Origin of the sequence: Streptococcus sp. HMSC076H09 (assembly GCF_001811765.1) — a bacterium.
Lineage (GTDB): Bacteria > Bacillota > Bacilli > Lactobacillales > Streptococcaceae > Streptococcus > Streptococcus agalactiae.
The window spans coordinates 57,672-104,521 of sequence record NZ_KV806600.1 but is presented as its reverse complement, the minus strand read 5'-3'; the positions used below and the strand labels follow the sequence as shown (position 1 = coordinate 104,521).

General features: G+C 34.5%; 43 protein-coding genes and 1 tRNA gene (2 of these 44 cut by a window edge). 29 read left to right on the top strand and 15 right to left on the bottom strand.

Annotated elements, in window-relative coordinates:
- Window positions 1-58 (top strand) — tRNA-Asn (locus HMPREF2818_RS10240) (it extends 139 nt beyond the left edge of the window).
- A gap of 67 nt (window positions 59-125) precedes the next feature.
- Here HMPREF2818_RS10240 and HMPREF2818_RS03575 read toward each other — a convergent pair.
- The 3 genes from HMPREF2818_RS03575 to HMPREF2818_RS03565 all read right to left on the bottom strand — a co-directional run bounded on the left by HMPREF2818_RS03575 (window position 126) and on the right by HMPREF2818_RS03565 (window position 5,385).
- On the bottom strand, window positions 126-2,705 hold the full coding sequence (locus tag HMPREF2818_RS03575; RefSeq protein WP_000154437.1) for a YfhO family protein: 2,580 nt from the start codon (window positions 2,703-2,705) through the stop codon (window positions 126-128).
- A gap of 122 nt (window positions 2,706-2,827) precedes the next feature.
- On the bottom strand, window positions 2,828-4,447 hold the full coding sequence (locus HMPREF2818_RS03570; protein ID WP_000958804.1) for an ABC-F family ATP-binding cassette domain-containing protein: 1,620 nt from the start codon (window positions 4,445-4,447) through the stop codon (window positions 2,828-2,830).
- A 65-nt stretch (window positions 4,448-4,512) separates the two neighbouring features.
- On the bottom strand, window positions 4,513-5,385 hold the full coding sequence (locus tag HMPREF2818_RS03565) for a YitT family protein (RefSeq protein WP_000037681.1): 873 nt from the start codon (window positions 5,383-5,385) through the stop codon (window positions 4,513-4,515).
- Between the two features lie 243 nt (window positions 5,386-5,628).
- On the opposite strand from HMPREF2818_RS03565, the gene HMPREF2818_RS03560 reads away from it, so the two are divergent.
- Complete coding sequence (locus HMPREF2818_RS03560; protein WP_001250491.1) at window positions 5,629-6,321, top strand: YoaK family protein; 693 nt, start codon at window positions 5,629-5,631, stop codon at window positions 6,319-6,321.
- Between the two features lie 107 nt (window positions 6,322-6,428).
- Window positions 6,429-7,454, top strand: coding sequence for a tryptophan--tRNA ligase (gene trpS, locus HMPREF2818_RS03555; RefSeq protein ID WP_000165475.1), 1,026 nt, complete (start codon window positions 6,429-6,431; stop codon window positions 7,452-7,454).
- Between the two features lie 109 nt (window positions 7,455-7,563).
- Here the strand turns inward: trpS and arcC are convergent, their stop codons facing one another.
- From arcC to HMPREF2818_RS03525, 6 genes are all read right to left on the bottom strand, one after another.
- The gene (arcC, locus tag HMPREF2818_RS03550) at window positions 7,564-8,520 is read right to left on the bottom strand and encodes a carbamate kinase (RefSeq protein ID WP_000237848.1); all 957 of its coding nucleotides are present in this window, start codon (window positions 8,518-8,520) and stop codon (window positions 7,564-7,566) included.
- Between the two features lie 20 nt (window positions 8,521-8,540).
- Entirely contained in the window at window positions 8,541-9,968 is a 1,428-nt protein-coding gene (gene arcD, locus HMPREF2818_RS03545; protein WP_000410015.1) for an arginine-ornithine antiporter, read from the bottom strand.
- Window positions 9,969-10,030: 62 nt separating this feature from the next.
- Window positions 10,031-11,044 carry an ornithine carbamoyltransferase gene (gene argF / locus HMPREF2818_RS03540; protein ID WP_000195397.1) on the bottom strand — a complete coding sequence of 338 codons (1,014 nt, stop codon included), beginning with the start codon at window positions 11,042-11,044 and terminating at the stop codon, window positions 10,031-10,033.
- 15 nt (window positions 11,045-11,059) lie between these two features.
- Window positions 11,060-11,491 carry a GNAT family N-acetyltransferase gene (locus tag HMPREF2818_RS03535; RefSeq protein ID WP_000772114.1) on the bottom strand — a complete coding sequence of 144 codons (432 nt, stop codon included), beginning with the start codon at window positions 11,489-11,491 and terminating at the stop codon, window positions 11,060-11,062.
- A 5-nt stretch (window positions 11,492-11,496) separates the two neighbouring features.
- Window positions 11,497-12,729: an arginine deiminase gene (gene arcA, locus HMPREF2818_RS03530; RefSeq protein WP_000194841.1), complete on the bottom strand. Its 1,233-nt coding sequence runs from the start codon at window positions 12,727-12,729 to the stop codon at window positions 11,497-11,499.
- A gap of 266 nt (window positions 12,730-12,995) precedes the next feature.
- Window positions 12,996-13,700 carry a B3/B4 domain-containing protein gene (locus tag HMPREF2818_RS03525; protein WP_000159980.1) on the bottom strand — a complete coding sequence of 235 codons (705 nt, stop codon included), beginning with the start codon at window positions 13,698-13,700 and terminating at the stop codon, window positions 12,996-12,998.
- Between the two features lie 207 nt (window positions 13,701-13,907).
- On the opposite strand from HMPREF2818_RS03525, the gene HMPREF2818_RS03520 reads away from it, so the two are divergent.
- The 5 genes from HMPREF2818_RS03520 (at window position 13,908) to HMPREF2818_RS03500 (ending at window position 18,380) form a co-directional block, all read left to right on the top strand.
- Window positions 13,908-14,588, top strand: a complete 681-nt coding sequence (locus HMPREF2818_RS03520; RefSeq protein WP_000628851.1) for a Crp/Fnr family transcriptional regulator — start codon at window positions 13,908-13,910, stop codon at window positions 14,586-14,588.
- Window positions 14,589-14,597: 9 nt separating this feature from the next.
- Complete coding sequence (locus HMPREF2818_RS03515) at window positions 14,598-15,083, top strand: arginine repressor (RefSeq protein WP_001034427.1); 486 nt, start codon at window positions 14,598-14,600, stop codon at window positions 15,081-15,083.
- Between the two features lie 156 nt (window positions 15,084-15,239).
- Entirely contained in the window at window positions 15,240-16,721 is a 1,482-nt protein-coding gene (guaB, locus tag HMPREF2818_RS03510) for an IMP dehydrogenase (protein ID WP_000073440.1), read from the top strand.
- A gap of 74 nt (window positions 16,722-16,795) precedes the next feature.
- Complete coding sequence (locus HMPREF2818_RS03505) at window positions 16,796-17,458, top strand: helix-turn-helix domain-containing protein (protein ID WP_001865840.1); 663 nt, start codon at window positions 16,796-16,798, stop codon at window positions 17,456-17,458.
- A 55-nt stretch (window positions 17,459-17,513) separates the two neighbouring features.
- Window positions 17,514-18,380 carry a GRP family sugar transporter gene (locus tag HMPREF2818_RS03500; RefSeq protein WP_000398683.1) on the top strand — a complete coding sequence of 289 codons (867 nt, stop codon included), beginning with the start codon at window positions 17,514-17,516 and terminating at the stop codon, window positions 18,378-18,380.
- Between the two features lie 11 nt (window positions 18,381-18,391).
- On the opposite strand, the gene recF is transcribed toward HMPREF2818_RS03500, so the two are convergent.
- Both recF and yaaA read right to left on the bottom strand, forming a co-directional pair.
- Complete coding sequence (gene recF / locus HMPREF2818_RS03495) at window positions 18,392-19,501, bottom strand: DNA replication/repair protein RecF (RefSeq protein WP_000264863.1); 1,110 nt, start codon at window positions 19,499-19,501, stop codon at window positions 18,392-18,394.
- Between the two features lie 2 nt (window positions 19,502-19,503).
- Window positions 19,504-19,857 carry a S4 domain-containing protein YaaA gene (gene yaaA / locus HMPREF2818_RS03490; protein ID WP_000384871.1) on the bottom strand — a complete coding sequence of 118 codons (354 nt, stop codon included), beginning with the start codon at window positions 19,855-19,857 and terminating at the stop codon, window positions 19,504-19,506.
- Window positions 19,858-20,095: 238 nt separating this feature from the next.
- On the opposite strand from yaaA, the gene yfmF reads away from it, so the two are divergent.
- From yfmF to HMPREF2818_RS03450, 8 genes are all read left to right on the top strand, one after another.
- Window positions 20,096-21,340 (top strand): EF-P 5-aminopentanol modification-associated protein YfmF, encoded by a 1,245-nt coding sequence (gene yfmF, locus HMPREF2818_RS03485; RefSeq protein WP_000706188.1) that lies wholly within the window; start codon window positions 20,096-20,098, stop codon window positions 21,338-21,340.
- A gap of 1 nt (window position 21,341) precedes the next feature.
- Window positions 21,342-22,625 carry an EF-P 5-aminopentanol modification-associated protein YfmH gene (yfmH, locus tag HMPREF2818_RS03480; protein ID WP_000217755.1) on the top strand — a complete coding sequence of 428 codons (1,284 nt, stop codon included), beginning with the start codon at window positions 21,342-21,344 and terminating at the stop codon, window positions 22,623-22,625.
- Window positions 22,626-22,747: 122 nt separating this feature from the next.
- A complete protein-coding gene (gene pgsA / locus HMPREF2818_RS03475) occupies window positions 22,748-23,290 on the top strand; it encodes a CDP-diacylglycerol--glycerol-3-phosphate 3-phosphatidyltransferase (protein ID WP_000976003.1) in 543 nt (180 codons plus the stop codon).
- Window positions 23,290-24,129, top strand: coding sequence for an energy-coupling factor ABC transporter ATP-binding protein (locus HMPREF2818_RS03470; RefSeq protein WP_000181757.1), 840 nt, complete (start codon window positions 23,290-23,292; stop codon window positions 24,127-24,129). Before pgsA ends, HMPREF2818_RS03470 begins: the two co-directional genes overlap by 1 nt.
- Complete coding sequence (locus tag HMPREF2818_RS03465; RefSeq protein WP_000510606.1) at window positions 24,105-24,947, top strand: energy-coupling factor transporter ATPase; 843 nt, start codon at window positions 24,105-24,107, stop codon at window positions 24,945-24,947. The genes HMPREF2818_RS03470 and HMPREF2818_RS03465 overlap by 25 nt, the downstream gene beginning before the upstream one ends.
- Complete coding sequence (locus HMPREF2818_RS03460; protein ID WP_000359358.1) at window positions 24,940-25,734, top strand: energy-coupling factor transporter transmembrane component T family protein; 795 nt, start codon at window positions 24,940-24,942, stop codon at window positions 25,732-25,734. Before HMPREF2818_RS03465 ends, HMPREF2818_RS03460 begins: the two co-directional genes overlap by 8 nt.
- A 215-nt stretch (window positions 25,735-25,949) precedes the next feature.
- Window positions 25,950-26,489: an aggregation-promoting factor gene (locus HMPREF2818_RS03455; RefSeq protein ID WP_000029068.1), complete on the top strand. Its 540-nt coding sequence runs from the start codon at window positions 25,950-25,952 to the stop codon at window positions 26,487-26,489.
- A 105-nt stretch (window positions 26,490-26,594) separates the two neighbouring features.
- The gene (locus HMPREF2818_RS03450) at window positions 26,595-27,299 is read left to right on the top strand and encodes a transglycosylase SLT domain-containing protein (RefSeq protein ID WP_001042655.1); all 705 of its coding nucleotides are present in this window, start codon (window positions 26,595-26,597) and stop codon (window positions 27,297-27,299) included.
- A 134-nt stretch (window positions 27,300-27,433) separates the two neighbouring features.
- On the opposite strand, the gene sdaAA is transcribed toward HMPREF2818_RS03450, so the two are convergent.
- Both sdaAA and sdaAB read right to left on the bottom strand, forming a co-directional pair.
- Window positions 27,434-28,306: an L-serine ammonia-lyase, iron-sulfur-dependent, subunit alpha gene (gene sdaAA, locus HMPREF2818_RS03445; RefSeq protein ID WP_000500146.1), complete on the bottom strand. Its 873-nt coding sequence runs from the start codon at window positions 28,304-28,306 to the stop codon at window positions 27,434-27,436.
- Between the two features lie 14 nt (window positions 28,307-28,320).
- Complete coding sequence (gene sdaAB / locus HMPREF2818_RS03440) at window positions 28,321-28,989, bottom strand: L-serine ammonia-lyase, iron-sulfur-dependent subunit beta (protein ID WP_000681579.1); 669 nt, start codon at window positions 28,987-28,989, stop codon at window positions 28,321-28,323.
- Between the two features lie 245 nt (window positions 28,990-29,234).
- Between sdaAB and mnmA the strand changes: the two genes are divergently transcribed.
- The 9 genes from mnmA to HMPREF2818_RS03395 all read left to right on the top strand — a co-directional run bounded on the left by mnmA (window position 29,235) and on the right by HMPREF2818_RS03395 (window position 38,755).
- Window positions 29,235-30,356: a tRNA 2-thiouridine(34) synthase MnmA gene (gene mnmA / locus HMPREF2818_RS03435; protein ID WP_000131746.1), complete on the top strand. Its 1,122-nt coding sequence runs from the start codon at window positions 29,235-29,237 to the stop codon at window positions 30,354-30,356.
- A 31-nt stretch (window positions 30,357-30,387) separates the two neighbouring features.
- Window positions 30,388-30,999: a MarC family protein gene (locus tag HMPREF2818_RS03430; protein WP_000623752.1), complete on the top strand. Its 612-nt coding sequence runs from the start codon at window positions 30,388-30,390 to the stop codon at window positions 30,997-30,999.
- Window positions 31,000-31,168: 169 nt separating this feature from the next.
- Window positions 31,169-33,070 (top strand): tRNA uridine-5-carboxymethylaminomethyl(34) synthesis enzyme MnmG, encoded by a 1,902-nt coding sequence (mnmG, locus tag HMPREF2818_RS03425; RefSeq protein ID WP_070508691.1) that lies wholly within the window; start codon window positions 31,169-31,171, stop codon window positions 33,068-33,070.
- 66 nt (window positions 33,071-33,136) lie between these two features.
- Window positions 33,137-35,119 (top strand): DHH family phosphoesterase, encoded by a 1,983-nt coding sequence (locus HMPREF2818_RS03420; protein ID WP_000819771.1) that lies wholly within the window; start codon window positions 33,137-33,139, stop codon window positions 35,117-35,119.
- 5 nt (window positions 35,120-35,124) lie between these two features.
- Window positions 35,125-35,577: a 50S ribosomal protein L9 gene (gene rplI / locus HMPREF2818_RS03415; protein WP_000864242.1), complete on the top strand. Its 453-nt coding sequence runs from the start codon at window positions 35,125-35,127 to the stop codon at window positions 35,575-35,577.
- Between the two features lie 42 nt (window positions 35,578-35,619).
- On the top strand, window positions 35,620-36,975 hold the full coding sequence (dnaB, locus tag HMPREF2818_RS03410; RefSeq protein WP_000230635.1) for a replicative DNA helicase: 1,356 nt from the start codon (window positions 35,620-35,622) through the stop codon (window positions 36,973-36,975).
- Window positions 36,976-36,986: 11 nt separating this feature from the next.
- Window positions 36,987-37,274 carry a Veg family protein gene (locus tag HMPREF2818_RS03405; protein ID WP_001278152.1) on the top strand — a complete coding sequence of 96 codons (288 nt, stop codon included), beginning with the start codon at window positions 36,987-36,989 and terminating at the stop codon, window positions 37,272-37,274.
- A 329-nt stretch (window positions 37,275-37,603) separates the two neighbouring features.
- Window positions 37,604-38,215, top strand: coding sequence for a 30S ribosomal protein S4 (gene rpsD, locus HMPREF2818_RS03400; protein ID WP_000092759.1), 612 nt, complete (start codon window positions 37,604-37,606; stop codon window positions 38,213-38,215).
- 243 nt (window positions 38,216-38,458) lie between these two features.
- On the top strand, window positions 38,459-38,755 hold the full coding sequence (locus HMPREF2818_RS03395) for a DUF4298 domain-containing protein (RefSeq protein WP_001052251.1): 297 nt from the start codon (window positions 38,459-38,461) through the stop codon (window positions 38,753-38,755).
- Between the two features lie 85 nt (window positions 38,756-38,840).
- Here HMPREF2818_RS03395 and HMPREF2818_RS03390 read toward each other — a convergent pair whose 3' ends face one another.
- Window positions 38,841-39,380 (bottom strand): TetR/AcrR family transcriptional regulator, encoded by a 540-nt coding sequence (locus HMPREF2818_RS03390; RefSeq protein WP_000245860.1) that lies wholly within the window; start codon window positions 39,378-39,380, stop codon window positions 38,841-38,843.
- 138 nt (window positions 39,381-39,518) lie between these two features.
- Between HMPREF2818_RS03390 and HMPREF2818_RS03385 the strand changes: the two genes are divergently transcribed.
- From HMPREF2818_RS03385 to mprF, 4 genes are all read left to right on the top strand, one after another.
- The gene (locus HMPREF2818_RS03385; RefSeq protein WP_000883425.1) at window positions 39,519-41,837 is read left to right on the top strand and encodes a YhgE/Pip domain-containing protein; all 2,319 of its coding nucleotides are present in this window, start codon (window positions 39,519-39,521) and stop codon (window positions 41,835-41,837) included.
- A gap of 66 nt (window positions 41,838-41,903) precedes the next feature.
- Window positions 41,904-42,260: a DUF1304 domain-containing protein gene (locus HMPREF2818_RS03380; protein WP_000105939.1), complete on the top strand. Its 357-nt coding sequence runs from the start codon at window positions 41,904-41,906 to the stop codon at window positions 42,258-42,260.
- A 133-nt stretch (window positions 42,261-42,393) separates the two neighbouring features.
- Complete coding sequence (locus HMPREF2818_RS03375; RefSeq protein WP_000138570.1) at window positions 42,394-43,137, top strand: alpha/beta fold hydrolase; 744 nt, start codon at window positions 42,394-42,396, stop codon at window positions 43,135-43,137.
- Window positions 43,121-45,661, top strand: coding sequence for a bifunctional lysylphosphatidylglycerol flippase/synthetase MprF (mprF, locus tag HMPREF2818_RS03370; protein WP_000733242.1), 2,541 nt, complete (start codon window positions 43,121-43,123; stop codon window positions 45,659-45,661). The genes HMPREF2818_RS03375 and mprF overlap by 17 nt, the downstream gene beginning before the upstream one ends.
- 78 nt (window positions 45,662-45,739) lie before the next feature.
- Here mprF and HMPREF2818_RS03365 read toward each other — a convergent pair whose 3' ends face one another.
- Window positions 45,740-46,850 carry the 3' portion of an ABC transporter permease/substrate-binding protein gene (locus tag HMPREF2818_RS03365; RefSeq protein ID WP_000209288.1) on the bottom strand. Its footprint extends 404 nt past the window's final position, so 1,111 of the gene's 1,515 nt are visible here — the last part of the coding sequence; its start codon lies beyond the right edge, outside the window — the gene reads right to left on this strand; it ends in the stop codon at window positions 45,740-45,742.

Sequence of the window (46,850 nt, the reverse complement as noted above, 5' to 3'; positions counted from 1 at the left end):
TGGTAGTAGCGCATGACTGTTAATCATGATGTCGCAGGTTCGAGTCCTGCTGCCGGAGTGATAAGACACATCTAAACGTTGATTTGTCGGCGTTTTTTTGTTAATAAAATAGGATGAGAATACTCTCATCCTATTTTATTTTTTCCAAATTTAAAATAATAGACAGTAAATAATACTATTCCAGTAATAGATAGGCCTACCCCAAATTTAAAGCCGTAAGGGATAAAAATTAATGTTACTTTGCCTTTTCCTTTAGGAATATTTATTTTCATAAAACCTTTCTGAGCTTTGAAAATTTTTATTTCTTTATTATTTTGATAAGCTTTCCAACCCCTATCATAGGGAATAGTGAAGAAAAGAGAACTTCTATTAGGACTTGTATAATTAGCAATAACTTTATTGTGATCAGTTCTTACTTTTACTTTTCGTTTATTAATAACAGTCATAGCTTTTTGATAAGCTTCTAACTTGAGCCCATAAAAGTGAGGAATTGGGAAAGAAACTTGATCATTGTGTGGAAATTGAAATTTTACTTTGATACGACTGTTTTCAGCAAAGGAACCAATATTAAAAAATGAATAAGCATTATCAAGAGTATTAGGTACAAATGGTCCATTATTAACGGAGATTTGAACAATTTTATTTTCCTCATTATTAAAATTTATAAACGGCATACTAACATATAACTGACTGTTTTTAGGGATAGTTATGTTATAGGTAATTTCAGTATTCCCTTGTTTATTCTTTTTAACAAATACTTGTTTATTAAGAGTGGTTTGCCCAGAAACGCTATTTGGAATAAGATGCTCAAAATACGTCTCTTTCAAACCACTTAATTGATTTAAAAGAGTTGTCTGATTATCCAAAGTATTCACAGTAAATGGTTTATCTTGATATACTTGATTCGTTAGTATAGCTAATTGACTGGCAAACTGATTTTTGTAAAGAATGGTTTGTTTATCTTGAGCTTTTTTGATAAAACCAAATTTATCAAAAGGATATTCTGTAAGGTTATACTTCACACCAAATAGACTATCTGCGATCAAAGTATTATTTTGATAACGTAAATTTAAATTTGTACCATCTGATTTAAAGCCAAGTCTATCAAGCACTTGACTTGAAGAACGATTTCTAATAGATGAAAATTGTGAAATACCATTATAATTATATTTCATAGAGTCGTTGCCGGTTTGTCCTAACCAGCGCTCTGTACGGAAGAATGTAGAGTTATTTCTCTCAGTCTTTCTGACAAGTTTGCTAATGCTGTGATTATATTTAGCATATCCTTGCCTAGATGGAAATATCCATTCATCGTTAAGACTATTTAGTTGGTAAAAGGTGTTTAATGTCATCTCTAATACAACAAAACCAATAAGAAAGGGATAAAAAACTAATTTAGGGATTTGCTTACTGACAAAACTAATAGTTAGAATAATATAAGCTGAGAGGAAAGTTAAGGTTAAAAGAAGTAATTCAAGATTAAGGTAATGATAATGCTTTTTAAATAAAAACGTGATTATGAAACCACTTACTAAAATTAAATTGACCCCTAAAATCTTTTTCCAAGAAATGTTGTCTAAATACTCAAGGCATTCAGCAGCTAGCAGACAGATAAGTACTGAAAGTACCCAAGAGTAGCGATGGAGAAACATATTTGGAGCATGCATCCCTTGCCAAAATAAATCTAGAGGTGTTATATAAAAACTAGCAATAACAAATATTATTAAAAATCCATATGCTAATCTAGTCCTTCGAGGAACTTCCTTTATTGTAAAGTAAAGTAAAGAAAGGAGTAAAGGAAGTAAACCTACATAAATCATAGGAATAGAGCCAAATTTTGTTGTATCATAGGCTCCAATCATATTTTTAGCAAACAAATCCATGTACCAAGAATTTTCTGTAAACATCTTCGATACCTTTGTCAACTTTTCACCATGAGTAGTTAAATCAAAATAAGTTGGCAAAATCATAATGCTACTAGTCATACCAGCTAAAAGAGATAAAAAGGTAAAATGAAGAAATTGTTTAAATGCAACCTTACTATCAGTATTACGGGTTATTTGTACGATGAAGTAAAGGCTAGTAAAGATGGCAGTCATAAAACCAAAATAATAGTTTTGGATGAATAAGGCTGTCAGAGAGAGGAAATAAAGTATAGGTTTTCTTTCCCATAGTAGCTGATCAACTCCTAAAACAACAAGGGGAATTAGAATAAATACATCTAGCCACATATTAATTTCAATTTGGCTAATTGAGAAACTCATTAAGCTATAGCAAGTAGAAATTACTAAAAGTAAGACACGATTAACTTTACAATGACGTTTACAAAGAGTGACAAACATTGACAAACCTATCAACCCTATTTTACATATTGTTAAAAGGTAGATAGCATCAGGCATATTTTTTAGGTTAAAGAAATAAACTATTGGGGATAAAAAACTTCCCAAATAGTAACTACTCAGAGCATAAAAATTTAAACCTAAACCGCTTGTAAAGGTATAGAATAAGCTGTTTGAACCATGAAGAATATTTCTTAATGCTTGATTAAAGATAACATATTGATGAAAGCCATCGCTTGCTAATATGGTTGTTGGACTTCCCCAATAAATATTCTTAGTAAAGAGGATACAGACTATGATTATGAAGGGAAGTAGAAAGCTTATTGTATAGTAAGGTATACGAAGCTTATAGTGGTTAATTGTCATATATATCTCCTAAGATAAAAAGGCTGGACACTATTTGTTCCAACCTTTTTATTTAAATGATTAATATAGTTTTAAGATTTTCAATCTTGACACGTTTATTAGGTTAGAGATATGCCAAAGGATTATTTCCAGAGTTGAGCGACCTTAGCTTGTACTTCGGTATTTTCAAGAAATTCATCGTAAGTTTCATCGATACGATCGATAACTCCGTTTTTAGAAAGAACAATAATATGGTTCGCTAAAGTTTGAATAAACTCGTGGTCATGACTTGCAAAAATAATAGATTCTTTGAAATCTTTTAGTCCATCGTTGAGACTTGAAATAGATTCCAAATCTAAGTGGTTTGTTGGATCATCAAGAACAAGAACATTAGATTTTAATAGCATTAATTTCGAAAGCATAACGCGTACTTTTTCACCCCCAGATAAGACATTAACAGATTTGTTAACCTCATCTCCAGAGAAAAGCATACGACCTAGGAAACCACGTAAGAAGGTATTATCGTCTTCTTCTTTACTAGCAAATTGACGAAGCCATTCTAAGATTGACTCGCCAGAAGCAAAATCTCGTGAATTGTCTTTTGGAAGGTAAGAACGACTAGTTGTTACTCCCCATTTGATTGTTCCTTCATATTCGATATCCCCCATCAATGCTCGAATAAGTGCAGTAGTTTGGATATCATTTTGTCCAATAAGTGCAGTTTTATCACCAGGACGAAGAATGAAACTGATATTATCAAGGATTTTTTCCCCATCAATAGTGACAGAGAGATTTTCAACGGTCAATAAATCATTTCCCATTTCGCGTTCGGCTTTAAAGTTAACGAATGGGTATTTACGGCTTGATGGTACAATCTCTTCAAGTTCAATTTTATCAAGCATTTTTTTACGAGAAGTTGCTTGTTTTGATTTTGAAGCATTCGCTGAAAATCGTGCAACGAATTCTTGAAGTTGTTTAATTTTTTCTTCTGCTTTAGCATTACGATCAGCTTGTAAACGAGCTGCTAATTCTGATGATTCTTTCCAGAAATCATAGTTACCGACGAACAGTTTAATTTTTCCAAAATCAAGGTCAGCCATATGTGTACATACTTTATTCAAGAAATGACGGTCGTGGGAAACTACAATAACTGTATTTTCAAAGTCAATCAAGAAATCTTCTAACCAAGTAATAGACTGGATATCAAGTCCATTGGTAGGCTCGTCAAGGAGAAGTACATCTGGTTTACCAAAGAGAGCTTTTGCAAGGAGAACTTTAACTTTGTCTCCATTAGCTAGTTCACTCATATTTTGATAATGAAGCTCTTCTGAAATATTTAGATTTTGGAGTAATTGAGAAGCCTCACTTTCAGCCTCCCATCCACCGAGTTCAGCAAATTCTCCTTCTAATTCCGCAGCGCGAACACCATCTTCATCAGAAAAATCTTCTTTCATGTAGATAGCATCCTTTTCTTTCATGATACTATAAAGTGTTTCATTACCCATGATAACGACATCAATGACGCGCTCATCTTCATAATCAAAATGATTTTGGCGAAGTACAGAAAGGCGTTCATCTGGGCCAAGTGCAATATGTCCTGTTGTTGGTTCAATATCACCAGCTAAAATTTTAAGGAAAGTTGATTTACCAGCGCCATTTGCTCCGATAAGACCATAGGTATTTCCTGCTGTAAAGTTAATGTTAACTTCATCAAATAATTTGCGATCACTAAAACGTAGTGAAACATCTGAAACTGTAAGCAATTTTGTTACCTCTTGTGTATATTCTATCTGCTATTCTACTAGAAAAAGCTTTAATTATCAATCGATTACATTGGCATAAGAATGTCTTCATCAAGACGTCCATGATTTTTTTGAAGACTAAATCCACGTCCAGAAGCTTGTGATGTTGGAGTTACTGTTATGAAGGCTGTTTCGTCAATTTCTGCTATTGCCTCTTGTAATTTAGCAAACTCATAACCAGCAATAGTTGTCATAAGCATGATTTGATTAGTTCCAGAATATCCCCCTTTAACGGGAATTTCTGTTACTCCTCTATCTGCGACAGTATTGATATATGTCTTAATTTTTTGGTGCTCTTGAGAAACGATTAAGACAGTGCTTAAGGTTGTAAATCCAGTTTGGATAGCATTAATAATATAACTAATAGTTATCAACCCAATAATAGAAAACATAACCGTATCACTGTCAAAAGCTAGGAAACCAACAATTGTAACAAGTCCATCAATCAATATAACCCCTTGTCCAAGGCTTATAGGAGTATATTTTCCTAAGAATTGAATGATAATCCCCGTTCCACCAGTTGAAGAGTCGCTCCAAAAAACAATCCCCAAACCACATCCTACAATAACACCTCCAAAAAGTGCTGCGAGGAGTGGGTTGTGGGTCAAAGTTGGTACACTTTGTGTTAACTTAATAAAAACAGGAAAAATCCAAGAACCATAGACAGTTTTTAAAAAGGTTTGTTTACCTAAGCCAAAGTAGCAAAGAAGGAGCAATGGAATATTGATAATCATAATAAAAAAAGCAGAATCCCAACCAAATACTTCATGAAAACTAACTGCCAAACCACTAATCCCCCCCGTGACAATATGATTATGAAGAAAGAAAGCGTTGAAACCAAATGCAACAATTAGAGATCCAATATTTAATAGTATAAAATTCTTAATTTTTTTAGACATGATAAGCTCCTTAACTTTAGTAATAATAACATGATAAAAAGAGAAAGCTGTCAATAAATAATATTGACAACTCAGTCATAACATTTTTATTTTATCAAAACTTATTATTACCTATTATCTAACAGCGAGACTTGGTAGTCAAGTAAATTTAGAAAAGAAATTTCTCGATATTTTTGAGTTGAATGCCTATTTTATTGGTATATAATAGAAAACATGATAATACAAGAAGGAGAATTTGCTATAATGCGCAGAGATGATATTATAATGCCACAAGATGGAAGAAAAATGGCTGTATTATTGGGTTTTATTGGTGGTTTTATTGACGTTTATAGTCACATGCAGTTTCACTCCCTTGTTGCAACACAGACAGGTAATATTATCTTGATGGTGGCAAATCTCGGACAAAATGATTTTCACTTTTTTATCACTAAATTATTTTCTATTTTCTTTTTTTCAATTGGTTTTTTGGTTGGTATTGTGATTAAAGAACGTGCAGTAACAGCTTTTTGGCGTCTATATGCATTATGTCCCCTTTTACTTTCTACGATGTTTATTCCTTTTGTTGAAAATGTAAACCACAATATCTGGGTAGCTTTATTAGCCTTTAGCACAGGTATTTTAATGTTGACATTTTCAGGAAGTCGCATTGAATCGGAACCATATACTATCTTAATGACTTCTGGTAATTATCGGAAAATGCTACAATTTTGGTATGAGTATATTGTTAATCGTCAGAGAACGGCTATGCAAAAAAGACGAGCTATCAATTATTCACTGGTAGTTCTAGCATTTATTATTGGAGCATTGGTAGCTGCAATAGTTTACGATATTTTTGCATATAGAGCTATTTTAGGTGTGACGATAACGCTTTTAATTATTATGATTCATTATACGATTGAAATTATTAAGAACGATTTAACGTTACATAATGTTTAATCATCTTAATAAGGTGAATGTTTCTTGTAGGGATGAATTGCAATAGGGCTTGTGACATGATAAGATAACTATATGAAATGATATCTTTGGTATATTAAGGAGTAAACATGACAAAACCAATTATCTTAACAGGTGATAGACCGACAGGAAAGTTGCATATTGGACATTATGTAGGTAGCTTAAAAAATAGAGTTCTACTTCAAAATGAGGGTAGCTATACTTTATTTGTCTTTTTAGCAGACCAACAAGCACTGACAGACCATGCTAAAGATCCGCAAACTATTGTTGAATCAATTGGTAATGTTGCACTTGATTATTTAGCTGTTGGGTTAGATCCAAACAAGTCGACTTTATTCATTCAAAGTCAAATTCCTGAGTTAGCAGAATTAAGTATGTATTATATGAACTTGGTTTCACTTGCACGTTTAGAACGTAATCCAACTGTAAAAACAGAAATTGCTCAAAAAGGTTTTGGTGAGTCTATTCCAGCAGGATTCTTAGTTTATCCTGTTGCACAAGCAGCTGATATAACCGCTTTTAAAGCTAACCTTGTTCCTGTAGGGACTGACCAAAAACCAATGATTGAACAAACACGTGAAATAGTTAGATCTTTCAATCATGCTTATAATTGTCAGGTTTTAGTTGAACCAGAGGGAATCTATCCAGAAAATGATGCAGCAGGTCGTCTGCCAGGGTTAGATGGTAATGCAAAAATGTCTAAGTCATTAAATAATGGAATCTTTTTAGCAGATGATATGGATACAGTTAAGAAAAAAGTTATGAGTATGTATACTGATCCAAACCACATTAAAGTAGAAGAACCAGGACAAATCGAAGGTAATATGGTATTTCATTACCTTGATGTTTTTGGAAGAGATGAAGACCAAAAAGAGATTACTGCTATGAAAGAACACTATCAAAAAGGTGGACTTGGGGATGTTAAAACAAAACGTTATCTACTTGATATCTTAGAGCGTGAATTATCACCTATTAGAGAACGTCGCCTCGAATATGCTAAAGATATGGGACAAGTTTATCAAATGTTACAAAAAGGTAGTGAGAAAGCTCAAGCTGTTGCAGCCTCTACTTTGGATGAGGTTAAATCAGCCATGGGTTTGAACTATTTTAAATAATATATGTCCTATAATAAAAGAGAGCTAGATATATCTAGCTCTCTTTTATTATAGGAATGCCTAAGGAGTGACATTAATAAGGAGTGTATGTAATGGTAATCTACATTGTTTAATTTGCAACAATTTGTGTCCCTGCATTTTGGGCTAAAACATTATCAATATTTTCAAGTGAAGTAATAATAGCTCGTGATTCAGGTTTATTTTCAACAAAAGCAATCGCAGCTTCGACCTTTGGTAGCATACTTCCAGGGGCAAATTGATTTTCAGTGATATATTGTTTCATTTGTGAAACAGTAACTTCTTCTAATTTTTCTTGATTAGGTTTATTAAAATTAACAAAAACGTTGTCAACGCCAGTTAAGACGATGAATAAGTCAGCATCAACAAGTTCTGATAAAGTTTGACTGGCAAAGTCTTTGTCAATAACAGCTTCAACCCCTTTTAATGCCTTTGTATTAGCATCTTCAATAACTGGTACACCTCCGCCACCTGCGCTAATAACAACCACACCAGAGTCCACTAACCGTCTAATAACAGAAGCTTCTTTGATACCAACCGGTTTTGGTGAAGGAACGACTTTACGCCATCCACGGCCAGCATCTTCTTTAAATTTTGAACCTGTTTCTTGGGCTTGTTTCTTGGCATCTTCTTCAGATAAGAATGGGCCAATAGGTTTTGTTGGATTAGTGAAAGCTTGATCTTTTTCATCTACAATAACTTGAGTTACCACTGTTGCAACCTCTTTGTCAATGCCTTGTTCTTGTAATTCATTGTTAAGAGCATTTTGTAACCAAAAACCAATACTTCCTTCTGTCATGGCAACACAAGTATCCAAAGGCATTGCTGGATTCTTTTCAGAATCTGAAGCTGCTTGCTGTAGCAATAAGTTACCAACTTGGGGACCATTTCCATGAGTAACAATGACATCATGGCCTTCTTTAATCAGTTTGACCAGTGATTTTGATGTGTTGATTAATGCTTCTTGTTGTGCTTTTGCTGAAGCATCTGTTGATAGAATAGCGTTGCCACCTAAGGCAACTACGATTTTTTGATGTTCTTTTACCAATTTATCCCTCTTTCTAATGACTAACCTGCTAGGATTGCAGCAATGTCAATTTGTCCAGTCATAATTTCAATAATACATAATAAGCAAAGCGCTAGAATGACAATGGCACTAATTTTTTCATATCCCACAAAGATAGGAAGCTTGTCATCTTTTCTCATTTTAATATAGAGAATCATACCTAGAGTGTAAGCAATCATTGTCAAAAGTAAGTAATCAAAACCACCAGCGTAGATAAGGTAAACAGCATAGATTGTAGCGAGGATACCGATAATTAAATTCTTTTGATGTCCTGGAGTTGACTTATCCTCACGGAGTGTGAATTGTAATTGATATAGTGCTGTAAAAGCATAAGGAATTAAGATAGCAGATGATGCTAATGCGAAACCAAAACGATAAGCACTTTGTGTGAATAAGAACGTGATTAAGAATGCTTGTACACAAAGATTAGTGACTAAGAGTGAATTGATTGGAGCTTTGTTTTTATTTTCTTTTGCAAAGAATTTAGGAAAAGCACCTTCTTTAGCAGCTTGATATGGTAATTCTGCTGCAAATAAAGTCCAAGCAAGAATAGCGCCAAATACTGAAATGATAACACCAAGGTTAACTAAGATAGCGCCCCAGTGACCAACAGCCTTTTCTAGAACGTAAGCCATAGCTGGTGTTTTTAAGTTTGCAAGTTCTGGACGTGACATGATACCAAGTGATAAAACAGAAATCAATACATAAAGTGAAATCATAGTGAATAATGCTAGGATACTTGCTTTACCAATATCAGAGTGTTTTTTAGCACGACCTGAGAAGACAACGGCGCCCTCAATACCAATAAATACCCAAACAGCGGTTTTCATAGTTGAATTGACTTGGTTGAAAATTGATTGATGTAATCCATTTCCCCAGATATCAAGACTAAAAATGTTAAATTTGAAAGCTAATAACGCTGAAATTAAGAAAATAATAACAGGTACTAATTTTGCAAAGGTAACTATGGTATTAATAAATGCAGCTGTATTAACACCTCTTAAAATTAAGAAATGGACAACCCAAATAACTATACTTGCTCCAATAATTGAGATGATATTATTTCCATTACCAAAGAATTTAAAGAAATAACCGAGTGAACTGAATAAGAGTGCAGCGTAGGCAACATTTCCAAGCCAAGCTGATAACCAATAACCCCATGCAGAGTTAAATCCCATAAAGTTTCCAAACCCCTCTTTAGCGTAACTAAAGATTCCAGCTGTTAGGTCCGGCCTTTTTTCAGATAAATTTTGAAAACTTAAAACGAAAGTCCCCATCCCGATAGCAGTAATTACCCAAGCAATAAGCATTGGTACCAAACCGGCTCTGGAACTCATATTTTGCATTAAATCAAAGATTCCGCCACCGATAAGAGAGCCAATGACAAGCATTGTTAGTGGTAAAAGACCTAATTTTTTTTCTTTTTCCATTTTATACCTCATTTCCTAAAATAGGGAATTGACTATATGTCAACTCCCTATAGTCGTTTAATTTAAACTTTTGGAATGAAAAGATTTCCAAGGGTTGCAGCCATTACAGCTTTAATAGTGTGCATACGATTTTCAGCTTGGTCGAAATGACGAGCATATTTGCTACGGAAGACTTCATCAGTAACTTCCATTTCCTTGACGCCAAATTTTTCAGCGACGTCTTTGCCGTAAACGGTATTTGTATCATGGAATGCAGGTAAGCAGTGTAAGAAGATAAGATTATCATTATTAGCTTTTTTAATCAGTTCCATGTTTACTTGATATGGTTGAAGAAGTTCAACGCGTTCTTTGAACTTATCTTCTTCTCCCATCGATACCCAGACATCAGTGTAAAAGACATCTGCTCCCTTTACAGCTTCGTCTACATTATCAGTAACGAGAACGTGAGCCCCGGACTCTTTGGCATATTCTTCAGCCAATTTAACAATCTCTTCAGCAGGGAAAAGTTCTTTTGGAGAAAAGATGTGTACATTGACCCCCATCAAAGTCCCAGCCACTAAAAGCGAGTTGGCAACATTGTTACGTCCGTCACCACAGTAAACAAGAGTAATACCTTCAAGTTTACCGAAGTTTTCTTTGATAGTAAGGTAGTCAGCTAGCATTTGTGTTGGATGCCATTCATCTGTTAAACCATTCCAGACAGGTACTCCAGAAAATTCAGCAAGCTCTTCAACCATTCTTTGGCTAAAACCACGGAATTCAATACCATCAAACATACGTCCTAAAACCTTAGCAGTATCTTCTGTTGATTCTTTTTTACCAAGTTGAATATCATTTGCACCAAGGTATTCCGGATGAGCGCCTAGGTCAATTGCTGCAGTTGTAAAGGCTGCGCGAGTACGAGTAGATGTTTTTTCAAATAAGAGAGCAATATTTTTACCTTCAAGATAATGATGAGGAACACCACGTTTTTTAAGGTCTTTTAAATGAGCTGAAAAATCAATAAGATATTCAAATTCCTCACGAGAAAAATCTTTTTCTGCTAAGAAACTACGTCCTTGAAATACTTGTGTCATATGTTAATGTCTCCTTTAAATTAAATATTTTTCGAGTGTTTGACAGGCTTCCCCGTCTTCCATATAAATATTCCCAGTAGCTTGATACCCAAGTGTCTGGTAGAAATCTTTTGCTGTCAATTCAGCATGTATAGTTAGATAGTGATAACCATTTTCTTTTGCATAATTTTCTAGTGCTATAATAATTTTGGTACCATAGCCGTTACCACGATAACCTTTTAAAGTCGCAATTCGAGTCAAACGAGCTTCTGTTTGAGTTTCAGGAAGAAAGCGTCCTGTTGAAACTGGCTGTTTCCCATCATAAAGAACAGCATAAATAGTATCTTGCTCGTCATTATCATCGAATTCTTCTTCCATTTTTATATTTCTTTCGATAACGAAAACAGAAAAGCGAATATATAGGCTTGCAGCTCTTTGGTAAGGCAAGTGATTGACTAATAGCTTCATAAATTTTAAAGGTCTTCACGTTCAAATGGCATTGACATGCAGCGTGGTCCACCACGCCCACGAACTAATTCACTTCCATTAATCTTAATTAATTTCAATCCTTTGGACTCTAAGATTGCATTTGTGATTGTATTTCTGTTGTAAACGATAACGACACCTGGTGCTATAGTTAATGTATTTGAACCATCATTCCATTGTTCACGTCCAGCAGCGACTAAGTTGTCACCCCCACAACGAATCAATTCCACTTTCTCAACTCCTAGGTTTTTCGCTAGAAGATCTGCCAAATCACCTTTTTCTTCTTCAATATGAAGATCTTGGTTTTCGTAAGTTACAGAGTAAACGCGAAGATCGCCTTCAATTTCTGGGTGAATTGTAAACTTGTCATAGTCAACCATTGTAAAGACTGTGTCAAGGTGCATAAATTTACGATTATTTGCAAATTCAAATGCTAAAACCTTTTTAAAACCTAAATTTTGTTTAAAAATATTGACTAAGAGTTTTTCAATAGAGGCAGCATCAGTACGTTGAGAGATACCAACGGCAAGGACATCTTTAGAAAGGACAAGCTCATCTCCACCTTCAATACGAGTTGTTTCTTCACGTTCATAGACCATAGGGACTTTTCCACCGTACTCTGGGTGATGTGTAAAGATATATTTACCGTATAAAGTTTCGCGATTACGTGTTTCAGAGAACATATGATTTAATGAAACTCCATTCCCAATAGTTGCAAATGGATCACGTGTAAAGTAAAGATTTGGCATCGGATCTATGGCAAATGGATAATTAGATTCGACAAGATCAGTTAGACCTTTTTCAGAAGATGGGATTTCAGGTAGCTCAGACTTTTGGATACCTGCCATAGTTTTTTCGATAAGTTCTTTATTATCTTTGATATTGAGTAATAATTCTCGAATAGCTTTTTTAGTAGCACGACCGCGAACATTTGCTTCGCCAATGTACTCATCGATAAACTGTTCACGAATTTCTTGGTTTGTTAACGACTCGGCAGCAAGATTTTCAAGGTAAAGTACTTCGACTCCTTCGTTGCGAAGTGCTTGTGCAAACGCATCGTGTTCTTTTTGTGCATCTTCCAAAAATGGGATATCATCAAACAAGAGTCTCTCTAAATAATCAGGCATCAGATTTTCTATTTCTTTACCTGGACGGTGTAGCATAACTTTTTTAAGTTTTCCAATTTCTGAGAAAACATGAATTGGATGTGTTTGAGTCATATTTTACTCCTTTCTTAGTTAGAGATTTGTATTGAAACAGGATTTATCTCTATATCTACATTTACATTCTACTTTCTTTTGAATATAAAATAGGGAAGTTATTCGCATTAAAAGTGTTAAGAATGTCACGATTATATCCAAAAAAATTTAAATTTATAGAAATGAAAGCGATTTCTATACAATTTCTTTCTTTTATCGTTGGAAAGTGAGAAATTATTAACCTAAAAAAATAACGAAAAGTAAAATTTTTACTTTTCGTTTTAATGTTATAGCGTTATTTCACTGTGTTCTTTATCTAATATGATGGTCTGTGTTTTAGCTTTTAGAAAACGATTTGTATTGGTGGCGATAAAGTCCAACGCTTCTTTAAAAATAATTTCTCTTCCATTATCAATTAATTCGATAACTAAAAAAGCATTCTGAGTATTATCGGTAATCATAGTACGTTTTCCATCACGCCAATTAAAACAGCGGCAAACTGCTCCAACATCATCAACATAGGCAAGCTCACCTGAAAGAGTTGGTCTGTTAAAATCTTCGCCAATCAAGTAAAATTCATCACCACCATTGGTAATAGTTAGTTTTAAATCACCTCTAAATGTATCACTATCCTCAGCACCAATAGGTAATCCAAACCTAAGGCTAGCGGCATTATAGATATCAACTAGAGGATTTATACTAGTAATTTCGTTTCCTGAATTAACTCGCTTCAATAATGCTTCGATACTTGAACGTGCACCTTTTTTAGTTTTAAAGGTTTGATATGCTTTGCGATAAGTTTGGATAACTCTGTTTTGACTGAATTCTTTCTCTTGCAAATATTTTTTTGCTAAAGAATGACTATCAGACAGTAACTGTTTAAGTTCTGTTTCAAGGTTTCTGTCCATGTGATAATCTTTGATTAAGATTACTCCAATTTTAGAAGTTGGAAACAAATTCCAGTACGATGAATCAACAATAAATTTAGTCATGAAGGCCTCTCAATTTTTTTAAAAGATATCAGAACAATTACATTTTCTCAAAAGCGTTTTCAAAATTCAACGAAAAACGTTCTTTCTACGAATTTTTTTGCTATAATGAAGGAGGATTTATCGTGACAAGAAAATTTTATACATTAAAAAATTTTCATTATACAAAAAATGTTCGCATCTAATGATTAGAAAGGTCTAGAAAATCAGGTGATTACAAAAGAACAATATTTTTATTTCAGACAACTAGATGATTTTAAACACTTTACTATTGAACAATTTGACCATATTGTGAGCCACATTAAACATCGTACAGCTCTAAAAAATCATACCTTATTTTTTGAAGGTGATTACCGTGAAAAACTGTTTTTAATCCAGTCAGGACATGTAAAAATTGAACAATCAGACGCTTCTGGTTCTTTCATTTATACAGATTATGTTAGACAAGGTACGGTTTTTCCTTATGGAGGTCTCTTTTTGGATGATGATTACCATTTTTCAGCAGTGGCTATTACGGATATTGAGTATTTTTCTCTGCCAATGGCTTTATACGAAGAATACTCTCTTCAAAATATCAATCAAATGAAGCATCTTTGTCGGAAATATTCTAAGCTATTACGAGTTCATGAAATACGACTTCGTAATATGGTGACTTCAAGTGCCAGTATGAGAGTTATCCAATCGCTTGCAACTCTACTTTTGCAAGTTCCTACAGAAAGGGGACATTTACCTTTTCCTATTACAACGATTGAAATTGCCAATATGAGCGGAACTACTCGCGAGACAGTTAGTCATGTTTTAAAGGAATTACGCCAAAAAGATATCGTTGAAATGAAAGGAAAGAAGCTTCTCTATAATAATAAAAATTATTTCAAGAAATTCATTGAATAAGGAGTTTATATGAATAAAAAAGAAACAAGACACCAATTAATTCGTTCCTTAGTCTCTGAGACTAAGGTGCGTACACAACATGAGTTAAGGGAATTACTAGAAAAAAATGGCGTTTCAGTGACGCAAGCAACATTATCTCGAGATATGAAGGAACTTAATTTAATTAAGGTTAACGAAAGCAGTGATAATGCTACAGAAACTTATTATGAGATTCATAGTATATCTCAGAAGCGTTGGGAAGAACGGTTACGTTTTTACATGGAAGATGCCCTAGTCATGCTGTTTCCAGTTCAAAACCAAATCGTTTTGAAGACACTACCTGGCTTAGCTCAATCTTTTGGCTCCATATTAGATTCGATTTTATTACCTGAGATCTTAGCAACTGTCTGTGGTGATGATACTTGTTTGATTATTTGTAATAATAGTGAAGAAGCTCAAAAGTGTTTTGAGAAATTAAGTCAGTATACGCCGCCTTTCTTCTTCTCAAAAAAATAGAAAATTAAGAAGATTTTTTCATTACTTTAAAGAGCTAGAAGCTATTAATTCTATGCTCTTTTTATATTGACAAATGATTTTAGCGTGATATGATAGTAACAATATAATTTTAATGGGATTTTTTATATCTACTATCTAAGAAAAGAGGATTTTTTGATGTCAAATTGGGATACTAAGTTTTTGAAAAAAGGTTTTACTTTTGATGATGTTCTGCTTATTCCTGCTGAAAGCCATGTTTTACCAAATGAAGTTGATATGAAGACAAAGTTGGCTGATAATTTGACATTAAACATTCCAATCATTACAGCTGCAATGGATACAGTTACAGATAGTAAGATGGCTATTGCTATTGCACGTGCTGGTGGGCTTGGTATCATTCATAAAAATATGTCAATAGTTGATCAAGCAGAAGAAGTTCGTAAAGTTAAACGCTCAGAAAATGGTGTTATTATTGACCCATTCTTCTTGACACCAGATAATACTGTCTCTGAAGCTGAGGAATTGATGCAAAACTATCGCATTAGTGGAGTTCCTATTGTAGAGACACTCGAGAATCGTAAATTAGTTGGAATTATTACTAACCGTGATATGCGTTTCATTTCTGATTATAAACAACTAATCTCAGAGCACATGACAAGTCAAAATCTTGTAACAGCTCCTATTGGTACAGATCTTGAAACTGCAGAGCGTATTCTTCATGAGCATCGTATTGAAAAGCTACCTTTAGTAGATGATGAGGGACGTCTTTCAGGACTTATTACTATTAAGGATATCGAAAAAGTTATTGAATTTCCTAAGGCAGCAAAAGATGAATTTGGACGTCTCTTAGTTGCAGGTGCAGTAGGTGTAACCTCTGATACTTTTGAACGTGCAGAAGCTTTGTTTGAAGCAGGTGCAGATGCTATTGTCATTGATACAGCACATGGACATTCAGCTGGTGTGCTCCGTAAAATTGCTGAAATTCGTGCTCACTTCCCTAATCGCACATTGATTGCGGGAAATATTGCTACAGCAGAAGGAGCGCGTGCACTTTATGATGCAGGTGTGGATGTCGTTAAAGTTGGTATTGGTCCAGGTTCAATTTGTACGACTCGTGTCGTTGCTGGGGTAGGTGTTCCTCAGATTACAGCTATTTACGATGCAGCGGCTGTTGCGCGTGAGTACGGTAAGACTATCATTGCTGATGGTGGTATTAAATATTCAGGTGATATTGTAAAAGCACTTGCAGCAGGTGGAAATGCAGTTATGCTAGGTTCAATGTTTGCAGGAACAGATGAAGCGCCAGGAGAAACAGAAATTTTCCAAGGGCGTAAGTTCAAGACATACCGTGGTATGGGCTCAATTGCAGCAATGAAAAAAGGTTCAAGCGATCGTTATTTCCAAGGTTCTGTAAACGAGGCTAACAAATTGGTTCCAGAAGGTATTGAAGGTCGTGTAGCATACAAAGGTTCAGTAGCCGATATTGTTTTCCAAATGCTTGGTGGCATTCGCTCTGGTATGGGATATGTAGGTGCAGCGAACATAAAAGAACTTCATGATAATGCTCAATTTGTTGAAATGTCAGGAGCTGGCTTGAAAGAAAGCCATCCCCATGATGTTCAAATTACAAATGAGGCACCAAATTATTCAGTACACTAAAATAAGGGCAAAAAGCATCCCCTATGAGGATGCTTTTTGTTGCATAAAAGAAACAAATATAGTAAAGTTTTTGTATGAAAAATTATGGAAAAATTTTAAAAGAGTTGAGAGAGGACAAAGGTATATCCCTAAGTTCTCTAGCCAAAAGTGCTCAATTATCAAAATCAACTCTATCACGTTTTGAAAATGGTGAGACACAAATAGGTATTGATAAATTTATTAAAGCTTTACAAACGTTGGAGGTTGGGGTAACTATCAATGAAGTATCCATTCTAGATTCAAAAGTTAAGGCTGGAACTTCTAATACTGATTTAGAGCAATTAACTTTACTGGAATCTTATCGAGATAATGAAGATATCATGAGAATTTTCAGTTTCCAAAAACAACAATCCTGTGATAGAATAGAAAGCAATGTTCTCAAAATATTGGCTAAACTTTTTATTTCAAATTTAGGGTTAAATATGAGGCTGCCTCAAGATGAGATTAACCTGGTAGTTACTTATCTGAATGGTGTGACACAGTACAATGATTTTTATTTCAAAGTCATCTGCTATTTTCAAGATATTTTACCTGAAGATGTTATTTTAAATAAGATTAGTAATATGACTAAAGAACAGTTACCTTATTCTAAATCACTGGTCAATTTATTGATAAAACAAGTCATTATAGCTTTGGAAAAAGATAGTGTTGATAAAGCTATAGTATTTGCTGATCTTGCTAATAAAGTTAGTCAATAGATTCTCTAGGATTGAAAATAGGTAATACTTAATATTCCATTGTAAGGAGAAAGAATTGGAAGGTTTACTTATTGCATTGATTCCCATGTTTGCGTGGGGAAGTATTGGATTTGTTAGTAATAAAATTGGAGGACGTCCAAATCAACAAACATTTGGAATGACTTTAGGAGCATTGCTATTTGCGATTATCGTATGGTTATTTAAACAGCCAGAGATGACTGCCTCATTGTGGATTTTTGGTATCTTAGGTGGTATCCTATGGTCAGTCGGCCAAAATGGTCAATTCCAAGCAATGAAATATATGGGAGTCTCTGTTGCTAATCCACTGTCAAGTGGTGCACAATTAGTAGGTGGAAGCCTAGTTGGTGCTTTAGTCTTTCATGAATGGACTAAGCCAATCCAATTTATTTTAGGATTGACAGCGTTGACATTATTAGTTATCGGCTTCTATTTCTCAAGTAAACGTGATGTCTCAGAACAAGCTTTGGCAACACATCAAGAGTTTTCAAAAGGATTTGCTACAATTGCTTATTCAACTGTAGGTTACATCTCATACGCAGTTTTATTTAATAACATTATGAAGTTCGACGCTATGGCCGTTATTTTACCCATGGCTGTTGGAATGTGTCTAGGTGCAATTTGTTTCATGAAGTTTCGTGTTAACTTTGAGGCTGTTGTTGTTAAAAATATGATTACAGGTCTCATGTGGGGCGTTGGTAATGTCTTCATGTTATTGGCAGCAGCTAAAGCAGGGCTAGCAATTGCTTTTAGTTTTTCTCAACTTGGAGTAATTATCTCTATTATTGGTGGTATTTTATTTTTAGGTGAGACAAAAACGAAGAAAGAGCAGAAGTGGGTTGTCATGGGTATCCTTTGTTTTGTTATGGGTGCTATATTACTTGGTATTGTTAAATCTTATTAAAAAGCAACAGATTAATCTGTTGCTTTTTTTTCATTAATACTAATAGTACCATCACTAACGTTAAAGATTTTGAGTTGATCAGGTAAAGCACTTAAATGTTCTAAACTTGTTGTAGTAATAAATGTTTGAACATTCTCTTTGATTCCCTCTAAGAGTTTTAGTTGACGATGGTTGTCAAGTTCACTCATGACGTCGTCAAGTAAGAGAATCGGATAATCGTTGGTAACGGTTTTTATTAGCTCAATTTCTGCTAATTTCAATGATAAAATAAGGCTTCTTTGTTGCCCTTGGCTAGCAAAAGTAGCATTGATATCATTAATAAAGAAAGTAATATCATCACGATGAGGTCCGATGCTTGTGTTTTTCTTAAAGATGTCTCTTGAGTGGCTTTTAGATAATTGGTTTAAAAAATGTTCCCTAATACTTGACTTATCTGTAAACTCTATTGACGATTTGTAGTGAATAGATAAATGTTCTAACTCAGTACTGATAATGTAGTGATGTTTGTCCGCTTCATCATTTAGGGCTTGGATAAAATCAAAACGGTGTTCAATGACACGACTTCCATAATCAGCTAATTGTTCATCAAGGACTGTTAAAAAAGTTTTGTCGACGTTATTAGTAGTTTTTAGATAAGTGTTTCTTTGTTTTAATACATGATTGTAATTTGAAAGTTCAGCTAAGTACGTTGGCTTAATTTGTCCAATATCTATATCTAAAAATTTTCGTCTTAGACTAGGTGCACCTTTAACTAATTGAAGATCTTCAGGGGCAAAAAGTACGACAGTCATAGCCCCAATATAATCAGATAATTTTGCCTGTTTAAGATGGTTAACTTTAGTGATTCTTCCTTTTTCAGATAATTGAATATCTAAGTTAAGATGGCCACTTTTGCGGATTACCTCACCTGTAATTTGTACATCATGGTGTTTAAAATGTACAAGTTCTTTATCAGAACGGGTACGGTGACTTCGAGTCAAAGCCAAGAAGTAGATTGCTTCTAAAAAATTTGTCTTTCCTTGAGCATTGCGGCCAATGAAAATATTGAGGTTGGGTGAAAAATCTACTTGTGCTTCTTCATAATTACGATAATGTTTTAAAGAAATATTTTTTATCCACATTTTTATGTCCCTGGAAAGCGAACTGGTTTTTTGCTAGTTTTTGATTTACCTTTGTTGGTGTTTTTATTCATTTCTTTAACGATTGCTGAAACACGCTGTTTTTCAGCTATTTCTATATTACGTTCTTCAATTTCTTGATCTGATGGCTTCCTTATAATGATCTCGATATTTTGATCAGGAATAGTAATAATATCCCCCAGGCGGAGTTTCTTTCCACGCCTATTTTCAAGGTCACCGTTAAACAATACTCGATTATCCGCTAAAAATTTTTTAATGGCTCCGCCACTTTGAATGATACCAATCTCTTTTAGAAGTGATTGTAAAGTAATATATTCATCAAATAATTTATAATCCATGACTTTTTAATCTCCAATTTTAGATATCACATCATTATAGCATAAAATTATTTTTTGAGTTGAACTTATGATATGGAGACAAGGTATAAAAAATGGGAGTAAATATTGGTTGACGACTTTGTCAATTTTGAAGAAGATTGAAATTTAGAATTAATCATATCTTGGATGTTTAATCTTTTTTAACGCCTTTAAAAATGATATAATCTTAGCTAACAATACAGAACACAAAGGATATTGAATGAAAATAGTTGAAGGCGTTTCTCTACATTTAATTAAAAACCAACAATTTAAGACTAATCATCTTACTTTTCGATTTTCAGGTGATTTTAATAATAAAACAGTAGCACGTAGATCGCTCGTTGCTCAAATGTTAGTTACTGCAAATGCTAAGTATCCTAAGGTACAAGAATTTCGAGAAAAGTTAGCTTCCTTATATGGCGCTAGTTTATCAACTAAGATTTCTACTAAGGGTCTTGTTCACATTGTTGATATTGATATTGTATTTGTTAAAAATACCTTTACTTTAGAACAAGAAAATATCGTTGAACAAATTATTACATTCTTGGAGGATATGCTGTTTTCTCCTTTAATTTCTTTAGAACAGTATCAAACATCTATTTTTGATACTGAGAAGAAAAACCTTATTCAATATTTAGAGGCTGATATTGAAGATAATTTTTATAGCAGTGACTTAGCACTAAAATCTTTATTCTACAATAATAAGACACTTCGTTTACCTAAGTATGGTACAGCATCTTTAGTGGAATCAGAAAATTCATTTACAGCTTATCAAGAATTTCAGAAGATGCTTAAGGAAGATCAATTAGATATTTTTGTCGTAGGGGATTTTGATGACTATCGAATGATTCAGGCTTTTAATCGTATGGCATTTGAGCCACGTCACAAAGTATTAGCTTTTGATTATACGCAGACTTATGAAAATATAACGAGAAGTCAAGTAGAAGATAAGGACGTTAATCAATCTATTATGCAATTGGCTTATCATCTTCCAATAACTTATAAAGATGAAGATTATTTTGCTTTAATAGTATTTAACGGTTTATTTGGTGCTTTTGCCCACTCCTTGTTGTTTACAGAAATTCGAGAAAAGCAAGGTTTAGCCTATACTATAGGTAGTCAATTTGACAGCTTTACAGGTCTCTTTACGATATATGCAGGTATTGATAAAGAGAATCGTGAGCGTTTTTTGAAGCTTATTAATAAGCAATTCAATAATATTAAGATGGGCAGGTTTTCTTCTACATTATTGAAACAAACAAAAGATATATTGAAAATGAACTATGTTTTAGCTTCTGATAATCCTAAGGTCATAGTTGACCACATTTATCATGAACATTATTTAGATCAGTTTCATACTTCAGCACTATTCATTGACAAAGTAGACGATGTAACAAAATCAGATATTGTCAGCGTAGCAACAAAATTAAAATTACAAGCTTTTTATTTTTTGGAAGGAAACTAGGATGACAGTTAATAAAATAACTTATCAGAACCTTCAGGAGGAAGTATATAAGTTAACATTAGAGAGCGGACTAAATGTATACCTTATTCCAAAGCCATCATTTAAGGAAACTGTTGGAGTATTGACAGCAAATTTTGGATCACTCCATACAAAATATACGAGGAATGGTTGTGTAGAACATTATCCGGCAGGAATTGCTCACTTCTTAGAACATAAATTATTTGAACTGGATAAAGGACAAGACGCTGCAACTCAATTTACTAAATATGGCGCCGAGAGTAACGCCTTTACAACTTTTGATAAAACTAGTTTTTATTTTTCAACTATAAGTCACATTACAAACTGCTTAGATATACTACTTGACTTTGTATTGACAACAAACTTTACAGAAGAGTCAATTACTAAAGAAAAAGATATTATCAAACAAGAAATTGAAATGTATCAAGATGACCCAGAATATAGGCTTTATCAAGGAGTGTTATCGAACCTTTACCCCAACTCTCCATTAGCATTTGATATCGCTGGAGATTACCAATCAATCTCTCAAATAACCTTAACCGATTTACAAGAAAATCACAAAGACTTTTATCAGTTGTCTAATATGAATTTAGTTCTTGTTGGACAATTTAGTCCACAAGAAATTATAACTTACCTTCAAAAAAATTCTCATTTCACAAGTTACTCACAGAATATTGACCGAGATTCTATTAGCCTTGAGCCTGTTATAAAAAACAACTCTTGCCATATGACAGTGACAAAACCTAAATTAGCTATTGGTTATCGAAAATCAAATCATATGATACATGGTTCTTACCTAAAAGAGAAAATCGGATTACAGCTATTTTTTGCAATGCTTTTAGGATGGACTTCTACAATTAACCAAGACTGGTACGAATCTGGTCAAATTGATGATTCTTTTGATATAGAAATTGAAGTTCATCCAGATTTTGAGTGCGTTATTATTTCTTTAGATACGACAGAGCCAATTGCTTTTTCAACTCAGTTGAGGTTATTGCTAAAAAATGCTTTGCAATCATCTGATCTTACCGAAAGCCACTTAAAAAACGTTAAGAGAGAGCTCTATGGCGATTTTTTAAGAAGCTTAGATTCTATTGAAAATCTCGCAATGCAATTCGTCACCTATTTATATGATGGAAAAACGATGTATTTGGATTTGCCATCTATCGTTGAAGAATTAGATTTGGAAGATGTCATTACGATTGGTAAGGATTTCTTATATAATGCTGACACATCTGACTTCGTTATTTTTCCAAAATCTTCGTAAATAATCTGAAATTTTGATATAATAAGGAAGCTTAGACATCTATAAAGTTGGTATGTCAAAAGTCTTTTACTAGTTTTGAAATAACATAATATAGGAATACTATGTTTCCAAAAGGAGAATTTATGATGAAGAAAGAAAATATTCCGAATCTATTAACTGTAGTCAGAATTTTAATGATTCCGTTATTTATAGTATTAACTTCAGTAACAACAAGTACAACTTGGCATATTGTTGCAGCTATTGTATTTGCTATTGCAAGTTTGACCGATTACCTAGATGGTTATCTAGCACGTAAATGGCAAGTAGTAACAAATTTTGGGAAATTTGCAGACCCATTAGCTGATAAAATGCTAGTTATGAGTGCTTTTATCATGTTAGTTGGACTAGACTTAGCACCAGCTTGGGTTTCAGCTATTATCATTTGTAGAGAGTTAGCAGTTACAGGTTTGCGTTTACTTTTAGTTGAAACAGGTGGAACAGTACTTGCTGCAGCTATGCCAGGGAAAATAAAGACGGCTACTCAAATGTTTGCAGTTATTTTTTTGTTAGTACATTGGATGACACTTGGTAACATCATGTTATACATTGCTCTATTCTTTACCTTGTATTCAGGCTACGACTATTTTAAAGGTGCAGGCTTCTTATTTAAGGATACTTTTAAATAATGACAAATATTATTACCGTTAATAATCTCTTTTTTAAATATGATAGTAATCAAACACATTATCAATTGGAGAATGTATCGTTTCATGTGAAACAAGGAGAATGGCTATCTATTATTGGTCATAATGGTTCTGGGAAATCCACTACTGTTCGTTTAATAGATGGACTTTTAGAGGCGGAGTCTGGCCAGATTATCATTGATGGACAAGAGTTAACCGAAGATAATGTCTGGGAGTTACGTCACAAGATTGGCATGGTATTTCAAAATCCTGATAACCAATTTGTAGGGGCAACTGTTGAAGATGACGTCGCCTTTGGTTTGGAAAATAAAGGTATTCCTTTGAAAGACATGAAAGAAAGAGTGGACCAAGCACTTGATTTGGTAGGAATGTCTGAATTTAAAATGAGGGAGCCTGCACGTTTATCTGGAGGACAAAAGCAGCGTGTAGCCATTGCAGGAGCTGTAGCTATGCGTCCACAAGTTATCATCTTGGATGAGGCGACTAGTATGCTTGATCCTGAGGGACGATTGGAACTGATAAGAACGATACGAGCTATTCGTCAAAAATATAATCTTACTGTTATTTCAATTACACACGACTTAGATGAAGTTGCATTGAGTGATCGTGTCATCGTTATGAAAAATGGTAAAGTTGAGTCGACATCCACTCCAAAAGCGTTATTTGGTCGTGGAAATCGTTTGATTAGTTTAGGTTTAGATGTTCCCTTTACAAGTAGGTTAATGGCAGAACTGGCTGCTAATGGTCTTGATATAGGGACAGAGTATCTTACAGAGAAGGAATTAGAAGAACAATTATGGGAATTGAATTTAAAAATGTAAGTTATACCTATCAAGCCGGCACTCCTTTTGAAGGGCGTGCCCTTTTTGACGTCAATCTGAAAATTGAAGATGCTTCCTATACCGCGTTCATTGGGCACACAGGTTCTGGAAAATCAACTATTATGCAACTTTTGAATGGTTTACATATTCCTACAAAAGGTGAGGTAATTGTCGATGATTTTTCTATTAAAGCAGGGGACAAGAACAAAGAAATCAAATTTATAAGGCAAAAAGTTGGTTTAGTTTTTCAATTTCCAGAAAGTCAGCTTTTTGAAGAGACAGTTTTAAAGGATGTTGCTTTTGGACCACAAAATTTTGGTATTTCTCAGATTGAAGCTGAAAGGCTGGCTGAAGAAAAATTAAGGTTAGTTGGTATCAGTGAGGATTTATTCGATAAAAATCCATTTGAACTTTCTGGAGGGCAGATGAGGCGGGTTGCTATAGCTGGTATTTTAGCGATGGAACCCAAAGTACTAGTACTGGATGAGCCAACAGCTGGACTTGATCCTAAGGGAAGAAAAGAATTAATGACTCTTTTTAAAAATCTTCATAAAAAAGGAATGACTATCGTCTTAGTGACTCACTTAATGGACGATGTAGCGGATTATGCTGACTATGTGTATGTTTTAGAAGCAGGGAAAGTAACCTTATCAGGACAACCAAAACAGATTTTTCAAGAAGTAGAACTTTTAGAAAGTAAACAATTAGGAGTTCCCAAAATCACCAAGTTTGCTCAAAGACTATCTCATAAGGGATTAAATTTACCTAGTTTACCAATTACTATTAACGAATTTGTGGAGGCTATTAAGCATGGATAAATTGATTTTGGGACGTTACATACCAGGTAATTCTCTCATTCATAAATTAGATCCTCGAAGTAAGTTACTAGCCATGTTGCTTTTTATCATTATTGTTTTTTGGGCAAATAATGTAGTGACAAATGTGATCGTATTCATTTTTACGTTGGTTATTGTGGGTTTATCTCAGATAAAATTTTCCTATTTTTTCAATGGTATTAAACCGATGGTTGGTATTATTTTATTTACAACCCTCTTCCAGATGCTGTTTGCACAAGGCGGGCAGGTTATCTTCTCGTTTTGGATTTTTAGCATCACTAGCCTTGGGTTACAACAAGCAGCACTTATTTTTATGAGATTTGTTTTAATTATCTTCTTTTCGACATTACTTACCTTAACTACTACTCCGTTAAGTTTAGCAGATGCTGTTGAATCTTTGTTAAAACCATTGGAAGTACTGAGAGTACCAGCACACGAGATTGGTTTGATGTTATCCCTTAGCTTACGTTTCGTTCCTACTTTAATGGATGATACAACACGTATCATGAATGCTCAAAGAGCTCGTGGAGTTGATTTTGGAGAGGGAAACCTAATTCATAAGGTTAAGTCTATTATCCCTATTTTGATTCCATTATTTGCTTCTAGTTTTAAAAGAGCAGATGCGTTGGCAATTGCTATGGAAGCAAGAGGTTATCAAGGCGGAGCCAATCGTAGTAAGTACCGTTTATTGAAGTGGACTGTTCGGGATACTTTTAGTATATTACTTATGTTATTATTGGGTTTGAGTTTGTTTCTATTAAAAAATTAAAAGGTTAAGATCAGTTTATGGTCTTAGCCTTTTCATTTATATAATGTGAAAAGCTCAACAACTTTACTTAAAGAAAACTAAAAATTGTTTTTTGGAGGCCTTTTCTTTATTAATTTACAATTTATTTGTAATAAATTTCATCTAAGGCAAAACAATTAGTAATATTTACAAGGTATGATAGTACGCGTATCAATTAATGAAAGAGAGCATATATTATGTCAATAACCTCGGTTAAAAAATCAAAACCATTTAAATTAGGAGTGGCAGGTCTTTTAGTGGGTGCTTCATTAGCTTTACCACTTTCAGTAAGCGCAGCATCTTATACCGTGAAATCAGGTGATACCTTATCAGCTATTGCTAAAAATCATAAAACTACGGTACAAGAGTTAGTGTCTCTCAATAGTATCAGTAACGCTGATGTCATCAGTATAGGTGATGTTTTAAAATTGGATAATTCTACAGCTAGTCAAGCAGAAGCAAAATCTCAACCAACAATTGAAAATTCAATGAATTCTTCATCAAATTTGAGTTCAAGTGATTCAGCCGCAAAAGAAGAAATAGCTCGTCGTGAATCAAATGGTAGTTATACTGCACAGAATGGACAATATTATGGAAGATATCAACTGTCTCAATCTTACCTAAATGGCGACTTATCTCCTGAAAATCAAGAAAAAGTAGCGGACAATTATGTGGTTTCTCGTTACGGATCTTGGTCGGCAGCGCTATCATTTTGGAATAGTAACGGCTGGTATTAATAAAAGTTGATAAAACAAAGAGATTTACTTAAAATTAAATCTCTTTGTAATATTTTTAACATCTATTCAATTGCAAGGTAACAAATAAAGTATAATATAGGTAACATGAATAAAAGAAGAAAATTATCAAAATTGAATGTAAAAAAACATCATTTAGCTTATGGAGCTATCACTTTAGTAGCCCTTTTTTCATGTATTTTGGCTGTAATGGTCATCTTTAAAAGTTCACAAGTTACTACTGAATCTTTGTCAAAAGCAGATAAAGTTCGCGTAGCCAAAAAATCAAAAATGACTAAGGCGACATCTAAATCAAAAGTAGAAGATGTAAAACAGGCTCCAAAACCTTCTCAGGCATCTAATGAAGCCCCAAAATCAAGTTCTCAATCTACAGAAGCTAATTCTCAGCAACAAGTTACTGCGAGTGAAGAGGCAGCTGTAGAACAAGCAGTTGTAACAGAAAACACCCCTGCTACCAGTCAGGCACAACAAGCTTATGCTGTTACTGAGACAACTTATAGACCTGCTCAACACCAGACGAGTGGCCAAGTATTGAGTAATGGAAATACTGCAGGGGCTATTGGCTCAGCAGCTGCAGCACAAATGGCTGCTGCAACAGGAGTCCCTCAGTCTACTTGGGAACATATTATTGCCCGTGAATCAAATGGTAATCCTAATGTTGCTAATGCCTCAGGAGCTTCAGGACTTTTCCAAACGATGCCAGGTTGGGGTTCAACAGCTACAGTTCAGGATCAAGTTAATTCAGCTATTAAAGCTTATCGTGCTCAAGGTTTATCAGCTTGGGGTTACTAGTGAATAGCTATAAATTAACTTTACACTGTTGTCAACAATAATTACAGATTGCTAAAACAAATAAATAAAAACGCTACAGTAAAGCTGTAGCGTTTTTATTTATTTTCAGGGAAAGAGTAGAAAATTGATAAACTTTATTCCCCAAAAATTTCTTTACTATAACGTCTTCCTGTCGGCGTGGCAGCAAGTCCTCCTTCTGCAGTCTCACGAAAAGCAGTCGGTAAACTTGATCCAACTTGATACATTGCATCAATAACTTCATCTACTGGAATTTGCGATTCAATACCAGCCAAGGCCATATCAGCAGCAACAAGTGCAAAACTTGATCCAAGAGCATTCCGCTTCACACAAGGGACTTCAACTAAACCTGCAACAGGGTCACAGATAAGTCCAAGCATATTTTTAATAACAAATGCTATAGCTTGGCTAGCTTGGAAAGGAGTACCTCCAGCAGCCATAACTAAAGCAGCCGCAGCCATAGCACTAGCTGACCCAACTTCAGCTTGGCAACCTCCTTCTGCACCTGAGATAGAGGCATTATTACCAATGACGAGACCAAATGCGCCGGCTGTAAATAGAAAATCAAGTTGCTCTTCTTCTGTTAAATTAAGCTTTTCAATGGCTGTAGAAATCACAGCTGGTAAACATCCTGCACTACCTGCAGTTGGTGTTGCACAGACCAGTCCCATCTTAGCATTTAACTCATTAACAGCCATAGCATTCCTAACGGCAGCTAGGATTGTGGTATCTGAAATAGTTTTTCCTGATTGTAAATATTGATCCATCTTGACAGCATCACCGCCTGTTAAACCACTGATTGATTTACTAGGGGTTAATCCATCAATAACAGAAGCTTTCATGACTTCAAGATTTCGGGACATAATATAACGAATTTCTTCACGACTTCTACCAGTCATTTCAATTTCCGTTTGGATCATGAGCTCTGCTATGTTACCCTTATGTTGGCTATTAGCTTGCTCTACCAGCTCTTCAATTGTATAAAACATAGTTACCCTTTCTCTTAATCAAAGAAGTTGACATTGTGTAAATGAGGAATAGCTTCTATCTTTTTGACAGCTTGTTGACAATCTCGTGAATCTACTTCTATAATCATGATAGCTTTTTCTCCTGCACTTTCGCGTGTTACATTCATTTGAGCAATATTAATGTTAAAGTCAGATAAAATATCAGTTACTTTAGCAATCATGCCAGGTATATCTTGATGAACGATAATTAAAGTAGGAGTATTCATTGTTAATGAAACTGAGAATCCATTCAACTCAGTAACTTGGATGTTTCCGCCACCAATTGACACTCCTGTAATACTCATGCTCCTATCCCCATTTTTAACAGTTATTTTCGCAGTATTTGGATGTGGTGAATTACTATCTTTTAGGATATCCCAGTAAATCTTAATTCCTTTTTGATGAGCAATTTCAAGAGAGTTTTTAATATCTGGATTATCTGTATCCATTCCTAGAATCCCTGCAACCAATGCTTTATCAGTACCGTGTCCTTGGTAAGTTTTAGCAAAAGAATTGTATAAATGAAAGGTTACTTCACTAGGTTCACCAAAAATAGAATGGACAACTTTACCAATGCGGACAGCTCCTGCAGTATGACTACTTGATGGTCCAATCATAACAGGACCAATAATGTCGAAGACCGATTGAAATTTTAAATGTTTCATAGTTTTTCCTCGTGATTTTTGTACATTCTCATTATAACAGATTATTTCTAAAAAATATCATAAAAAGATAAAAAAACTGCAATGTAATAAATATTTATCACAACAAAAACATACAACTTGACAACAAATAGTGCTATAATATATAAGCACTTTTATAGTGTTTCTTAGTCAATATGATTGATCTAAGAACAACTTGGCCCTTCAAGCCTAAGTTAAAAATAAAACTTTTTGATGGGAGAATTCTTATGACTGATAATTCAAACATTCGTGTCGTTGTAGGCATGAGTGGAGGTGTTGATTCATCAGTAACTGCCCTGCTTTTAAAAGAGCAAGGTTATGATGTTATTGGTGTTTTTATGAAAAATTGGGATGACACAGATGAATTTGGTGTTTGTACGGCTACTGAAGATTATAAAGATGTTGCTGCTGTTGCTGATCAGATCGGCATACCATACTACTCTGTCAACTTTGAAAAAGAGTATTGGGACAGGGTTTTCGAATATTTTTTAGCAGAATATCGAGCAGGTCGTACGCCAAATCCAGATGTTATGTGTAATAAGGAAATTAAATTTAAAGCATTTCTAGATTATGCGATGACATTAGGTGCTGACTATGTAGCAACAGGTCATTATGCACAAGTAACACGTGATGAGAACGGAATAGTTCATATGCTTAGAGGAGCAGATAATAATAAGGATCAAACTTATTTTCTAAGTCAATTATCTCAGGAGCAATTGCAAAAAACGTTATTTCCACTTGGTCATTTACAAAAACCAGAAGTTCGCCGTATAGCTGAAGAAGCAGGACTTGCGACCGCTAAGAAAAAAGACTCTACTGGTATTTGTTTTATTGGAGAAAAAAATTTCAAGGATTTCCTGGGTCAATATTTACCGGCTCAACCAGGTCGTATGATGACTGTTGATGGTCGTGACATGGGTGAACATGCTGGTTTAATGTATTATACTATTGGTCAAAGAGGGGGCCTTGGTATTGGTGGGCAACATGGTGGAGATAATAAACCTTGGTTTGTAGTTGGAAAGGATTTAAGTAAAAACATTCTTTATGTAGGTCAAGGTTTCTATCATGACTCATTGATGTCAACTAGCTTGACAGCTTCTGAAATCCACTTTACACGTGATATGCCTAATGAATTTAAGCTAGAATGTACAGCTAAGTTCAGATATCGTCAACCTGACAGTAAAGTTACAGTTTACGTAAAAGGTAATCAAGCAAGGGTTGTGTTTGATGATTTACAACGAGCAATCACACCAGGTCAAGCTGTTGTTTTTTATAATGAACAAGAATGTTTAGGCGGTGGGATGATTGATCAGGCTTATCGTGATGATAAAATCTGTCAATACATTTAATTGACACTTAATTATTAAGTGAGGTAATCGTATGATTTCAAAATTTATTTTAGCTTTCATGGCTTTTTTCGCCATTATGAATCCCATTTCTAATTTGCCAGCTTTTATGGCTTTAGTAGCTGATGATGATCAGAAGATTTCACGTCGGATTGCAGCAAAAGGAGTATTACTTGCTTTTGTCATTATTGTAATCTTTGTATTAAGTGGCCACTTACTTTTTAACTTATTTGGGATTACCCTAGCCGCCCTAAAAATATCTGGTGGAATATTGGTAGGCATTATAGGTTATAAAATGATTAATGGTATACATTCACCAACCAATAAAAACCTAGAGGAGCATAAGGATGATCCAATGAATGTGGCAGTTTCACCATTAGCAATGCCCCTTTTGGCAGGTCCGGGTACTATTGCAACTGCTATGGGGTTATCAAGTGGTGGTTTATCTGGCAAACTCATTACTATACTTGCTTTTGCCATATTATGTGTGATAATGTATGTTATTTTAATAAGTGCAAACGAAATTACTAAATTTCTTGGAAAAAATGCAATGACTATAATCACCAAAATGATGGGACTTATTTTGATGACTATCGGGATAGAGATGCTAATAACAGGCATAAAAATTGGTTTTCATTTAACATAGCCTATCCCCTCTGGTTGACTTTTAAAAGATAAATGCTAAAATAAATTTAACAATAACTATGATGGTCAAAGCTCATGGAATTTGTAAGTCTTTTTGACGTACAATTTTCGAGAGTTTTGGCTATTTTTGTGTTTTAATGAATTAGACTTTGAAATTGGAAAGGAATAAAATGACACATAATTTTGCAGAAAACTATGATATTATCGTTGTTGGAGCGGGTCATGCAGGTGTGGAAGCTAGTCTAGCTGCTAGTCGTATGGGATGTAAGACACTTCTAGCCACTATCAACTTAGAAATGTTAGCATTTATGCCTTGTAATCCTTCTATAGGTGGCTCTGCTAAAGGTATCGTTGTCAGAGAGATTGACGCTTTAGGTGGTGAAATGGGTAAAAACATTGATAAAACCTATATACAAATGAAAATGCTTAATATAGGTAAGGGGCCTGCTGTCCGTGCCTTAAGAGCACAAGCTGATAAAGCCCTCTATGCACAAACAATGAAGCAAACTGTAGAAAAGCAAGAAAATCTTACCTTAAGACAAGCTATGATTGACGAAATACTTGTTGAAGATGGAAAGGTTGTGGGGGTTCGTACAGCAACTAATCAGAAATTTTCAGCAAAATCTGTTGTTATAACAACAGGTACTGCTCTTCGAGGAGAGATTATATTAGGTGATCTTAAGTACTCCTCGGGCCCTAATAATAGTTTAGCTTCTGTGACATTGGCAGATAATTTAAGAGACCTAGGATTAGAAATTGGTCGTTTCAAAACTGGAACACCTCCTCGTGTAAAAGCCTCCTCTATTAATTATGAAAAGACAGAGATACAACCTGGGGATGAGCAACCAAATCATTTTTCATTTATGTCTAGGGATGAAGATTATATTACTGACCAGGTACCGTGCTGGTTGACCTATACGAATACTTTGAGTCATGACATCATCAATCAAAATCTACACCGTGCTCCTATGTTTTCTGGAATCGTTAAGGGAGTTGGTCCTAGATATTGTCCGTCAATTGAAGATAAAATTGTGCGTTTTGCTGATAAAGAGCGCCACCAACTCTTCTTAGAACCAGAAGGTAGATACACTGAAGAAGTTTATGTTCAAGGGCTATCAACGAGTCTTCCTGAGGATGTTCAAGTTGATTTATTACGTTCTATAAAAGGGCTTGAAAATGCTGAAATGATGCGTACAGGCTATGCTATTGAGTATGATATTGTATTGCCTCATCAATTAAGAGCAACACTCGAAACAAAAGTAATTGCTGGTTTGTTTACTGCAGGACAGACTAATGGTACTTCAGGTTATGAAGAAGCTGCTGGTCAAGGGTTGGTTGCTGGGATCAACGCTGCTCTTAAAGTTCAAGGGAAGCCAGAACTTATTTTAAAACGAAGTGATGCTTACATTGGTGTCATGATTGATGATTTAGTTACCAAAGGGACTCTAGAACCATATCGTCTGTTGACAAGTCGCGCAGAATATCGTCTGATTCTTCGTCATGATAATGCAGATATGCGTTTAACAGAAATCGGTTATGAGATTGGCCTAGTAGATGAAGAGCGTTATGCGATATTTAAAAAGCGTCAAATGCAATTTGAAAATGAATTAGAACGTTTAGACTCTATAAAGTTAAAGCCAGTTTCTGAGACAAATAAACGGATTCAAGAATTGGGCTTTAAACCTTTGACAGATGCTTTAACTGCCAAAGAATTTATGCGCCGCCCACAAATCACATATGCAGTAGCAACGGATTTTGTTGGTTGTGCTGATGAGCCATTAGACAGTAAGGTTATTGAACTTTTGGAAACTGAAATTAAATACGAAGGCTATATTAAAAAGGCTTTAGATCAAGTTGCAAAAATGAAACGAATGGAAGAAAAACGTATTCCCCCTCATATTGACTGGGACGACATTGATTCTATCGCAACAGAAGCTAGACAAAAATTCAAAAAAATTAACCCAGAAACGCTAGGTCAGGCTAGTCGTATTTCAGGAGTTAATCCAGCCGATATTAGTATTTTAATGGTTTACCTTGAAGGAAGACAAAAAGGTCGTAAAAATATCAATTGATAATAGTGTTCGCCCCTGTTTATCAGGGGCGTTTTGTGTTATAATTAGGTCTTAAGAGGTTATTTAATGAAAAGATTTCGTTTTGCAACCGTCCATTTAGTTTTAATAGGCCTGATTTTATTTGGACTATTAGCTATTTGTGTTAGGTTATTTCAATCCTATACGGCTCTATTATTGGCTATTTTTGTTGCTTTATCTTTTGTTGTTGCCTTATTATATTACCAAAAGATAACTTATGAACTATCTGAAGTTGAACAAATTGAATTACTTAATGATCAAACAGAAGTTTCTCTTAAGAGTCTTCTTGAACAAATGCCAGTTGGTGTTATACAATTTGATCTTGAAACAAATGATATTGAGTGGTTTAACCCTTATGCAGAATTGATTTTTACTGGGGATAATGGTCATTTTCAGTCTGCTACTGTTAAAGATATCATTACTAGTAGACGTAATGGAACGGCTGGGCAATCATTTGAATACGGTGATAACAAATATTCAGCTTATTTGGATACAGAGACGGGTGTTTTCTATTTCTTCGATAATTTCATGGGGAATAGAAGAAACTATGATAGTTCAATGCTACGTCCAGTTATTGGTATTATTTCCATTGATAACTACGATGATATTATGGATACTATGTTAGAGGCTGATATGTCAAAGATTAACGCCTTCGTGACTAGTTTTATTTCTGATTTTACACAGTCTAAAAATATTTTTTATCGTCGTGTCAATATGGATCGATACTATATTTTTACCGACTATAGCGTTTTAAATACATTGATAAAAGATAAATTTGATATTTTAAATGAGTTTCGAAAACGCGCTCAGGAAAACCATTTATCATTAACATTAAGTATGGGAATTTCTTATGGTGATGGTAACCATAATCAAATTGGGCAAATTGCTTTAGAAAATCTTAATACAGCACTCGTTCGCGGAGGAGATCAAATAGTAGTACGTGAAAATGATAGTAGTAAAAAAGCACTTTACTTTGGTGGTGGTGCTGTTTCAACTATTAAACGTTCACGAACACGTACCAGAGCTATGATGACTGCTATTTCTGACCGTTTGAAAGTAGTTGATAGTGTCTTTATTGTGGGACACAGGAAATTGGACATGGATGCACTAGGTGCATCTGTAGGGATGCAATTTTTTGCTAGTAATATTGTTAATGCCAGTTATGTAGTTTATGACCCAAATGACATGAATTCTGATATTGAAAGAGCAATTGATTACTTGCAAGAAGACGGCGAAACACGTCTCGTAAGTGTTGAGAGAGCTTTTGAATTAATTACTCAAAATTCTTTATTAGTCATGGTAGACCATTCTAAAACAGCTTTAACCTTATCTAAGGAATTCTTTAACAAGTTTGCAGATGTTATTGTGGTAGATCATCATAGAAGAGATGAAGATTTTCCAAAAAATGCTGTTCTTTCATTTATAGAAAGTGGCGCAAGTAGTGCCAGCGAATTAGTTACAGAATTGATTCAATTTCAACAAGCTAAAGATAAATTAAGCCGCAGTCAAGCAAGTATTTTAATGGCTGGTATCATGCTTGATACAAGAAATTTTGCATCTAATGTAACGAGTAGAACTTTTGATGTGGCAAGCTATTTACGCGGTTTAGGTAGTAATAGTATGGCTATTCAAAAAATATCAGCTACAGATTTTGATGAATATCGTTTAATTAATGAATTGATTTTAAAAGGTGAGCGTATTTATGATAACATCATTGTTGCTACCGGAGAAGAACATAAAGTTTACTCGCATGTTATAGCTAGTAAAGCAGCTGACACCATGTTGACAATGGCAGGTATTGAGGCTACTTTTGTTATTACTAAAAACAGTTCAAATATTGGTATTTCAGCGCGCAGTAGAAATAATATCAATGTCCAGCGTATTATGGAAAAACTTGGTGGTGGCGGACATTTTAGTTTTGCTGCTTGTCAAATACAAGACAAGTCTGTAAAGCAAGTTAGACGTATGTTACTGGAAATAATTGACGAAGATTTAAGAGAAAATAGTACAGTCGAAAATAGAAGGGATTAATTGAGATGAAAGTTATTTTTTTACAAGATGTTAAGGGGAAAGGAAAAAAAGGTGAGGTTAAGGAAGTACCTACTGGTTATGCTCAAAACTTCTTATTAAAAAAGAATCTAGCTAAAGAAGCAACGACACAAGCTATCGGTGAATTAAAAGGAAAACAAAAGTCCGAAGAAAAAGCACAAGCAGAAATTTTAGCACAGGCAAAGGAGCTGAAAACACAATTAGAATCCGAAACTACCCGAGTGCAATTTATTGAAAAGGTAGGTCCAGATGGTCGTACGTTTGGTTCTATCACAGCCAAAAAGATTGCTGAAGAGTTACAAAAACAATACGGCATTAAAATTGACAAACGTCATATTGATTTAGATCATACTATTAGAGCGATTGGTAAGGTTGAAGTACCAGTAAAATTACATAAACAGGTTTCTTCACAGATTAAGCTTGATATCAAAGAAGCGTAAACTGAGAGATGATAAAGGTTGACAAGTCAGGAGGAATGAAGTTTGGTAGAAGTATCTGAGCTAAGAGTACAACCTCAAGACCTGTTGGCAGAACAGGCCGTTCTAGGATCTATCTTTATCTCACCAGAGAAACTGATTATGGTGAGAGAATTTATAAGTCCAGATGATTTTTATAAATATTCACACAAAGTTATCTTCAGAGCGATGATTACCTTAGCTGATAGAAATGATGCAATTGATGCTGCTACTGTTAGAAATATTTTAGATGACCAAGGTGATCTTCAAAACATTGGTGGGTTGGGCTATATTGTTGAATTAGTTAATAGTGTTCCAACAAGTGCTAATGCGGAGTTTTATGCCAAAATAGTTTCTGAGAAAGCCATGTTGCGAGATATCATTTCTAAGTTGACAGATACTGTCAACATGGCCTATGAAGGAAATGATTCTGATGAAATTATTGCCACCGCTGAGAAGGCTTTAGTTGATATTAACGAACACAGTAATCGTAGCGGGTTTAGAAAGATATCTGATGTTTTAAAAGTTAATTACGAAAACTTAGAATTACGTTCACAGCAAACCTCAGATGTCACAGGTTTACCAACTGGATTTAGAGATTTAGACAGGATTACTACAGGTTTACATCCAGATCAATTAATCATCTTAGCGGCCCGTCCTGCAGTAGGTAAAACAGCCTTTGTTTTAAATATTGCTCAAAATGTTGGAACTAAACAAAATAGACCTGTAGCTATTTTTTCACTTGAAATGGGGGCTGAGAGTTTAGTTGACCGTATGTTGGCAGCAGAGGGAATGGTTGATTCTCATAGTTTACGAACTGGTCAGTTGACGGATCAAGATTGGAATAATGTAACGATTGCTCAAGGAGCTTTGGCGGATGCGCCAATTTATATTGATGATACGCCCGGGATTAAAATTACAGAAATTAGAGCACGCTCTAGGAAGTTATCTCAAGAAGTTGATGATGGTTTAGGTTTAATCGTCATTGACTACCTCCAATTAATTTCAGGAACTAGACCAGAAAATCGTCAGCAAGAAGTTTCTGAAATTTCAAGGCAGTTGAAGATTTTAGCTAAAGAATTAAAGGTTCCTGTTATCGCATTAAGCCAGCTCTCTCGTGGGGTTGAGCAAAGGCAGGATAAACGACCGGTCTTATCTGATATTCGTGAATCTGGATCGATTGAACAAGATGCTGACATTGTTGCTTTCTTATATCGAGATGATTATTATCGTAGAGAGGGCGAAGAAGCAGAGGAAATTGTAGAAGATAATACTGTTGAGGTTATTTTAGAAAAGAACCGTGCTGGTGCGCGTGGGACAGTAAAATTAATGTTTCAAAAGGAATATAATAAATTTTCTAGTATAGCTCAATTTGAAGAATAGGAGATGTTAATATGAGTGATGCATTTGCAGATGTTGCAAAAATGAAAAAAATAAAAGAAGATATCAAGTCACATGAGGGACAGATGGTCGAACTTACTCTCGAAAATGGTCGTAAGAGGGAAAAAAATAAAATTGGGCGCCTAATTGAAGTTTACCCATCTTTGTTTATCGTAGAGTATAAGGATACTGCAGCTGTACCAGGAGCAATTGATAATACTTATGTAGAGTCTTACACTTATTCAGATATTTTAACTGAGAAAACTTTAATTCGTTATTTTGATGACGAGTCAGCAGAATAGTATGAAAACCTCGACTGAGGTTTTTTGTTTCTATAAAAAAATTTACTAATTCTCTATTGGTGGTTAGAATTAAGAATCTTTCTTATTATAATTGGAAATACTTATTAGATGTCTATTTGTATTTAAGGTTTAAGAGACATAAAAACTTGATTCAATATTATTTTCATGATATAATATAGCTTGTGTGAAATAACAGCAGAAAAATATGAAGCTCGTCAACAGGTGGTTAACTAATCTAGTACCCTTTGCTGTTTAGGCGAAAATCCCCTGCACGAATCAGGATTTTTTAAATCGTTATTTCCTCAATTATTTTAGAGGAGGACATTTAGATGTCACGTTATACTGGTCCATCATGGAAACAATCACGTCGCCTTGGTTTATCACTTACAGGCACAGGTAAAGAATTGGCACGTCGTAACTACGTACCTGGTCAACACGGTCCTAATAACCGTAGCAAGCTTTCAGAATATGGCTTGCAGTTAGCTGAGAAACAAAAACTTCGTTTTTCATACGGACTTGGTGAAAAACAATTCCGTAACTTGTTCGTACAAGCTACTAAAGCAAAAGAAGGAACTCTTGGTTTCAACTTTATGGTTCTTTTAGAGCGTCGTCTTGATAACGTTGTTTATCGTTTAGGACTTGCAACAACTCGTCGCCAAGCTCGTCAATTTGTTAACCATGGTCATATCCTTGTTGATGGTAAACGTGTTGATATCCCATCATACCGCGTTACTCCAGGACAAGTTATTTCAGTTCGTGAAAAATCAATGAAAGTACCTGCAATCCTTGAAGCTGTTGAAGCTACTTTAGGACGTCCAGCTTTCGTATCATTTGATGCTGAAAAACTTGAAGGTTCATTGACTCGCCTTCCAGAACGCGATGAAATTAACCCAGAAATCAATGAAGCACTTGTCGTTGAATTCTACAACAAAATGCTTTAATTATTACATTACATACTTTAAAAGCCTATTTTATAGGCTTTTTTTGCTATATACTTTTTAGTGAGTCATTATATTTAATGAACCAAAAAGATTTTAAACTAACATTAGAATAAAAATCAACACTGTCAGTTTGTAATGAGTAATTTTTTACTTTGTAAAAAGGATATAGTAGAGTTAACGTTACAAATACTTGAGAATGATAACTTATCTCGTCGAATCTTATATAACTAAGGAGATTTTATTATGAATCTAAATGATAGATTAAAAATAGAAGAAATGGAAGAGAAGTATGATAGCTTCAAACCTAGAATCAATGCATTAGTAGAAGCTATAGATGATTTTCAAAAGCACTATGAAGATTACGTGAAATTAAGAGAATTTTATGGTAGCGAAGACTGGTTTAGACTATCAGAACAAACAGAAAATAATCTCAAATGCGGTGTACTGAGTGAGGATCAGCTCTTTGATTTTATAGGAGAACATAACGAGCTTGTAGGCCAATTTTTAGATATGTCTTCTCAAATGTATCGTCATTTATAATGTCAGTCCTTATTAGTGTTGTTATCCTATAATGAGGATAAAATAAACCTAACTAAAAATGACCAGCCTATAAGGAAGGCTGGTTTTAAGTTTGAGGTAATAAACTGAGTAGCACTTGTGTAATTTGTTGAGGGCTTTCTTTTTTTCCTCGTGTTATCCACATTTGATAGACTCCAAAAATAGCATGACTGAGATAGACACTATAATACAAACGGTTGATATCAGACTTTGTTGCATCTGGATTGACCACAGGTAATTCTTTAGAAAGCATTAATTGTAATTTATTAAGGATGTAGGTCTGAATTTCTTTTGTTCCATTTTGGGTTAAGAGAGCAGCAAATAATGATTCTCTATCTAAGAATTGAAAAATTTCGAGCAAGGCATCTTCTTTTTTAAATTGATTGCGATCAAAAATATATTCGACTTTATTGAAGAGTGACTGTTGGTATTGATCAATCATTTCATATTTATCTTTATAATGAGTATAAAAACTAGAACGACTGATTCCAGCTGTTTTAGTTAGATTAATCGTTGAAATTTCATCGAAGCTCTGATCTTTTAATAACGTAATCATAGCTGCTTCAATAGCTCTTTTTGTTTTTTCTCTCCTCGTATCGTTTACCATATTAATTACCCCTTAATATTTTTGTACATTTTTAAACACAGTGTCCAAAAACGAGATTTTTATCTTGAAATTATCTATCATCACTGTATAATATATTTTATCAAAAAAATGAACAATATGTCCAAAATAGGAGAAAAAATGTTAGACGAATTAAAAGCAATCATAAAAAGCCCAAAATTATGGATTACGATGGCTGGGGTTGCACTGATTCCAACGCTATATAATGTTATCTTTCTAAGCTCAATGTGGGATCCTTATGGGAATACTAAAAATTTACCTGTGGCAGTCGTTAACCAAGATAAATCGGCTAAATTAAATGGAAAAACTATTTCAATTGGCAAAGATATGGAGGACAATTTGTCTAAAAATGATAGCTTAGATTTCCATTTTACAACAGCTAAAAGAGCAGAAAAAGAATTAGAAAAGGGTCACTATTATATGGTTATTACCTTTCCTAAAGATCTTTCTAGAAAAGCGACAACTCTCATGACAGAAAAACCAGAAAGGTTAAATATTACTTATAAAACTACTAAGGGGCGTAGTTTTGTAGCTTCAAAAATGAGTGAGACAGCAGCTAATAAACTAAAAGATGAGGTAGCAGAATCTATTACAGGGACTTATACTGAATCAGTTTTTAAAAATATGGGTTCTATGAAAACAGGTATCAATAAAGCTGCTGATGGGAGTCAAGAATTATTAAATGGTTCTAATAAGCTACAGGATGGGAGCCAAACCTTGACAAGTAATTTAGATGTTTTAGCAAGCTCTAGTCAAACTTTTTCTGGAGGAGCTAATAAACTAAATAGTGGAATAAACCTTTATACAGATGGTGTGGGGACCCTATCTAACGGGTTAGAAACATTATCAGATGGTGTTACTGCTTACACAACAGGTGTGCATAAGTTGAGTGAAGGTAGTCAAAAATTAGATGATAAGTCTCAAGCATTGGTGGAAGGATCAGAAAAGTTGACGGATGGTTTACAACAATTGTCACAAGCAACTCAACTAAAACCAGAGCAAGAACGTACTTTGCAGAACCTTTCAGATGGATTAAAGAATCTAAATCAGATTATTACAAATTTACAATCGACAGCAACTACTGATAGCGATACTAATAGTAAGTTATTTAATTTTTTATCAACTATTGAATCAAGTACAAAGGCTTTGATGAATACGGCTGCTGCTGATAAACAAAAGCAAATGACTGCGGTACAATCAACGTCAGCTTTTAAAAGTTTAACCCCTGAACAACAATCTCAAATCACCTCAGCGGTTACTGGAACACCTACTTCAGCTGAGACAATTGCAGCAAATATTTCTTCAAATATAGAAAATATGAAAACTGTGCTTAGTGAAGCATCTAGTTCAGCCCCTTCTAATAATGGATCACAAAATCTTCAAACTTTGTCAGGAACAGCTAACAATTTAGTATTAAAAGCTATCTCAGATTTAGATAAAATTCAAAAATTGCCAACGGCTACTAAGCAGTTATATCAAGGTAGTCAAACCTTGACAAAAGGAATCACGGATTATACGAATGCTGTAGGGCAATTACGCAAAGGTGCAGTAACTTTAGATAGTAAATCCAATCAATTGATTTCAGGAACACAAAAAGCAAGTCAGGGAGCTCAAACTTTAGATAGTAAATCGGATCAATTGAGAGACGGAGCGGGGCAATTAGCTAGTGGTTCTGATAGAATTGCAGATGGTTCTAATAAGCTTGCTGGGGGAGGACATCAGTTGACAGATGGGTTGACAGAGTTGTCAGGTGGTGTTTCTCAATTATCAAGTTCTTTGGGGAAAGCTGGGGACCAGTTGTCCATGGTTTCTGTAAATAAAGATAATGCCAATGCAGTATCTAGCCCAGTCACTATCAAGCATGAAGATTATGATAGCGTTGATACGAATGGTGTTGGAATGGCACCATACATGATTTCAGTTGCGTTGATGGTGGTAGCTTTATCAGCCAATGTTATTTTTGCGAAAGCTTTATCTGGCAAAGAGCCAGCTAATCGTTTTAGTTGGGCTAAAAATAAATTATTAATCAATGGATTCATTGCAACTCTAGCAGCAACTATCTTATTTTTTGCAGTTCAATTCATAGGTCTTAAACCAGATTACCCTGGAAAAACCTACTTTATTATCCTATTGACAGCATGGACTTTGATGGCATTAGTAACTGCTTTAGTGGGATGGGATAATAGGTATGGTTCCTTCTTGTCGTTATTAATATTATTATTCCAGCTTGGTTCAAGCGCAGGAACTTACCCAATAGAATTGAGTCCTAAGTTCTTTCAAACAATTCAACCATTTTTACCGATGACTTACTCTGTTTCAGGATTAAGAGAGACCATCTCGTTGACGGGAGACGTTAACCATCAATGGAGAATGCTAGTAATCTTTTTAGTATCATCGATGATACTTGCTCTTCTTATTTATCGTAAACAAGAAGATTAATAGAAAGTATCTAGTGATAGACTAACAGTATGATATGGTATGTCAAAGTATTTAGGAGGAGAAGATATGTCTACTTTAACAATAATTATTGCAACATTAACTGCTTTGGAACATTTTTATATTATGTATTTGGAGACGTTAGCCACCCAGTCAAATATGACTGGGAAGATTTTTAGTATGTCTAAAGAAGAGTTGTCATATTTACCCGTTATTAAACTTTTTAAGAATCAAGGTGTATACAACGGCTTGATTGGCCTATTCCTCCTTTATGGGTTATATATTTCACAGAATCAAGAAATTGTAGCTGTTTTTTTAATCAATGTATTGCTAGTTGCTATTTATGGTGCTTTGACAGTTGATAAAAAAATCTTATTAAAACAGGGTGGTTTACCTATATTAGCTCTTTTAACATTCTTATTTTAATACTACTTAGCCGTTCGATTTAGTTGAACGGCTTTTAGTAATCATTTTTTTCTCATAATACAGGTAGTTTAAGTAATTTGTCTTTAAAAATAGTATAATATAACTACGAATTCAAAGAGAGGTGACTTTGATTATGACTGAGAACTGGTTACATACTAAAGATGGTTCAGATATTTATTATCGTGTCGTTGGTCAAGGTCAACCGATTGTTTTTTTACATGGCAATAGCTTAAGTAGTCGCTATTTTGATAAGCAAATAGCATATTTTTCTAAGTATTACCAAGTTATTGTTATGGATAGTAGAGGGCATGGCAAAAGTCATGCAAAGCTAAATACCATTAGTTTCAGGCAAATAGCAGTTGACTTAAAGGATATCTTAGTTCATTTAGAGATTGATAAAGTTATATTGGTAGGCCATAGCGATGGTGCCAATTTAGCTTTAGTTTTTCAAACGATGTTTCCAGGTATGGTTAGAGGGCTTTTGCTTAATTCAGGGAACCTGACTATTCATGGTCAGCGATGGTGGGATATTCTTTTAGTAAGGATTGCCTATAAATTCCTTCACTATTTAGGGAAACTCTTTCCGTATATGAGGCAAAAAGCTCAAGTTATTTCGCTTATGTTGGAGGATTTGAAGATTAGTCCAGCTGATTTACAGCATGTGTCAACTCCTGTAATGGTTTTGGTTGGAAATAAGGACATAATTAAGTTAAATCATTCTAAGAAACTTGCTTCTTATTTTCCAAGGGGGGAGTTTTATTCTTTAGTTGGCTTTGGGCATCACATTATTAAGCAAGATTCCCATGTTTTTAATATTATTGCAAAAAAGTTTATCAACGATACGTTGAAAGGAGAAATTGTTGAAAAAGCTAATTGAAAAAGTCAAATCACTGACTTCTGTGATTAAAATTGTATTTTTTATATCTGTTTTAGTGCTTATTATTGTTGAAATGATTCATTTGAAACGAACTATTTCTGTTGAGCAACTAAAGAGTGTTTTTGGGCAATTATCTCCAATGAATCTTTTCTTAATTATCCTTGTGGGGGTTATCGCTGTCTTACCGACAACCGGATATGACTTTGTACTGAATGGACTTTTACGTACAGATAAAAGCAAAAGGTATATTTTACAGACTAGTTGGTGTATCAACACTTTTAATAACTTGTCAGGATTCGGTGGCTTAATCGATATTGGGTTGCGCATGGCTTTTTATGGTAAAAAAGGTCAAGAGAAGAGTGACCTAAGAGAAGTGACTCGTTTTTTACCCTATCTTATTTCTGGTCTGTCATTTATTAGTGTGATTGCCTTAATCATGAGCCATATTTTTCATGCCAAAGCTAGTGTTGATTACTATTATTTGGTATTAATTGGTGCTAGTATGTATTTTCCTGTTATTTATTGGATTTCTGGTCATAAAGGAAGCCATTATTTCGGAGATATGCCATCTAGTACTCGTATAAAATTAGGTGTTGTTTCTTTTTTTGAATGGGGATGTGCGGCCGCAGCATTTATAATTATCGGTTATTTAATGGGCATTCATCTACCAGTTTATAAAATTTTACCACTATTTTGTATTGGTTGTGCCGTCGGGATTGTATCCCTTATTCCCGGTGGATTAGGAAGTTTTGAATTAGTTCTATTTACAGGGTTTGCTGCCGAGGGACTACCTAAAGAAACTGTGGTTGCATGGTTATTACTTTATCGTTTAGCCTACTATATTATTCCATTCTTTGCAGGTATCTATTTCTTTATCCATTATTTAGGTAGTCAAATAAATCAACGTTATGAAAATGTCCCGAAAGAGTTAGTATCAACTGTTCTACAAACCATGGTGAGCCATTTGATGCGTATTTTAGGTGCATTCTTAATATTTTCAACAGCATTTTTTGAAAATATTACTTATATTATGTGGTTGCAGAAGCTAGGCTTGGACCCATTACAAGAACAAATGTTATGGCAGTTTCCAGGTTTATTGCTGGGGGTTTGTTTTATTCTCTTAGCTAGAACTATTGATCAAAAAGTGAAAAATGCTTTTCCAATTGCTATTATCTGGATTACTTTGACATTGTTTTATCTTAATTTAGGTCATATTAGTTGGCGACTATCTTTCTGGTTTATTTTACTATTGTTAGGCTTATTAGTCATTAAGCCAACTCTCTATAAAAAACAATTTATTTATAGCTGGGAAGAGCGTATTAAGGATGGAATCATTATCGTTAGTTTAATGGGAGTTCTATTTTATATTGCAGGACTACTATTCCCTATCAGGGCTCATATTACAGGTGGTAGTATTGAACGCCTGCATTATATCATAGCATGGGAGCCGATAGCATTGGCTACGTTGATTCTTACTCTCGTTTATTTATGTTTGGTTAAGATTTTACAAGGAAAATCTTGTCAGATTGGTGATGTGTTCAATGTGGATCGTTATAAAAAACTACTTCAAGCTTACGGTGGTTCTTCGGATAGCGGTTTAGCCTTTTTAAATGATAAAAGGCTCTACTGGTACCAAAAAAATGGAGAAGATTGCGTTGCGTTCCAATTTGTAATTGTCAATAATAAATGTCTTATTATGGGGGAACCAGCCGGTGATGACACTTATATTCGTGAAGCTATTGAATCGTTTATTGATGATGCTGATAAGCTAGACTATGACCTTGTTTTTTACAGTATTGGACAGAAGTTGACACTACTTTTACATGAGTATGGTTTTGACTTTATGAAAGTTGGTGAGGATGCTTTAGTTAATTTAGAAACGTTTACTCTTAAAGGGAATAAGTACAAACCTTTCAGAAATGCCCTAAATAGAGTTGAAAAGGATGGTTTCTATTTCGAAGTTGTACAATCGCCACATAGTCAAGAGCTACTAAATAGTTTGGAAGAGATTTCTAATACTTGGTTAGAAGGACGTCCTGAAAAAGGTTTCTCACTAGGATATTTTAATAAAGATTATTTCCAACAAGCCCCAATAGCTTTGGTAAAAAATGCTGAACACGAAGTTGTTGCTTTTGCTAATATTATGCCAAACTATGAAAAGAGTATTATCTCTATTGATTTAATGCGTCACGATAAACAGAAAATTCCGAATGGCGTTATGGATTTCCTCTTTTTATCATTATTCTCTTATTATCAAGAGAAGGGATACCACTATTTTGATTTGGGGATGGCACCTTTATCAGGAGTTGGTCGCGTTGAAACAAGTTTTGCTAAAGAGAGAATGGCGTATCTTGTCTATCATTTCGGTAGTCATTTCTACTCATTTAATGGTTTACACAAGTATAAGAAGAAGTTTACACCATTGTGGTCGGAACGTTATATTTCTTGTTCTCGTTCGTCCTGGTTAATTTGTGCTATTTGTGCCCTATTAATGGAAGATAGTAAAATTAAGATTGTTAAATAAGCTTTATTTGGCAATTAAAAAGAGCATGTCATGCGACATGCTCTTTTTAAATCATTTAATACCATTGATTGCTTGAATCTACTTTATAATATGATGTGCTTTTAAATATTGTTTAGCTACTGTAGCTGCTGATTTATGCTTTACAGCTACTTGGTAGTTCATTTCTTGCATTTCTTTTTCAGTGATATGACCAGCAAGTTTATTGAGAGCTTTTTTTACTTGAGGGTATTTTTTAATCGTATCTTGCCTTAGTAGCGGTGCTCCTTGATATGGCGGAAATAGATGCTTATCGTCTTTGAGAATTTGAAGTTGATACTGGATTAATTCACTATCGGTAGAGTAAGCGTCAATAATATTGACATCTTTACTATTGATAGCTTGGTATCGTAAAGCAGGTTCTAAGGTTGAGATATCAAGGTTTAAACCATAATGTTTCTGTAAACCAATACTCCCATCCTCTCTATCCTTAAATTCTAAAGTGAAACCAGCTTTTAGTTTATCTAATTTTTTTAGGTCGCTGATATTTTTGAGTTGATTAGCTTCAGCGTAATCTTTTTTAACAGCTACAGCGTAGGTGTTTTGATAAGCCATAGGTGACAAAAGTGACAACTTATCTTGTTTTAAAATACCGTTTTTGGCTAAGTTGTAAACCTGTTTAGGGTTATTACTTACTTTAGGAGGATTTTTAAGTAAACTTGATGTAATAGTACCTGTAAACTCTGGGTAAAGATCAATATCACCAGATTTTAGGGCTTGATATAAGAAAGTTGTTTTTCCGAAATTAGGTTTAAGCTTAACTTTGATATCTGTCTGATCCTCAATAAGTTCTTTGTACATATTAATTAAAATATCTGGTTCAGTTCCTAACTTCCCTGCAACAGTTATCGTTGCAGTATTTGTTCCAGGCATCCATTTTGGAGCATAGGATAGTCCTAAGCCTGCTAGTAAAAGTATACCAGAAACGGCTATGGTTCGTAATCTAGCCTTTTCTAGTAATCCAATTAAACCACTAAATATAATAGCTAAGACAGCAGAAGAGATTGCCCCTATGAGAATTAGAGAAGGATTGTTGCGATCAATCCCTAACAAAATAAATGATCCAAGGCCACCAGCTCCGATAAGACTAGCTAATGTAGCTGTACCAATAATCATAACAGAGGCAGTTCTAATGCCTGAGATGATAACAGGC

Excerpts from the sequence above, each read along its gene's own strand:
- HMPREF2818_RS03575 (WP_000154437.1), bottom strand. The coding sequence starts at position 2,705 with ATGACAATTAACCACTATAAGCTTCGTATACCTTACTATACAATAAGC.
- HMPREF2818_RS03565 (WP_000037681.1), bottom strand. The coding sequence starts at position 5,385 with ATGTCTAAAAAAATTAAGAATTTTATACTATTAAATATTGGATCTCTA.
- HMPREF2818_RS03560 (WP_001250491.1), top strand. The coding sequence starts at position 5,629 with ATGCGCAGAGATGATATTATAATGCCACAAGATGGAAGAAAAATGGCT.
- trpS (WP_000165475.1), top strand. The coding sequence starts at position 6,429 with ATGACAAAACCAATTATCTTAACAGGTGATAGACCGACAGGAAAGTTG.
- arcD (WP_000410015.1), bottom strand. The coding sequence starts at position 9,968 with ATGGAAAAAGAAAAAAAATTAGGTCTTTTACCACTAACAATGCTTGTC.
- argF (WP_000195397.1), bottom strand. The coding sequence starts at position 11,044 with ATGACACAAGTATTTCAAGGACGTAGTTTCTTAGCAGAAAAAGATTTT.
- HMPREF2818_RS03535 (WP_000772114.1), bottom strand. The coding sequence starts at position 11,491 with ATGAAGCTATTAGTCAATCACTTGCCTTACCAAAGAGCTGCAAGCCTA.
- arcA (WP_000194841.1), bottom strand. The coding sequence starts at position 12,729 with ATGACTCAAACACATCCAATTCATGTTTTCTCAGAAATTGGAAAACTT.
- HMPREF2818_RS03525 (WP_000159980.1), bottom strand. The coding sequence starts at position 13,700 with ATGACTAAATTTATTGTTGATTCATCGTACTGGAATTTGTTTCCAACT.
- HMPREF2818_RS03515 (WP_001034427.1), top strand. The coding sequence starts at position 14,598 with ATGAATAAAAAAGAAACAAGACACCAATTAATTCGTTCCTTAGTCTCT.
- guaB (WP_000073440.1), top strand. The coding sequence starts at position 15,240 with ATGTCAAATTGGGATACTAAGTTTTTGAAAAAAGGTTTTACTTTTGAT.
- HMPREF2818_RS03505 (WP_001865840.1), top strand. The coding sequence starts at position 16,796 with ATGAAAAATTATGGAAAAATTTTAAAAGAGTTGAGAGAGGACAAAGGT.
- recF (WP_000264863.1), bottom strand. The coding sequence starts at position 19,501 with ATGTGGATAAAAAATATTTCTTTAAAACATTATCGTAATTATGAAGAA.
- yaaA (WP_000384871.1), bottom strand. The coding sequence starts at position 19,857 with ATGGATTATAAATTATTTGATGAATATATTACTTTACAATCACTTCTA.
- yfmF (WP_000706188.1), top strand. The coding sequence starts at position 20,096 with ATGAAAATAGTTGAAGGCGTTTCTCTACATTTAATTAAAAACCAACAA.
- yfmH (WP_000217755.1), top strand. The coding sequence starts at position 21,342 with ATGACAGTTAATAAAATAACTTATCAGAACCTTCAGGAGGAAGTATAT.
- pgsA (WP_000976003.1), top strand. The coding sequence starts at position 22,748 with ATGATGAAGAAAGAAAATATTCCGAATCTATTAACTGTAGTCAGAATT.
- HMPREF2818_RS03470 (WP_000181757.1), top strand. The coding sequence starts at position 23,290 with ATGACAAATATTATTACCGTTAATAATCTCTTTTTTAAATATGATAGT.
- HMPREF2818_RS03465 (WP_000510606.1), top strand. The coding sequence starts at position 24,105 with ATGGGAATTGAATTTAAAAATGTAAGTTATACCTATCAAGCCGGCACT.
- HMPREF2818_RS03460 (WP_000359358.1), top strand. The coding sequence starts at position 24,940 with ATGGATAAATTGATTTTGGGACGTTACATACCAGGTAATTCTCTCATT.
- HMPREF2818_RS03455 (WP_000029068.1), top strand. The coding sequence starts at position 25,950 with ATGTCAATAACCTCGGTTAAAAAATCAAAACCATTTAAATTAGGAGTG.
- HMPREF2818_RS03450 (WP_001042655.1), top strand. The coding sequence starts at position 26,595 with ATGAATAAAAGAAGAAAATTATCAAAATTGAATGTAAAAAAACATCAT.
- sdaAA (WP_000500146.1), bottom strand. The coding sequence starts at position 28,306 with ATGTTTTATACAATTGAAGAGCTGGTAGAGCAAGCTAATAGCCAACAT.
- sdaAB (WP_000681579.1), bottom strand. The coding sequence starts at position 28,989 with ATGAAACATTTAAAATTTCAATCGGTCTTCGACATTATTGGTCCTGTT.
- mnmA (WP_000131746.1), top strand. The coding sequence starts at position 29,235 with ATGACTGATAATTCAAACATTCGTGTCGTTGTAGGCATGAGTGGAGGT.
- HMPREF2818_RS03430 (WP_000623752.1), top strand. The coding sequence starts at position 30,388 with ATGATTTCAAAATTTATTTTAGCTTTCATGGCTTTTTTCGCCATTATG.
- mnmG (WP_070508691.1), top strand. The coding sequence starts at position 31,169 with ATGACACATAATTTTGCAGAAAACTATGATATTATCGTTGTTGGAGCG.
- HMPREF2818_RS03420 (WP_000819771.1), top strand. The coding sequence starts at position 33,137 with ATGAAAAGATTTCGTTTTGCAACCGTCCATTTAGTTTTAATAGGCCTG.
- rplI (WP_000864242.1), top strand. The coding sequence starts at position 35,125 with ATGAAAGTTATTTTTTTACAAGATGTTAAGGGGAAAGGAAAAAAAGGT.
- HMPREF2818_RS03405 (WP_001278152.1), top strand. The coding sequence starts at position 36,987 with ATGAGTGATGCATTTGCAGATGTTGCAAAAATGAAAAAAATAAAAGAA.
- rpsD (WP_000092759.1), top strand. The coding sequence starts at position 37,604 with ATGTCACGTTATACTGGTCCATCATGGAAACAATCACGTCGCCTTGGT.
- HMPREF2818_RS03395 (WP_001052251.1), top strand. The coding sequence starts at position 38,459 with ATGAATCTAAATGATAGATTAAAAATAGAAGAAATGGAAGAGAAGTAT.
- HMPREF2818_RS03390 (WP_000245860.1), bottom strand. The coding sequence starts at position 39,380 with ATGGTAAACGATACGAGGAGAGAAAAAACAAAAAGAGCTATTGAAGCA.
- HMPREF2818_RS03385 (WP_000883425.1), top strand. The coding sequence starts at position 39,519 with ATGTTAGACGAATTAAAAGCAATCATAAAAAGCCCAAAATTATGGATT.
- HMPREF2818_RS03380 (WP_000105939.1), top strand. The coding sequence starts at position 41,904 with ATGTCTACTTTAACAATAATTATTGCAACATTAACTGCTTTGGAACAT.
- HMPREF2818_RS03375 (WP_000138570.1), top strand. The coding sequence starts at position 42,394 with ATGACTGAGAACTGGTTACATACTAAAGATGGTTCAGATATTTATTAT.